Annotated in this window: 49 protein-coding genes and 2 tRNA genes; 13 read left to right on the top strand and 38 right to left on the bottom strand. The window is 72.9% G+C overall.

Going from position 1 to position 44660, the window contains the following annotated elements; genetic code table 11:
- From AC162C_RS08940 to AC162C_RS08920, 5 genes are all read left to right on the top strand, one after another.
- A partial coding sequence (locus AC162C_RS08940) for a zinc ribbon domain-containing protein (protein ID WP_484097247.1) occupies positions 1-821 on the top strand: 821 nt, incomplete at its 5' end.
- Complete coding sequence (locus tag AC162C_RS08935; protein WP_484097246.1) at positions 818-1693, top strand: HD domain-containing protein; 876 nt, start codon at positions 818-820, stop codon at positions 1691-1693. The genes AC162C_RS08940 and AC162C_RS08935, both read left to right, overlap by 4 nt.
- 54 nt (positions 1694-1747) lie before the next feature.
- A tRNA-Gln gene (locus AC162C_RS08930) sits at positions 1748-1818 on the top strand.
- A gap of 244 nt (positions 1819-2062) precedes the next feature.
- Positions 2063-2599, top strand: coding sequence for a hypothetical protein (locus tag AC162C_RS08925; protein ID WP_484097245.1), 537 nt, complete (start codon positions 2063-2065; stop codon positions 2597-2599).
- A gap of 95 nt (positions 2600-2694) precedes the next feature.
- Complete coding sequence (locus tag AC162C_RS08920; RefSeq protein WP_462973821.1) at positions 2695-2919, top strand: hypothetical protein; 225 nt, start codon at positions 2695-2697, stop codon at positions 2917-2919.
- A 93-nt stretch (positions 2920-3012) separates the two neighbouring features.
- Here the strand turns inward: AC162C_RS08920 and AC162C_RS08915 are convergent, their stop codons facing one another.
- Positions 3013-3624, bottom strand: a complete 612-nt coding sequence (locus tag AC162C_RS08915) for a nitroreductase family protein (protein WP_484097249.1) — start codon at positions 3622-3624, stop codon at positions 3013-3015.
- Positions 3625-3729: 105 nt separating this feature from the next.
- Between AC162C_RS08915 and AC162C_RS08910 the strand changes: the two genes are divergently transcribed.
- A tRNA-Glu gene (locus AC162C_RS08910) sits at positions 3730-3802 on the top strand.
- A gap of 169 nt (positions 3803-3971) precedes the next feature.
- On the opposite strand, the gene AC162C_RS08905 is transcribed toward AC162C_RS08910, so the two are convergent.
- The 7 genes from AC162C_RS08905 to AC162C_RS08875 all read right to left on the bottom strand — a co-directional run bounded on the left by AC162C_RS08905 (position 3972) and on the right by AC162C_RS08875 (position 9600).
- Positions 3972-4346, bottom strand: coding sequence for a hypothetical protein (locus tag AC162C_RS08905; RefSeq protein ID WP_484097244.1), 375 nt, complete (start codon positions 4344-4346; stop codon positions 3972-3974).
- A gap of 202 nt (positions 4347-4548) precedes the next feature.
- Positions 4549-5184 (bottom strand): nuclear transport factor 2 family protein, encoded by a 636-nt coding sequence (locus tag AC162C_RS08900; protein WP_484097243.1) that lies wholly within the window; start codon positions 5182-5184, stop codon positions 4549-4551.
- Positions 5185-5662: 478 nt separating this feature from the next.
- Positions 5663-6709, bottom strand: a complete 1047-nt coding sequence (locus AC162C_RS08895) for a L,D-transpeptidase family protein (protein WP_484097242.1) — start codon at positions 6707-6709, stop codon at positions 5663-5665.
- Positions 6710-6791: 82 nt separating this feature from the next.
- The gene (locus tag AC162C_RS08890) at positions 6792-7529 is read right to left on the bottom strand and encodes a baeRF10 domain-containing protein (protein WP_484097241.1); all 738 of its coding nucleotides are present in this window, start codon (positions 7527-7529) and stop codon (positions 6792-6794) included.
- Positions 7530-7648: 119 nt separating this feature from the next.
- Complete coding sequence (locus AC162C_RS08885) at positions 7649-7855, bottom strand: PLDc N-terminal domain-containing protein (protein WP_484097240.1); 207 nt, start codon at positions 7853-7855, stop codon at positions 7649-7651.
- Between the two features lie 39 nt (positions 7856-7894).
- Complete coding sequence (locus tag AC162C_RS08880) at positions 7895-8344, bottom strand: MaoC family dehydratase (RefSeq protein ID WP_484097239.1); 450 nt, start codon at positions 8342-8344, stop codon at positions 7895-7897.
- A complete protein-coding gene (locus AC162C_RS08875; RefSeq protein ID WP_484097238.1) occupies positions 8341-9600 on the bottom strand; it encodes a glutamate--tRNA ligase in 1260 nt (419 codons plus the stop codon). The genes AC162C_RS08880 and AC162C_RS08875 overlap by 4 nt, the downstream gene beginning before the upstream one ends.
- A 20-nt stretch (positions 9601-9620) precedes the next feature.
- Here AC162C_RS08875 and AC162C_RS08870 point away from each other — a divergent pair, with 20 nt between their 5' ends.
- Positions 9621-10517: a deoxyribonuclease IV gene (locus tag AC162C_RS08870; protein WP_484097237.1), complete on the top strand. Its 897-nt coding sequence runs from the start codon at positions 9621-9623 to the stop codon at positions 10515-10517.
- Here AC162C_RS08870 and AC162C_RS08865 read toward each other — a convergent pair.
- Together AC162C_RS08865 and AC162C_RS08860 are read right to left on the bottom strand one after the other, a co-directional pair.
- Positions 10514-10924: a hypothetical protein gene (locus tag AC162C_RS08865; protein ID WP_462973812.1), complete on the bottom strand. Its 411-nt coding sequence runs from the start codon at positions 10922-10924 to the stop codon at positions 10514-10516. The two genes, AC162C_RS08870 and AC162C_RS08865, sit on opposite strands and share 4 nt — an antisense overlap.
- Before the next feature lie 108 nt (positions 10925-11032).
- Positions 11033-11752 carry an HAD family hydrolase gene (locus AC162C_RS08860; RefSeq protein WP_484097236.1) on the bottom strand — a complete coding sequence of 240 codons (720 nt, stop codon included), beginning with the start codon at positions 11750-11752 and terminating at the stop codon, positions 11033-11035.
- A gap of 24 nt (positions 11753-11776) precedes the next feature.
- On the opposite strand from AC162C_RS08860, the gene cax reads away from it, so the two are divergent.
- Entirely contained in the window at positions 11777-12817 is a 1041-nt protein-coding gene (gene cax, locus AC162C_RS08855; RefSeq protein WP_484097235.1) for a calcium/proton exchanger, read from the top strand.
- 3 nt (positions 12818-12820) lie between these two features.
- Here the strand turns inward: cax and AC162C_RS08850 are convergent, their stop codons facing one another.
- Together AC162C_RS08850 and AC162C_RS08845 are read right to left on the bottom strand one after the other, a co-directional pair.
- A complete protein-coding gene (locus AC162C_RS08850) occupies positions 12821-14146 on the bottom strand; it encodes a serine hydrolase domain-containing protein (protein ID WP_484097234.1) in 1326 nt (441 codons plus the stop codon).
- A complete protein-coding gene (locus AC162C_RS08845) occupies positions 14133-15176 on the bottom strand; it encodes a threonine aldolase family protein (RefSeq protein WP_484097233.1) in 1044 nt (347 codons plus the stop codon). The genes AC162C_RS08850 and AC162C_RS08845 overlap by 14 nt, the downstream gene beginning before the upstream one ends.
- Positions 15177-15199: 23 nt before the next feature.
- On the opposite strand from AC162C_RS08845, the gene rlmN reads away from it, so the two are divergent.
- Positions 15200-16231 (top strand): dual-specificity RNA methyltransferase RlmN, encoded by a 1032-nt coding sequence (gene rlmN, locus AC162C_RS08840; RefSeq protein WP_484097232.1) that lies wholly within the window; start codon positions 15200-15202, stop codon positions 16229-16231.
- A gap of 55 nt (positions 16232-16286) precedes the next feature.
- On the opposite strand, the gene AC162C_RS08835 is transcribed toward rlmN, so the two are convergent.
- The 22 genes from AC162C_RS08835 to AC162C_RS08730 all read right to left on the bottom strand — a co-directional run bounded on the left by AC162C_RS08835 (position 16287) and on the right by AC162C_RS08730 (position 38692).
- The gene (locus tag AC162C_RS08835) at positions 16287-16841 is read right to left on the bottom strand and encodes an MOSC domain-containing protein (protein ID WP_484097231.1); all 555 of its coding nucleotides are present in this window, start codon (positions 16839-16841) and stop codon (positions 16287-16289) included.
- The gene (gene gcvPB, locus AC162C_RS08830; protein WP_484097230.1) at positions 16838-18316 is read right to left on the bottom strand and encodes an aminomethyl-transferring glycine dehydrogenase subunit GcvPB; all 1479 of its coding nucleotides are present in this window, start codon (positions 18314-18316) and stop codon (positions 16838-16840) included. The genes AC162C_RS08835 and gcvPB overlap by 4 nt, the downstream gene beginning before the upstream one ends.
- On the bottom strand, positions 18316-19656 hold the full coding sequence (gene gcvPA, locus AC162C_RS08825) for an aminomethyl-transferring glycine dehydrogenase subunit GcvPA (RefSeq protein WP_484097229.1): 1341 nt from the start codon (positions 19654-19656) through the stop codon (positions 18316-18318). Before gcvPA ends, gcvPB begins: the two co-directional genes overlap by 1 nt.
- Complete coding sequence (gene gcvH, locus AC162C_RS08820) at positions 19653-20048, bottom strand: glycine cleavage system protein GcvH (RefSeq protein ID WP_484097228.1); 396 nt, start codon at positions 20046-20048, stop codon at positions 19653-19655. The genes gcvPA and gcvH overlap by 4 nt, the downstream gene beginning before the upstream one ends.
- Positions 20048-21115, bottom strand: a complete 1068-nt coding sequence (gcvT, locus tag AC162C_RS08815; RefSeq protein WP_484097227.1) for a glycine cleavage system aminomethyltransferase GcvT — start codon at positions 21113-21115, stop codon at positions 20048-20050. The genes gcvH and gcvT overlap by 1 nt, the downstream gene beginning before the upstream one ends.
- Before the next feature lie 30 nt (positions 21116-21145).
- On the bottom strand, positions 21146-22222 hold the full coding sequence (gene ftsZ, locus AC162C_RS08810; protein WP_484097226.1) for a cell division protein FtsZ: 1077 nt from the start codon (positions 22220-22222) through the stop codon (positions 21146-21148).
- Positions 22223-22359: 137 nt separating this feature from the next.
- Positions 22360-23178: a cell division protein FtsQ/DivIB gene (locus AC162C_RS08805; protein WP_484097225.1), complete on the bottom strand. Its 819-nt coding sequence runs from the start codon at positions 23176-23178 to the stop codon at positions 22360-22362.
- 84 nt (positions 23179-23262) lie between these two features.
- Entirely contained in the window at positions 23263-24144 is an 882-nt protein-coding gene (murB, locus tag AC162C_RS08800) for a UDP-N-acetylmuramate dehydrogenase (protein WP_484097224.1), read from the bottom strand.
- Positions 24141-25349 carry a UDP-N-acetylmuramate--L-alanine ligase gene (locus AC162C_RS08795; protein WP_484097223.1) on the bottom strand — a complete coding sequence of 403 codons (1209 nt, stop codon included), beginning with the start codon at positions 25347-25349 and terminating at the stop codon, positions 24141-24143. The genes murB and AC162C_RS08795 overlap by 4 nt, the downstream gene beginning before the upstream one ends.
- The gene (locus AC162C_RS08790) at positions 25346-26365 is read right to left on the bottom strand and encodes a UDP-N-acetylglucosamine--N-acetylmuramyl-(pentapeptide) pyrophosphoryl-undecaprenol N-acetylglucosamine transferase (RefSeq protein WP_484097222.1); all 1020 of its coding nucleotides are present in this window, start codon (positions 26363-26365) and stop codon (positions 25346-25348) included. Before AC162C_RS08790 ends, AC162C_RS08795 begins: the two co-directional genes overlap by 4 nt.
- Entirely contained in the window at positions 26265-27497 is a 1233-nt protein-coding gene (gene ftsW / locus AC162C_RS08785; RefSeq protein ID WP_484097221.1) for a putative lipid II flippase FtsW, read from the bottom strand. The genes AC162C_RS08790 and ftsW overlap by 101 nt, the downstream gene beginning before the upstream one ends.
- Positions 27494-28744 (bottom strand): Mur ligase family protein, encoded by a 1251-nt coding sequence (locus AC162C_RS08780; RefSeq protein ID WP_484097220.1) that lies wholly within the window; start codon positions 28742-28744, stop codon positions 27494-27496. Before AC162C_RS08780 ends, ftsW begins: the two co-directional genes overlap by 4 nt.
- Positions 28745-28781: 37 nt before the next feature.
- The gene (locus AC162C_RS08775) at positions 28782-29630 is read right to left on the bottom strand and encodes a DMT family transporter (RefSeq protein ID WP_484097248.1); all 849 of its coding nucleotides are present in this window, start codon (positions 29628-29630) and stop codon (positions 28782-28784) included.
- Positions 29631-29698: 68 nt separating this feature from the next.
- Positions 29699-30712, bottom strand: a complete 1014-nt coding sequence (gene mraY / locus AC162C_RS08770; protein ID WP_484097219.1) for a phospho-N-acetylmuramoyl-pentapeptide-transferase — start codon at positions 30710-30712, stop codon at positions 29699-29701.
- Positions 30697-31932 (bottom strand): UDP-N-acetylmuramoyl-tripeptide--D-alanyl-D-alanine ligase, encoded by a 1236-nt coding sequence (locus AC162C_RS08765; RefSeq protein ID WP_484097218.1) that lies wholly within the window; start codon positions 31930-31932, stop codon positions 30697-30699. The genes mraY and AC162C_RS08765 overlap by 16 nt, the downstream gene beginning before the upstream one ends.
- Before the next feature lie 56 nt (positions 31933-31988).
- Positions 31989-33431, bottom strand: a complete 1443-nt coding sequence (locus AC162C_RS08760; protein WP_484097217.1) for a UDP-N-acetylmuramoyl-L-alanyl-D-glutamate--2,6-diaminopimelate ligase — start codon at positions 33429-33431, stop codon at positions 31989-31991.
- A gap of 156 nt (positions 33432-33587) precedes the next feature.
- Complete coding sequence (locus tag AC162C_RS08755) at positions 33588-35291, bottom strand: peptidoglycan D,D-transpeptidase FtsI family protein (protein WP_484097216.1); 1704 nt, start codon at positions 35289-35291, stop codon at positions 33588-33590.
- Positions 35291-35635 (bottom strand): hypothetical protein, encoded by a 345-nt coding sequence (locus AC162C_RS08750; protein WP_484097215.1) that lies wholly within the window; start codon positions 35633-35635, stop codon positions 35291-35293. Before AC162C_RS08750 ends, AC162C_RS08755 begins: the two co-directional genes overlap by 1 nt.
- Positions 35635-36591, bottom strand: coding sequence for a 16S rRNA (cytosine(1402)-N(4))-methyltransferase RsmH (gene rsmH / locus AC162C_RS08745; RefSeq protein WP_484097214.1), 957 nt, complete (start codon positions 36589-36591; stop codon positions 35635-35637). The genes AC162C_RS08750 and rsmH overlap by 1 nt, the downstream gene beginning before the upstream one ends.
- Entirely contained in the window at positions 36557-36991 is a 435-nt protein-coding gene (gene mraZ / locus AC162C_RS08740) for a division/cell wall cluster transcriptional repressor MraZ (RefSeq protein WP_484097213.1), read from the bottom strand. The genes rsmH and mraZ overlap by 35 nt, the downstream gene beginning before the upstream one ends.
- Positions 36992-37122: 131 nt before the next feature.
- Positions 37123-37938, bottom strand: a complete 816-nt coding sequence (locus tag AC162C_RS08735) for a PfkB family carbohydrate kinase (RefSeq protein ID WP_462973133.1) — start codon at positions 37936-37938, stop codon at positions 37123-37125.
- A 10-nt stretch (positions 37939-37948) separates the two neighbouring features.
- A complete protein-coding gene (locus AC162C_RS08730; protein WP_484097212.1) occupies positions 37949-38692 on the bottom strand; it encodes an AfsR/SARP family transcriptional regulator in 744 nt (247 codons plus the stop codon).
- Positions 38693-38797: 105 nt separating this feature from the next.
- On the opposite strand from AC162C_RS08730, the gene AC162C_RS08725 reads away from it, so the two are divergent.
- The 3 genes from AC162C_RS08725 to AC162C_RS08715 all read left to right on the top strand — a co-directional run bounded on the left by AC162C_RS08725 (position 38798) and on the right by AC162C_RS08715 (position 40051).
- Positions 38798-38959, top strand: a complete 162-nt coding sequence (locus AC162C_RS08725; protein ID WP_462973135.1) for a DUF1059 domain-containing protein — start codon at positions 38798-38800, stop codon at positions 38957-38959.
- Between the two features lie 76 nt (positions 38960-39035).
- A complete protein-coding gene (locus AC162C_RS08720) occupies positions 39036-39494 on the top strand; it encodes an RNA polymerase sigma factor (protein WP_462973136.1) in 459 nt (152 codons plus the stop codon).
- Positions 39491-40051, top strand: coding sequence for a methylated-DNA--[protein]-cysteine S-methyltransferase (locus AC162C_RS08715; RefSeq protein ID WP_484097211.1), 561 nt, complete (start codon positions 39491-39493; stop codon positions 40049-40051). Before AC162C_RS08720 ends, AC162C_RS08715 begins: the two co-directional genes overlap by 4 nt.
- Here the strand turns inward: AC162C_RS08715 and AC162C_RS08710 are convergent.
- Both AC162C_RS08710 and AC162C_RS08705 read right to left on the bottom strand, forming a co-directional pair.
- Positions 39991-41544 (bottom strand): MFS transporter, encoded by a 1554-nt coding sequence (locus tag AC162C_RS08710; RefSeq protein ID WP_484097210.1) that lies wholly within the window; start codon positions 41542-41544, stop codon positions 39991-39993. The two genes, AC162C_RS08715 and AC162C_RS08710, sit on opposite strands and share 61 nt — an antisense overlap.
- A 36-nt stretch (positions 41545-41580) precedes the next feature.
- Positions 41581-42279 (bottom strand): winged helix-turn-helix domain-containing protein, encoded by a 699-nt coding sequence (locus tag AC162C_RS08705; RefSeq protein WP_484097209.1) that lies wholly within the window; start codon positions 42277-42279, stop codon positions 41581-41583.
- 130 nt (positions 42280-42409) lie between these two features.
- Here AC162C_RS08705 and AC162C_RS08700 point away from each other — a divergent pair, with 130 nt between their 5' ends.
- Positions 42410-43309: a Kelch repeat-containing protein gene (locus AC162C_RS08700; RefSeq protein ID WP_484097208.1), complete on the top strand. Its 900-nt coding sequence runs from the start codon at positions 42410-42412 to the stop codon at positions 43307-43309.
- Here the strand turns inward: AC162C_RS08700 and AC162C_RS08695 are convergent, their stop codons facing one another.
- Positions 43310-44188, bottom strand: a complete 879-nt coding sequence (locus AC162C_RS08695; RefSeq protein ID WP_484097207.1) for an acyl-CoA dehydrogenase family protein — start codon at positions 44186-44188, stop codon at positions 43310-43312.
- The coding region (locus AC162C_RS08690; RefSeq protein WP_484097206.1) for a CoA transferase at positions 44185-44660 on the bottom strand (476 nt) is incomplete at its 5' end. The genes AC162C_RS08695 and AC162C_RS08690, both read right to left, overlap by 4 nt.

The raw sequence follows: 44660 nt of genomic DNA, 5'->3' as shown, positions 1-44660 counted from the left end.
TCTTCGCGATCGTGAACTTCGTGTTCGCGCTGTTCTGGCTCGCGCTCGACGAGCGCGCCAGCGGGGGCGTCTTCCTCGGCGTCCTCGCGCTCGCGACCGCGATCATCGGCCAGTTCTGGCTGCAGGGGGCGGTCGTGTTCGCCGTCGAGGACGCGCGCGACGGCGTGTTCGACGCGAGCACGAGGGAGATCTTCGGGAGGGTGATGCCGCTCCTCGGCACGCTCGTCGTCGCCGGGCTCCTCGCGGGCCTCGGGGTCGGGGTCGGGCTGTTCCTGCTCATCGTCCCCGGGCTCTTCCTGCTCACGATCTGGTCGATGGTCGCCCCGGTGATCGTCCTCGAGCGCAGCGACGTGCTCGGCGCGTTCGGACGGTCACGCGCGCTCGTCCGCGGCAGCGGCCTCCGGGTGTTCGGCCTGATCCTCGTGACGATCGTCCTCACCACGATCGCCGGCAACATCCTGCGCGCCGTGTTCTCGTTCCTCCCGCTCTTCCTCGAGATCTCGGTCGGCTCGACGGTGGCCTCCGCCGTCGTGGCGCCGTTCAGCGCGATCGCCTTGACGGTCGCGTACTTCATGCTCCGCGAGCGCGAGGAGCCGGTACCCGAGGACGTGACCGCCGCGGCGACGGAGGCCGAGCCGGCGGTCGTCGTCGGCGCCGAGGTCGCCGAGCCGCCCGTCGAGGCCGGCGAGGCGGAGCCGGCACCCGACACCGAGTACGTCTGTCCGCGCTGCGGGGCGACCGTGGCCCGCGAGGCGACGGCGTGCCCGCACTGCGGCCAGGACTTCGACCTCGGCGGTGACGAGGAGCCGAAGGGCTCGTGAGCCCGGACGACGAGGGCGAGCCGGGGACCGCCGAGACCGTCGCGGCCGCCGTCCGCGAGACGCGGATGACGCCGTCGGAGGCCGTGGCGGAGATGCGGATCCGCCTGCCGGACAGGGGGAACCGTGAGCTGCGCCGGGTGCTCGAGCGCGCGAACGCCGACGCGGAGCTCAAGGCGTGGTGGCACGTCGCGAACGTCAACGCCAGCGCACGCCTCGGGATCAACGACCACTCGTGGGTGCACGTCCAGATCGTGGCGAACCTCGCCCTCAAGCTCCTTCGCGAGCTCGTCAAGCACGGCGTCGAGCCGTCGCTCGTGCGCGACTACCGCCTCCGCGCCGGCGACGCCGAGGTGGTCGTGGTGCTCGCCGCCCTCACGCACTGCGTCGGGATGTCGATCCATCGCAAGGGGCACGAGGACTGGAGCCTGTTCCTCGCCGAGCCGAAGCTGCGGGAGCTCCTCGACGGCGTCTACGAGGAGCCCGACCGGACGGTGGTCGTGTCCGAGGTGCTGCAGGCGATCACGAGTCACCGCTCCGACGGCGAGCCGCTGTCGATCGAGGCGGGCATCCTCCGCGTCGCGGACGCGCTCGACATGGCGAAGGGCCGCTCGCGCATCCCGTTCGAGCGCGGGCGCGTCTCGATGCACTCGCTGTCGGCGGCCGCGATCGAGGAGGTGCGGATCGTCGACGGCGTCGACAAGCCCGTGCGCGTCGAGGTGCTGATGAACAACTCGTCGGGGATCTTCCAGGTGGACAGCCTGCTCCGGGCAAAGCTCCTCGGCTCGGGCCTCGAACGGCACGTCGAGGTCGTCGCGCGGATCGACACCGAGAGCGAGAAGAAGCTCGTGCCCGAGTACCGCCTCGAGTTCTGAGCGGCGCTGCGCGCCGGCGCACGACGCGCGGTCGTCTAAGATGGCTCGGCCCGTTGCGGGGTCGTCTAACGGTAGGACGCCGGATTCTGGCTCCGGAAGTTGGGGTTCGAATCCCTGCCCCGCAGCCTCGCGAGCGCCCCCGAGAGGGGCGCTCGTCGTTGTTCTGGGCGACAACGATCGTGACAGCGCTGGCAAAGGATTTGTAAGGAAGTGCCCCGTCCCATGTGCGGCGTCCGCTCGATCGGCTACGGTCCGTCGAGCGAGTGACACGACCGGCTCCGTTCAGGAGAGCCGCGCCTCTGTCCCCGACCAGGAGGTCACGTTCTGAGAGCCCTTGGGTTCGTCGTCTGCACGTGTGCGCTGGTCGCCGTGTCCGCGGCCGCCGCCCAACCGACCGTGCAGACGCTCGGCGGGAAGCGGGAGCACCGGGTCGAGGCCCTGCGCCAGGAACGGCAGGTGACGCGCTCGGCCGCGCGGCACGACTGGCACGTCCACGCCCGACGGCTCGCGTCGGCTGCGCCACGGCATCTCGTGCTCCACCGGTCGAGCACGCGTGCGACCGCACGGCTCGCGATCGTGGTCTCGATGAAGCTGCGGCGCCTGCACGCCCGCGAGTCGCACCGAGCGACGCGCCGAGCGGTCGCGCTGCGGAGCGCGCCGCCGAGGAAGGCGATCTGCGCGGTCTTCGGTGCCCGGCACTGCCGGGACGCGATCGCGGTCGCGCACTGCGAGTCGCGGCTCACGACGACGGCGCGCAACGGGCAGTACCTCGGTCTCTTCCAGATGGGATCGACCGCCCGCCGGACGTACGGGCACGGCACGAGCCCGTACGCGCAGGCGAAGGCTGCCCGTGCGTACTTCGTGGCCTCCGGTCGGGACTGGAGCCCGTGGTCGTGCAAGCCGTGACGGACGCCGGGCCGGGCCGAAATCCTCCGCAAACAGCGACGCGCGGCCACCTCCCGGGGTTTCCACGGGTCGCGTGACGTGCTAGGAGTCTCGGGGTGCCCTGGCTCCGACGGACGCGTGACCGGCTTCGGCCTCTCGACGAGGCGGCGGCCTACGCCCGCTGCCACGGCGACCGGGACGAGTCCGTCCGCATCGTGAAGCTCCCGCCGCGGCGGGCGCGATACGACCTCCTCGCGACGGGGGAGGAGATCCGGCGGCACTTCGAGGAGCGCATCGACTCCCGCGAGGGCGACCAGCTCCCGGCGCCGCTCTCTCCGTGAGCCGGCCGGCCGGCCTTCCTCACGGGCATCGGACGGCGAGGCCCGGAGAGGCGCTGCGGGACGCCCGGGCACCGCACCGCCGGCTCGCGGCCGTCAGCGCCTGACGAGGTACTCGCGGAGAGGCTTCTTCGCGATCTCCGGGACCGTCGCGCCCGGGGCCGGGTAGCCGGTCGGGATCACGACGACTGCGCGCTCGTTGTCGGGACGCTCGAGGACGTCGCGCAGGAACCCCATCGGGCTCGGAGTGTGGGTCAGCGTCGCGAGCCCCGCCTCGTGGAGCGCCTGGAGCAGGAACCCGACGGCGATCCCGACCGACTCCCGGACGTAGTAGTGCTTGATCCTCGTGCCGTCCGCGCGGAGCCCGTAGGCCTGCTCGAACACGACGATCACGACGGGGGCGTCCTCGAGGTGCGGCTTCTCCGCGTCGGTGCCGAGCGGCTCGAGCGCGAGGAGCCATTCGTCCGACATCCGGCCGTCGTAGTTCCGTCGCTCTTCCTCCTCGGCGGCCGCGCGGATCCGGCGCTTGAGCACCGGGTCGGTGACCGCCACGAACGTCCAGGGCTGCATGTTCGCCCCCGACGGCGCCGTGCCGGCGGCCGCCACGGCCGCCTCGACGACCGCCCAGGGCACCGGCTCGGGCGAGAACGCGCGCACCGAGCGTCGACGCCGCATCCGCTCGAGATTCGCGGCGGCGCGCCGTCGCATCTCGTCCTCCGGCAGGCGCTCGAACTCGAGGGGGACGCGGGGCGCAGCCACGCGCCCACCCTACAACCGGCGCCAAGTGCCTCCGCTACAATCCGGCCGCGCAACGGCCCATTCGTCTAGCGGCCTAGGACACCGCCCTCTCACGGCGGCGGCACGGGTTCGAATCCCGTATGGGCCTTCGGGCTGCACATCCCGGACGTACCGCAAACCCCGTTCCCGCGCGGGGTTTGCGCGTCTGTGCAGGGAAATCGTCGCCGTCGCATCTCGGGCCATGCGTGACGGGAGTGTCCGGCTCCGCGCGCAGCGACCTCTCTCCCGATCGACGGCGATGAGATGCCGCGGGGCCCTCAGGCGGGGACAGCTTGGTGCTCGTACTCGGCAGCGACCTCCTCGAACAACTCGAACTCGCTATCGACCTCATCACCGGTGACTGCCCAGATCACGCTGAACTTCGGATGATCGAGGCGCGCCCGCATCTGCAGCCGATTCAAGGCATCGCGCATCTGCAAGGTCGCGAGCTTGTCGGGCTCGCCGTAGATGAGCGTGAAACCGTCGAGCTCTCCACCGTGCGGGGCGAGGAGCACGGTTTGAAAGTCCTCGATCTCCCCTTCCGCCTTCAGCTGGTTGAGAACCTCGATGCTCTCCGCGTAGGTCGTGCGCGCAAAGCGTTCGCGGCCCGGGTACGTTCCCCCCCAGCCCAAGAACAACGCGGTGTTGGCCATCGTCCTACCTCCTCCTCCCTCTCGTGGCTCGAACAGGGCCGACATCCTGCGAGGCGAAACGTGTGTTCGACCGGGAGTCTCCCTCCGCGACCACACTGCGACATCGGGGGAAACCCTGATGCTCTCTCGCGTGGTGTCGCGGCGGAGCACCGCCTCACCGGCTACCCGGTCTCACACTCCTTCGGTCGGGCCGGGAGTCGCGCTAACCGCCGTACCCTGAGACACCGGCGGCGCCGGGCCAGTAGGCCGGACCCCATGCTCTTTCGCTCGGATGGATAGCCATTGGACTTGACGGGAAGGAGGGATACGGCGGTCTGAATGTTCCCGTGTAGTTCTCCCCGCGGACCGTGACCGTCTGACCGGGCTCGAAGTCCCAGTGGCGCAGGATCTGTCCGTCCTGGAACTGGAACACGCTCACGAGAGTGCCTTTCTCGCCGCCGCCGGTCCTGTAGCGCACGAACGTCGTCGCGTAGTCACCCTCTGTCGTGACCGGGGCGATTCGCTCGACCGTGAAGCTGAGGCTCTTCGCAGTGAGGACGTTGGCGACGAGCTCGTCCATGCCGCTGACGGTCGCGCCCCAGGCAGTGACGAGGACGGCATCGCCGGCGTAGAGCGATCGGATCGCGTCGAGGTCCCCGGCCGACCATGCGGTCGTGACGTCGTCGATCGTCGCTGCCGCGTCGTACTCGGGCCCCGTGTAGCGGTCGACGATCACCCAGGCGCCGAGCGCGACGAGGGCCGCCGCGAGCACGCCCACCACGACCCAGAGAGCCGTCGTGAGATGGCGATGCACAGGCGGGACGGTCCCGACCTCCGGGGTGTGCAGCGTGGTCGACATCGATACCACCTCCCTTCGGGGCAAACGTTCCACGCCTGTGGGCCGCCGGCATCGGGGAAGTCACCTAATTAATATTTCACGAAAATTAACAACACATATTTACGACCGACCACACGGTTGGAGGTCGCAGGCGCGACGAGGACGAGGCTGCAGACGATGCAACCTGGCGGACGCTCGCGCGCATCGCGGAGAGCGGAGCTCGCCGGCGACGAGAACGGGTGAGCCTCCCGACGCCACATCCGACCACGCCGCCGGGGGTGAGCCTCTGCAGGAGTGATCGCCGCAGGAGTCAGCCGCTCGACCAGGCCCACCGTCCACGAACGTCGTTCGGGAGGCGCTGCGCCCTCTCCGGCCCGGGGCGACCTCGACCACCGACCTCGGCGACCCCTGACCGATCCCAGAGGACGGCGATGGGGCCGCGCACGGGCAGAGGAGCCCAGTCCGCGTGCGACCGCCTGCATGCCGCGGCTGGACGCCGTCAGACGACGACCACGGGCGTCCCGACGTCGACGAGCCGGTAGACGCGCTCGGCCTCCCCGCGAGGGAGGCGCACGCAGCCGTGCGAGGCCGGGTACGCCGGCACGATCGGGTACTCGTGCATCGCGATGCCGCCGTCGAAGTACGCCGCATACGGCATCCACACCTGGAACGGCACCGACCACGACAGGCGCTCCTTGCGGTACACGCGGAAGGTGCCCGCCGGTGTCCGGCCGAAGGCCCCCGTTGACGTGTGCACGGCACGGATCACCTCCCGCCCGCGGGCGACGAGGAGGACGCCGCGGTCGCGATGGATCTCGATGCGGAGCCTGTCCGCACGGGTCGACGGTACGGGCCGGCGTGCGTCGAGCAGAGCCACCTGCGTCTGTCCGGTGAAGGTTCCCGTCCGCACCAGCCCCTCCCACCCCTGGAAGGCGAGGAGTGCGTGGGCGGTCTCGTCGTCGAGCCGTCCCGTGACGGCGGCGCGGTCGAGGTAGCCGAGCGTCCACAGCCGGAGCTGGAGGCCGCGCACCGTGTACCGGTACGCCTGCTCGCCGGATCGCGGGCGCCACGGCGCGGGCGGCGCACCGACCCGGACCGTCGTCGCCAGACGGCCCTCCGCGGCGACGGCGACGTACCGGTGCTCGGCGAGCGGTGCAAGCGTCGCCGTCAGCTGCCGCAGCCGTGTCTCGATCGTCGCCGACGTCGCCTGCTCGAAGAACGACCGCGAGAGGCTGACCGCCCAGGTCCCGTCCCGTGCGCGGAGGGCCCGTAGCCGAGATCCCTCGCCGATCGCCGTGCGCAGGCCCAGGGCACGCTCGGTGGGCGACGGCCCCCGCAGCAGCTCGCGGAGCGCGAACCGCGCCGGGGGGACACCGACCGGGACCGTCCGCTCCACGCGCACCAGCCTCGTGTCACGGACGAAGACGACCTCGACCGTCCTCGGGAGCGGCGCCGCCGACTCCGACGCGATGCCGAAGGCGACGCTCACGAGGATCAGGATCGCGAGGCGGGGCACCATCCCTGGACGCACGACTTCGCCCTCCACCGGCCAACGCCTGCGTCACTGGCCCGGCCGACCAGCGCGTCGTTCCCTCGTCGGCGCGGCCGCGACGCCGCGCACCTCTCGCCTACCAGCGCAGCAGCGCGCACACTCCGCCGAGCTCGTCGAGCAGCGGCCGCACCTCGTCGCGGGCGTGCTCGACACGACCACCCTGGTGCACGACCCAGTCGGCGACGTCCTGGATCAGCGGCTGCGTCGTATCGCCGACGAGGACGTCGACACGCCCTTCGGCCGCCGTCGTCCTGCAGTCGTCGGCCCCGAGCGCACCCCTCCCTCCCGCGAGCGCCTCGTCACGGATGTGCTCCACGAGCGCACGCTGCCGCTCCGCGAGGACCCGCTCGATCTCGGGCCGCACGGCCTCGGCCAGGTCGGTCGGTGACAGCCACTGGGCACCGTGACCGGTTTCGACGACGGGCACCAGGTCACCGACCACCTCTCCGATGTCCGCCGCCAGTCGATGATCGCCCAGCACGACGATCGCCTGCCACTGCCGACGGTCGGCGACCCCGCGGATCTCGTCGGCCGCAGCCCGCACGAACGCATGCCGATGGCGCTCGACCTTGCGGTCGTGGAGGTCGCGCTGACGGCCGCTCCTGGCGCCCGATCCGCTGCTCCCGACCGAGCCCCGGGGATGGCTGGCCGTCGGCCCACGTAGCTCCTTCGCGTCCGGGAGCGGCGGGAAGTCGAGCACGAGCACGTCCTCTGTCCGCCCGGACACCCACTCCGCGACGCGCATCCCCTCTCCCGAGAGCACGACGACCCCGGCGAGCGGGGTCTCCTTCGTCGTTGCCACGATCCCGTCCATGCGACGCTCCTTTCTCCCCCGTAGGGTCGACCACCTGGGCAGGTCCCGCATCAGCAGCGCGCGCGCACCGGGTTCGGAGAACTACGGCTTGTGCGTCCGGGTCGGCGCTGTCGGCGGGCCTAGCCCACCGGTCGCCCGGCGCCCTGTCGCCCGAACACCCCGTACATGATCGCGCCGACGACGGGGACGACCAGGATCAGGATCACGTACGCGGAGACCTGCGCACGGGTCAGCTCCCCGCGCCGGCGGAGCACGTCCACCAGTGCGATCAAGGCCGCGGCGACCACGATCGCCCCGACGACGCCTCCGCCGATCCACCACCACATACCCGCTCTATCCTCCCCGCGCCGAGCCGCCGCCGCAAGTCAGGGTCGGTCGAGGAGCCGCAGGACGAGCTCGGCGACGCAGATCGGCCGGTCGCCTCCCTCCCGCTCCACGGTGGCGACGAGCACCGCCTGCTCCCCTCCCGCCACCGGCTCGACGGACTCGACGACGAATCGCGCCCTGATCCGGCTCCCGGCGGGGACCGGCGACGGGAAGCGGACGCGGTTCACGCCGTAGTTGATCGCCGTGCGGTCGCCGAGCGGCACGACGCCGTACAGGAGCGGGACGCAGAGCGACAACGTGAGGAACCCGTGGGCGACCGTCGTGTGGAACGGGCTCTCGCGCGCAGCGCGCTCGGGATCGACGTGGATCCACTGCCGGTCGTCCGTCGCCTGGGCGAACGCGTCGATGCGCCCCTGGCTCACCTCGAGCCACGGTGACGGCCCGAGCTCGACGCCGACGAGGTCGCGCAACGGGGTCGCGTCGCTCATTCCGCGAGCTCGACTCCGCGGCCCAGCCGGGCGAGCGCCGTCTCCTTGCCGACGAGCTCGAGGCTCTCGTACAGGCCCGGCGAGACGCGCGATCCCGTGACCGCGACCCGGATCGGGAGGTACACCCGGCGCGGCTTCTCGCCGAGCGCGTCGCACAGCCCCTTGAGCGCGACCTCGATCCCGGCCGCCTCCCACGGCTCGACCGGCCCGAGGGCGTCGGCGGCCGCCTCGAGCGTGCGCGCGTCGAGCAGCGACGGGTCGGGATGCACGTCGCCGAACAGGAAGCCGACGAAGGGCGGGAGCTCGTCCAGCCGGCCGATCTTCTCCTGCACCGCGGGCGCGGCCGCACGGAGTCGCTCCTCGTCCCAGTCGAGCCCCTGCTCCCGCACGTACGTGACGAGAGCGTCCCCGTAGGCGTCCGGCGCCATGGCGCGGAGGTAGACGCCGTTCATCCAGTCGAGCTTCGCGTAGTCGAACGTGGCCGGGCTGCGACCGACCCGGTCGAGGCCGAAGCGCTCGATCAGCTCCTCCTGCGACATGATCGTGGTCTCGCCGTCGGGGGCCCAGCCGAGCAGGGCGAGGAAGTTCATCAGCGCCGGCGCCACGTACCCGGCCGCGCGGAACTCGTCGATGGAGACCGCGCCGTGCCGCTTCGAGAGCTTGCGCCCGTCCTCGCCGAAGACGTTCGGGACGTGCGCGTAGACGGGAGGCTCGGCGCCGAGCGCCCCGAGCACGACGAGTTGCTTCGGCGTGTTCGAGACGTGGTCGTCGCCGCGGATCACGTGGGTGATGCCGTCGAGCCAGTCGTCGACGGGCGACGCGAAGTTGTAGACCGGTCGCCCGTCGGAGCGCAGGATCACCATGTCCTCGAGCTCCGCCGCGTCGAACTCGATGCGCCCCTTCACCGCATCGTCCCAGGCGATCACGCCCTCGGTCGGCATGCGCAGCCGGATCGCGCCCTCGTCCTCGTATGCGGTGCCTTCGCGGACGAGCCTGGCCGCCTCCTCTCCGCACCGCTGCATGCGGTCGAGCTGGAAGCGCGTCTCGCCGTCCCACGCGATACCGAGCCACGACAGGGAGCGCTCGATCTGCGCCACCGACTCCTCCACCTCCCTGCTCGTGTCCGTGTTCTCGATCCGGAGCAGGCAGTCGCCTCCGCGCCCGCGTGCGAACAGCCAGTTGAACAAGAACGTCCTCACGCCCCCGATGTGGAGGAGACCGGTCGGGCTCGGAGCCATGCGGACACGAACGCTCATCGCGCGAGTAGCCTAGCCGCGTGCTCTACGGCGCCCACGTCTCGTCCTCCGGCGGCATCTCGAAGGCGATCGACCGAGCGGAGGAGCTCGGCTGCGACGCCGTGCAGGTGTTCACGCAGAGCCCGCGGATGTGGCGGCCCACCGCGCACGCCCCCGAGGAGACGTCGCGGTTCCGCGCGCGGCGCGAGGAGGCCGGCATCGGGTCGGTGGTCTGCCATGCGCTGTACCTCGTGAACCTCGCCAGTCCCGATCCCGACATCCACCGGAAGTCGGTGGCCGCCCTCGGGGCGACGATGCAGTCCGCCTCCGCGATCGAGGCCGACGCCGTGGTCTTCCACCTCGGATCGCATCTCGGCGCGGGGCTCGACGAGGCGCTCACACGGATCGTTCCCCCCCTCCGCGGGCTCCTCGACCTGACCGACGAGCGCCTGTGGCTCTGCCTGGAGAACTGCGCCGGCGCCGGCGGGACGATCGGGCGCTCGACCGACGAGCTGGCCGCCGTGGTGGAGGCGCTGGAACGGCACGAGCGACTCGGCATCTGCCTCGACTCGTGCCACTGGTGGGCGAGCGGCGTCGACGTCACCGACCAGGCGACCCTCGACGAGGCCGTCGCCGAGCTCGACCGTCTCGTCGGGCTCGAGCGCCTCCGCTGCCTCCACGTGAACGATGCGGCGTCGGCACTCGGGTCGAACCTCGACCGGCACGCCTCGGTGGGCGAGGGCGTGATGGGCCGCGGGCTGGGCACGTTCCTTGCGCATCCGGCCTTCCAGGGCCTGCCCGCGATCCTCGAGACGCCCGGCCCCGAGGGACGGGGGCCGGACGCGGCCGAGGTGCGCCGGCTGCGCGACCTGCATCGGAACGGGGTGCGGAACGCGCGCCGCCGCGCCGCCCGCCGGACCGGTCGATCGACGGCCTAGCGGTCGACGAGCGTCGCGACGACCCGGAAGCTCGGCCGCGCGGCGGGCAGCTCGAAGAACTCCGGGTTGCGGCAGCCGATCTCGTCCTCACGGTGCTCGTAGCACGACGAGACGTCCGCGGGGCACATCGGCAGCGGCGCCCTCCTCGCCTTGACGGCGCCGAACCCTCCCCGCCGGCGCTCCGCCGCCCGGAGCAGGTCGAGATCGATCTCGACGTCGAAGACCTTCTGCATGCATCCCATGAAGGTGTGGCCCCACGCCTCGTACGCGTAGACGAACGGACAGGAGCGCTCGACGCACGCGCCCGGGTACACGACCTTGTCGCAGTGCACCTCGCAGCGGCGGCACTCGATCTCGTCCTGCGGGCGGAGGGGGAGTTCGGCAGGGGCGCTGAGGCGTTCGCTCACGCTGAGGATCGTGGCAGCCGCGGAACGCGCCGCGCAAGACTTGACAGCGACGCCGCGACGGGCTAGCGCTCTTGTGACGGCAGCGCACAAGACACGCCGCCAGGCGCTTCACCCATCCTGCATCCAGGCGTCGACGATGCGCACGACGTCCCCAGTCGCGGTCGCGCGGGCCGTCGGCTCGGGGCCCTCTCCGTCGTCGACCGCGTACCAGCAGGCCTGGATCGTGCGCATCCCGACGGCCGTCGCGCCGCCGACGTCCTCGCGCAGGCGGTCGCCGACGTGCACCGCCTGGCGAGCCGGAACGTCGAGCGCGGAGAGCGCATGTTCGAAGAGCGCCGGGTGCGGCTTTCGCAGGCCGACCTCCGCGGAGAGCGCGACGGCATCGAGCCGCTGCAGCACCCCGAGCTCGCCGAACGTCTCCCGGAGCAGGTCGGGGGGGTCGAACAGGTTCGACACGAGCCCGACGCGAAGGCCGCGCGCACGGACCTCGTCGAGCATGGCCAGCACCTCCTCCTCGAGCGGATGCGCGACCCGCCAGACCGCGTGCTCGGCCGCCACGAACCGGCGTGCCGCGTCGGCGTCCCCCCCGAGGCCGAGATCGGCGAGCACGGCTCCGACGAGCGCCGCGTAGTCGACCTCGTCGTCGCGCTGCGCGAGCAGCGGCGCGAGCACGGCGTCCGCGTACCGTTCGGTGAAGTCGTCGCAGCGGGCCGGTGCCTCGCCGCCCACGGCCTCCAGGCCGCGGCGATGCCCCTCGGCCAGGAGCTCCGGGTCGAGACCGGAGCGCACGAGCGTGTTGCCCCAGTCGAAGAGGATCGCCCGCAGCATGCTGGGTAGGGTACGTCGCCCGTGGTGAGACGCCTTCTCTTCCTGTCGCTCGCGCTCGCGCCGTTCAGCATCGCCCTCCACTACCTCGTCCATCCCGATGCGACGGTCGAGTTCGTCCTCGCCGCGATCGCCCTCGTTCCCCTCGCGTGGCTGATCGGCGAGGCCACGGAGCACGCCGCCGAGCACACGGGGCCCGGCATCGGCGGGTTCCTGAACGCCACGTTCGGCAACGCGCCCGAGCTGATCATCGCGTTGATCGCCGTCAACGAGGGGCTGACCGAGGTCGTCCGCGGGTCGCTCACCGGGTCGGTCGTCGGGAACCTGCTGCTCGTGCTCGGCGCGTCGCTGCTCGCGGGGCCCCGCGGCGCGCTCGACCGGTGGTCGAGCTTCGTGTCGTTCGCCACGATCGGCTTCGCGCTCCTGCTCTTCCTCGTCCCCTCGATCCCCGCCTGGAGCGGTGACCCCGATCGCGACCTCGTCGTCTGGCTCTCCCTCCCCGTCGCGATCGTGCTCCTGCTCGTGTACCTCGTGGTCACCGTCTACTCGCTGCGCCGCCACCGCTCGCTCCACATCGCGACGGACGCCGAGATCACCGCCTGGTCGCTGCGCGCGGCGCTCGCCGCACTGGCCGTCGCGACGATCGTGACCGCACTCGTGGCCGAGATCCTCGTCGGCTCGCTCGAGGAGTTCGCCGACACGGCGGGCCTCACGGACTTCTTCGTCGCCGCCGTGATCGTCGCGATCGTCGGCAACGCCGCCGAGCACGGCGGCGCCGTCGTCGTCGCGTACCGGGGCAAGATCAAGCTCGCGGCCGAGATCGCACTCGCGTCGGCCGCCCAGGTCGCGGTGTTCCTGATCCCGGCCGTCGTGCTGCTCTCGCTGCTCATCGACCCCCTCGCACTCGGCTTCCGCGTCGTCGAGATCGTCGCGCTCGCGGGTGCGCTCGGCGTGACGGCCGTCACGCTGCGGGGCGGGCACGCGTCGAAGCTGCGCGGCGGGGTCCTCGTGTCCGCGTACGTCCTCGTCGTCGTGCTCTTCTACCTCGCCGGCGACCGACCGCTGTAGCCGTCAGCCGAACGTCTGCGGCAGCCGCGTCAGCGGGTACGTGGCGAGCAGGAGCCTCGTGACGGTGCCGTCCGCGTCGCGGACGACCTCCAGGCGCTCACCGCGCTCGTACCCCTCGACGACCCGCCAGCGGTCGGGCCCCTCCTGCTCGAGGTACGCGACGTCGCGCCCGATCGGCACGCCGACGACCCGGACCTGGAGCCGACCTCCGAGGTAGGAGACGACCGCCTCGTGCCCCTCGGCCCACCAGCTGCCGAGGAGCTGGCCGACGTCTGCGGGCACGACGTCGGGGCGCCACGGAGCCGGAGCCCGCGCGTGCGCGTCGAGCACCGTCTCGGCGAGGCGAAGGCACAGCTCGTCGAGCTTCGGCCCCGCCCCGGAGTTCGTGAGGACGACCGCCCCGGTGCGTTCGCCCCGGTGGACGCCGAGGAACGCGAGAAAGCCCGGCATCGCACCGCCGTGCCCGGCGAACACGCGGTCGCCGCGCCGCACGAGCGCGAAGCCGAGCCCCCAGCCCACCGTCCAGCGGTCCTGGTCGATCACCGTGTGCACCGTCGTCATCTCGTCGAGCACGGGCTTCCCGAGGACGTCGTCGTGCCCCTCGGCGACGAACGTCCCGTACCGGGCGAGGTCGCCGACCGTGCTCCACAGCTGCCCCATGGCGGCGGGCGGATCGGGGATCTCGACGTCGCGCTCGCGCTCGACCGCATCCGCCCACGGGGAGACGAGGTACCCGGCCGCCCTCGGCCCGGTGGGGACGAGCCGGGTCGAGGAGAGCCCGAGCGGCTCGAGCACGCGGGCGGCCAGGACGTCCGCGAACGACAGCCCCGTGCGCCGCACGACGAGCTCGCCGAGCAGCGAGTACACGAGGTTCGAGTAGTGGAAGCGCTCGTGCGCCCGCAGCACCTGCTCCGCGTCCTCGAGCCGTGCCAGCACCTCCTCCCTGCCCGGCATCACGAGCGTCTCCCAGATGTTCCCGGGGATCTCGCGCTGGATCCCCGTCAGGTGGGCGAGCGCCTGGCGAACCGTCGGGCCGGGCGGCGCCTCGGGAACGTACGACCGCAACGCAGCGTCGAGGTCGACGAGCCCTTCCTCCCGCAGCTGGAGGACGCAGACGGCGGTGAAGGTCTTCGTGATCGAGCCGATCCGGAACGCATGGTCGACCGTCGCCGGTGCGCCGGCCTCGACGTCCGCGACCCCGAGCGCGCGCTGCCAGAGGACCTCGCCGTCCCGGAAGGCGGCGGCAGCGACCGCCGGCATCCGCTGCGCTGCCTGGGCGGTCGCGAGCAGGTCGTCGAGCGCTCTCGTGAGCGCCTCAGGCGCGGCCATGGCCCTCGAGCGCCTGGGGCACGAGCGTCGCGGCGCGGTCGACGTCGTCGTCGCCGACGTCGAGGTGGGTGACGGCACGCACGACGGTCGGGTGGATCGTGGTCGAGAGCCCGACCCCGGCCTCGCGGAGCAGTGCCAGCGCCTCGTTCACGCCGAGCCCGAGCCCGCCGACGTCGAGCTGCACGAAGTTCGTCTCCACCTGGGCGGGATCGACCGGGAGCCCCGCGTCGACCCAGGCGTCCGCGAGCCGGCGCGCCCGCGCGTGATCGTCGGCGAGCCGCTCGACGTGGTTGTCGAGGGCGTAGGTGCCGGCGGCTGCGACGATGCCGGCCTGGCGCATCGCGCCGCCGAACAGGTGCTTCTCCCGCCACGCGCGCTCGATCGCGTCGCCGCGCCCGGCGAGGATCGCCCCCAGCGGGCACCCGAGCCCCTTCGAGAGGCAGAGCGTGACCGTGTCGAAGCGCCCCGCGATCGCGGCCGGCGCGACGCCCTGCGCGACCGCTGCGTTGAGGAGCCGCGCGCCGTCGAGATGCGTCGCGAGCCCGAGCGCGCGCGCCGCCCCGATCACCGCCTCGAGCTCGTCGAGCGGCCAGCAGCGCCCGCCGGAGGAGTTGTGCGTGTCCTCGAGTGCGAGCACCGCCGCACGCTGATCGGCGACCTTCGTGCTCGGCGCCGCCGCCGCCTCGAGCTGCTCGACGGTGATCCGGCCCGCGACCCCCGGGATCGCGTGCACCAGCAGCCCGGCGTGCGCGGCGGCGCCGCCGTACTCGTAGATCACGACGTGGGCGTCGCGCTCCGCGAGCAGCATGTCCCCGGGACGCCCGTGGAGCTTGAGGGCGATCTGGTTCGCCATCGTCGCGGTCGGCAGGAACACGGCCGCCTCCTGCCCCAGCAGCGCGGCGGCGCGCTCCTGGAGCTCGTTCACCGACGGGTCCTCCCGCTTCTGCTCGTCGCCGACCGCGGCCTCGGCGATCGCGGCCCGCATGCCGGGCGTCGGGCGGGTCGCGGTATCGGAACGCAGGTCGATCACGTGCGGGACGCTACCGTGCGCTCATGGATCTCGCGCTGCTCGACGACGTTCTCGCCACACGGGGCGAGCCCTCGTTCCGCGCGGGGCAGGTCTGGGCGTGGGCTGCGGGCGGCGCCACCGGGTACGAGGCGATGACGAACGTCCCGCGCTCGCTGCGCGCGGCGCTCGCGGAGGACGTGCCCTTCTCGACGCTCGACGTCGTGACGGAGGCCCGCTCGAGCGACGGCACGGTGAAGACGCTGTTCCGCACGGCGGACGGCCACCCGGTCGAGGCCGTGCTCATGCGCTACCGGGACGGTCGCCGCTCCGTCTGCGTCTCCTCGCAGTCGGGATGCCCGCTCACGTGCACGTTCTGCGCGACGGGACGCATGCGCTTCGGCCGCAACCTCACCGCCTCCGAGATCCTCGACCAGGTGCTCCACTTCCGCCGCGTGGAGGCCGTCGACCATGCCGTCTTCATGGGGATGGGCGAGCCGCTCATGAACGTCGACGCCGTCGTCGAGGCGGCGCTCCGGCTCCCCGACGTCGGTGTCACGCACCGAAGGACGACGGTGTCGACGGTCGGCTGGCTCCCCGGCCTCACCCGGTTCGCCGCGGAGGTGACGGCACCGATCCGGCTCGCGCTCTCGCTGCACGCTGCCGACCCGGCACTCCGGCGCGAGCTGATGCCCGTCGAGGACCGCTACCCCCTGGAGGAGGTGCTCGGCGTCTGCCGCGCGCACTGGGAGCGGACACGTCGACGCGTCTTCGTCGAGTACGTGATGCTCGCCGGCGTGAACGACGACCCCGGGCAGGCACGCCTGCTCGCCCGGACCCTCGGTCGCGAGGCGTTCAAGGTGAACCTCATCCCGTACAACCCGACGGGCGCCGACCAGCAGGGCCGTCCGCTGCACGGGTCGTCGCGCGACGCGATCGCCGCCTTCAAGACGGAGCTGGAGAGGGCGCGCGTCCCGGTCACCGTCCGGCTCACGCGCGGCCGCGACATCGCGGCGGCCTGTGGGCAGCTGGCGTCGGCTCCGCGGCTCGGAGCACGGGCGACGACGGACGCGGCCTGACGATCCCGGTGAGTGGCGCCCGGCCGCCGCGTCGGCACCCTGCGCCGAAGGACGGTCAGAGACGCCGGATCGCGTCGGCGACGCGGACCGTCCCCGCCTGCACCACGCGTGCGTTGATGCCGCGGGCATTGAGCGCGCTCCCGGCGGGGGAGTTCACGAACTTGAGCGCGTCCAGCCCGAAGCGCTCGCTGAACTTCGCGCACCCGGTGTGCGGCTCGGCCGTCACCTCGATCACCGCCGACCCGACGGCGAGCCGCGTCCCGGGCGGGAGGTGCTCGTCGCTCAGGTCGAGCTCGACGTAGAGCTGGTCGCCGGCGAGCGGCCAGCGCGCCCGGTCGCCTGCGATCAGCGCCGCCGCCCGGACGTTCATCACCGTCAGCTGGGCATCCGGGTTCGCGGGACGCCCACCGGAGCGGCCACGATCGAGCCAGTTGTCCCCGACGAGGCCGTCGACGAGGTCGAGCTGGGCCTCCTCGACGACCTCCCGGCCGTCCTCGGACGGCCGGCGGACGATCAGCTCGACGACGCCCTCGTCGCGGGGTGCGGCGCGCAGGTGGTCGAGCCCCGCCTCGAGCTCGTCCGGGGTCGCGTGCCTGGCCTCGTCGCTCACGACCCCGCCACCGCCGACGCGGGCTCCCCCGTCCCGCGCGCTCCCGGCTCGAAGCGCACGACGAGATCCTTCGCCGCCCTCACCTCGTCGAGCCGGCGCACGGGACGGCTCCGCGGGGCGTCCTTGAGCACGTCCGGGGCCTCCTCGGCCTCACGCGCGATCTGCAGCATCGCGGCGACGAACGCGTCCAGCCGCTCCTTCGTCTCGGTCTCCGTCGGCTCGATCATCAGCGCCTCGGGGACGACGAGCGGGAAGTAGATCGTCGGGGGATGGATGCCGAAGTCCATCAGCCGCTTCGCGACGTCGAGCGCCGTCACGCCGTGCTCGCGCTTGAGGCCGCGTGCGGAGAGGACGAACTCGTGCATGCAGAGCCGATCGTACGGCAGCTCGTAGGCGTCGCGCAGTCGCGCGAGGACGTAGTTCGCGTTGAGCACGGCCATCTCCGACATCTCCCGCAGCGCGGGGCCGTACGCGCGCATGAACGCGTACGAGCGGACGAACACCCCGAACGGCCCGGCGTACCCGCGCACGCGCCCGATCGACTTCGGACGGTCGAAGTCGAGCCGGAACACGTCGCCGTCGCGCACGACGGCGGGGGTCGGCAGGAACGGCTCCAGGAAGTCGCGCACGGCGACGGGCCCGGCACCGGGCCCACCGCCCCCGTGCGGCTGCGAGAACGTCTTGTGGAGGTTGTAGTGGACGATGTCGAAGCCCATGTCGCCGGGCCGGGAGATGCCCACGACCGCGTTCAGGTTCGCGCCGTCGTAGTAGAGGAGCGCCCCCCGGGAGTGGAAGATCTCCGCGACCTCCTCGATCCCCTCGTCGAAGAGGCCGAGCGTGGAGGGGTTCGTCAGCATCAGGCCGGCCGTCCGCTCGTCGACCTTCGCCCGCAGGTCGTCGAGGTCGAGGTTCCCACGCGGAGTCGTCGCGACCTTCTCGAGGCGGTAGCCGGCCATCGTCACCGACGCCGGGTTCGTGCCGTGGGCCGTGTCCGCCGTGATGATCGTGTCGCGGACGTCTCCTTCGCCGCGATCCTCGAACCAGGCCCGCATCAGCATCAGCCCCACGAGCTCGCCCTGCGAGCCCGCGGCGGGCTGGGTCGTGACGGCCGGCAGCCCGGCGACCTCGGCGAGGATCCGCTCGAGCGCCCAGGTCAGCTCGAGCGCGCCCTGGGCCCCCTCGTCCTCCTGCAGCGGGTGGAGGTCACGGAAGCCCGGGATCATGGCGGCCCGCTCGTTGACGCGCGGGTTGTGCTTCATCGTGCAGCTGCCGAGTGGGTAGAAGCCGGTGTCGATGCCGAACGTGCGGTCGGCGAGCGCCGTGAAATGGCGCACGATCTCGTTCTCCGGGACCTCGGGGAGGCGCGGCGGGGACTCGCGGCGCAGGCCCTCCGGCAGCTCCGGGACCGGGAGGTCGACCCGCGGCGGGCGCCCGGCGCGCCGCCCCGGCCGGCTCTTCTCGAAGATCAGCTCCATCAGCGGCAGACCTCCGCGAGCACGTCCGCGAGCCGGTCGACGTCCTCGCGTGTCCGCTTCTCGGTGAACGCGACGAGCAGGACGTCGTCCATGCCCTCGTAGTCGCGCCCGAGCGCGCACCCGGGGTGGACGCCGTGCCGGCGCGCCCGCTCCACGACCTCGCGGGCGGGCAGCGGCGTGCGCACCGCGAGCTCCTTGAACGAGGGACGGTCGAACGCGACGGGCAGGCCGAGCCGATCCCGCGCGTACTCCGTGAGCGCGAGGCACGTCTGCCCCACCTCGCGGAGGCCCTCCGGCCCCAACCAGCAGAGCGTGATCAGCCCGCCCAGTGCGAGCAGCGTCTGGTTCGTCGTGATGTTCGACGTCGCCTTCTCGCGGCGGATGTGCTGCTCGCGCGTCTGCAGCGTGAGGACGAAGCCGCGGTCACCGTCGAGGTCGACGGTCTCGCCGACGATGCGGCCCGGCATGCGGCGGATGAACTCCTGCTTCGCGGCCAGGAACCCGTAGTGGGGGCCGCCGTAGCTCTGGTAGCAGCCGAGCGACTGGCCCTCGCCGATCGCCATCCCGCACCCGTACGCGCCGGGCGCCTCGAGCACGCCGAGCGAGACGGGGTCGACGTGGGCGACGGGGACTGCGCCGGACGCCGCGGCGGCCTCGGCGAGGTCGGGGGCGGGCTCGAGGACACCGAACGCGTTCGGCTGCTGGAAGATCACGAGCGCCGCGCCTTCGGCGGCGGCGGCGACGGCCGCCGGGTCGGTCGCCCCGTCGGCGTGCGGTACCTCGACGACGTCCATCCCGAACCCGGGCGCGTACGTCTTCACGACCTGGCGCACCTGCGGGTGCAGCGTCTCGGCGAGCACGATCCGCGTGCGGCCGGTGTGGTGCCGCGCGACGAAGCAGGCGTCGGCGGCGACGGTGCAGCCGTCGTAGCCCGAGGCGTTCGAGACGTCCATCCCCGTGAGCTCGCAGACCGCCGTCTGGTACTCGAAGATCGCCTGCAAGACGCCCTGGCTCATCTCCGGCTGGTACGGCGTGTAGGCGGTGAGGAACTCGCCGCGCGCGAGGAGCGCGTCGACGACCGCCGGCACGTAGTGGTCGTAGATCCCCATGCCGAGGAACGAGAGCTCGCGCGATGCGTCGACGTTCCGGGCGGCGAGCCGCTCGAGGTGACGGACGAGCTCCGCCTCCCCGAGCGCATCAGGGACGTCGAGCTCGCTGTCCATCCGGACGCCCGCGGGCACCTGCGCGAACAGCTCCTCGACGGTGTCGACGCCGATCGCCGCGAGCATCTCCGCGCGGTCGGCCTCGGTCTGCGACAGGTACCCGGGGGGGCCGCTCATTGCTCCGCGACGTGGGCGCGATAGGCCTCGGCGTCGAGGAGCGCGTCGATCTCCGCCGGATCGGAGACACGGATGCGCACGAGCCAGCCCTCGCCGTAGGGGTCGTCGTTGACGACCTCCGGCTCCTCGACGACGCGCTCGTTGACCTCGACGATCTCGCCCGAGAGCGGCGCGATCACGTCGGAGACCGCCTTCACGGACTCCACCTCGGCGTACGCCTCGTCCTTCGTCGTGACCGCACCCACGGACGGCGCCTCGACGTGCACGAGGTCGCCGAGCGCGTCCTGTGCGAACCACGTGATCCCGAGCACCGCCTCGTCGCCCTCCACCCGCGCCCAGTCGTGCTCGGGGTGGTACCTGAGGTGATCCGGGTAGCTCTCGGCCGCTGCCACTACGTCTCCTTCCTCCTCGTGTAGATCGGCTTCGTGACGACGCGCCCCCGGCGTGGGCGGCCGCGCACGTCGACGACGAGCTCCGTCCCCGGCGCTGCCCGCTCGGCCGGGACGTACGCGAGGCCGATCCCGACGTCGAGCGAGGGCGAGTGCGTGCCGGACGTGACCTCACCGCCGCCGACCACGGGCATGCCCTGGCGGGGGACCGCCTTCTCCTCCATCACGAACGCGACGAGCCGGCGCGCCGGGCCCTCCTGCCGGATGCGGGCGAGGGCGTCGGAGCCGATGAAGTCCTTGTCGGGGGCACACGCCCAGCCGAGCCCGGCCGAGATCGCGTCCGTGTCCTCCGTGATGTCGTTGCCGTGCAGCGGGTAGCACACCTCGAGGCGGAGCGTGTCGCGCGCGCCCAACCCGCACGGCACGGCGCCACGGGCGAGCACGGCGTCCCACAGGTCGTCGGCGTCGCCGGCGTGGCACATCAGCTCCACGCCGCGCTCGCCCGTGTAGCCGGTGCGGCAGACGAGCACCTCGACGCCGTCGACCTCGCCCATCTCGTGGGTGAAGGCTGCGGCCTCGCCGAGGCCGAGGAGGTCGACCGAGCGGGGGCCCTGCACCGCCAGGAGCGCGTACTCGTCGGACGCGTCGCGTACCTCGACGCCCCGCGGCTCGCGCGCCTTGAGCCAGGTGAAGGCCATCGGCGTGTTGCCTGCGTTCACGACGAGCAGGAAGTGGTGCGCGCTCATCCGGTAGGCGATGAGGTCGTCGACGATCCCTCCGTGCTCGTTCGTGAGCAGCGTGTACTGCGCCTGCCCGTCCCCGATGCGGCCGAGGTCGTTCGAGAGCACGCCCTGCAGGAAGCGCTCGGCGGACGGCCCCTCGACGTGGAGCTCACCCATGTGCGACACGTCGAAGACGCCCGCCGCGGAGCGCACCGCCTTGTGCTCCGGGATCACGCCCTCGTACTGCACCGGCATCTCCCAGCCGGCGAACGGGACCATGCGCGCACCGGCGGCGAGATGACGCCCGTGCAGCGGTGTCCTCCGAAGCTCGACCTGCGTCGCCTCCACGGGAGACGACTCTAGACGATCGCCCCGGCCCTACTCGTCGCGCAGGAACGCGGGCACGTCGATGTCGCTGTCCTCCGACGTCCCGCCGATGCGCGTGCGGAGGTCGGTCGACCGTGGCGCGGCGCTCGACGCAGACGGCTCGCCCCGCCGCCGGCGCCGCCCACCGCCGAACCCCGTCGCGATGACCGTGACCCGGAGCTCGTCCTTCAGCGCCTCGTCGACGACCGCGCCGAAGATGACGTTCGCGTTCGGGTCCGCGTGGCCCGTGACCACCTCGGCCGCCTCCGTCACCTCGAAGAGGCCGATGTCCGGCGGTCCGGACACGTTGAGCAGGACGCCGGTCGCCCCGTCGAGCGTCGTCTCGAGCAGCGGGGAGGAGACGGCGGCGTTCGCGGCGTCCACGGCGCGGGTGTCACCGGAGCCGATCCCGATCCCCATCAGCGCCGAGCCGGCGTCCGCCATCACGGTGCGCACGTCGTTGAAGTCGAGGTTGACGAGCCCCGGGACGGTGATGGTGTCGGTGATGCCCTGGATCCCCTGCCGGAGCACGTCGTCGGCGATCCGGAACGCCTCGGTCACGGGCGTCCGCTTGTCGACAACCTCGAGGAGCCGGTCGTTCTCGATCACGATCAGCGTGTCGACCTGGTCACGGAGGCCCTGGATCCCGACCTCCGCCTGGTCGGCGCGCCGCTTGCCCTCGAACGCGAACGGCTTCGTGACGACACCGACGGTGAGCGCACCGAGCTCGCGACCGAGCTCGGCCACGATCGGCGCCCCGCCGGTCCCGGTCCCTCCGCCCTCGCCGGCCGTGACGAAGATCATGTCCGCGCCCTTGAGCGCCTCCTTCAGCTCGTCGCGGCTCTCCTGCGCCGCCTCGAGGCCGACCGCCGGGTCGGCGCCCGCGCCCAGCCCGCGCGTCGCCTTCGACCCGATGTGGATCTTCACGTCGGCATCCGTCATCAGGAGTGCCTGGGCGTCGGTGTTGACGGCGATGAACTCGACGCCGGTGATGCCGGCCTCGACCATCCGGTTGACGGCGTTGGTGCCACCGCCGCCGATGCCCACCACCTTGATCACTGCGAGATAGTTGCCGCCACCGGTGTTCATGTCTTCGCTCCCTCGACCAACCTGAAGGTCAAGCTCTCATCGAGCTGACGTCTTGTCGCATTGTCCGTGCACTGCACGGTTCGTACCCTGTTCGGTCCCAGGGTACGACCTCCTTCTCGGCATTGTCAACGGCGATCTCAAGGCAAGGTCGAGGTTTGAGACTCAACCTCGACCTGAGAGTTGAGGGTTGAGGTCCCGCCGACGGGCCGCTCGGGGACTGCCACGTCGAGGTACACGGTGCCGGGCTGGAGGAGCGGGAGCACGCGGCGGGCGATCGTGAGCTTGAGATCGACGTCCCGGGCGTCACCGAGGCGGACCTCGAGCCCGGAGCGGAGATGGAGCGTGAGCTCGCGGCCCGTGGCCTCGACGGAGACGACGCGCGGGAAGCGCGTGCCCGCGAGCGGCGTCGCCGCCGTGACGGCGGCGGCGAGATCGCCCTCGACGACGCTCCCGACGTTGAGGGCCGTTCCCTTCGGGACCCAGATCCGTGCGAGGCGCGGCCGCGTTCGCAGCTCGATCGCCGCCATCACCCGACCGCGGGACGAGACGAGGTAGCCGGCGCCACCCTGGCGCACGACGGCGACCGGCCGCTCGGGCACGACGGTCACCCGCAGCGTGTGCGGGAAGGCGCGGTCGAGGCTCGCCGACGCGACGGTCGGGATCGCCTCGACGGCTCGATGGGCGGCGCCGACGTCGATCGCGAGCAGGCTCTCGCCGTCGACGTCGGCGAGCGCACGCCGGACGTCGCGCGCGACACCGGCCGGGGCGCCCTCGACCCGGACCTCGTCGACGGCGAAGAGCGCCGACTCACGGGCGACGAGGAAGGCAGCGACGGCCGCCGCGAGCAGGGCGAACGCGTAGAGGAGCGAGCGGACAGAGGGGGCGAGCCGCGCGGGATCGAGGAGACCGCCCTGACCCCTGCGCGGAAACGGGACGACGACGCTCTCCGCACGCACACGGGGGCGCGATCCTCGGGCGACTCGTCCCCCGCTGGCCACGGGGCCGATTTCGCCGCGTGTGGCCCGGGTCCTACCTCGGCCTCATGTACCGAGGGCGATCTCCCCCAGGAGCACGACCTCGTGCTCGAGCTCGACGCCGAACTGCTCGCGGACGCGACGCCGGGACTCGGTCATCACCGCCAGGCAGTCGGCGGTCGTCGCGTCACCGGCGTTCTCGATGAAGTTCGCATGCATCGGCGAGACGACGGCGCCGCCGACACGATGACCCTTGAGCCCGCACAGCTCGAGCATGCGCCCCGCGCCGATCTCGCCGGGCGGGTTCTTCCAGACGGAGCCGAAGGTGCGCTTCGTCGTCGGCTGCGTCGCCTTGCGCCGCGCGATCAACTCTGCCACCTCCGTCTTCACCTGGGCCGGAGGCTTCGGGTGCAGGCCGTACTCGACGCGCGCGACGACCTGACCCGGTGCCAGCGACGAGTGCCGGTACGACAGGCCCAGCTCCACCGGCGTGAGCCATCCCGAGCCTTCCGCGCTGCACACGAGCGCGCGCTCGAGGATCACCGCCCAGTCGGACCCGTAGGCACCGGCGTTCATGCGCACGCCGCCGCCCGCCGTCCCCGGGATCGCGCACGCGAACTCGAGCCCTCCGAGCCCCGCCGCACGCGCCCGGTGGAGGCAGAGGGCGTTCGTCGCCCCTCCCCCCGCGACGAGCGTCGTCCCCTCGGCGGAGGCAGCGGCGAGCTCGCCGCGCAGCCGGACGACGACGCCGTCGACGCCCGCATCCGCAGCGAGGACGTTGGAGCCGAGGCCGACGACGACGACGTCACTCCCTTCGGCGGCGGCCCGGTGCAGCACCTCCTCGAGCTCGGCGAGCGTGGACGGCTGTGCGAACGCGGTAGCCGGCCCGCCCGTGCCGATCGTCGTGCACCGGGCGAGCAGCACGCCCTGCTCGAGCGCCGCCGTCACCCGGGGAGCCCTTCCACGATCGCGCGGGCGGCCTTCCAGGGCTCCCCCACGCCCAGCGTCACCACGACGTCGCCTGGGCGCGCCCAGGCGAGCACGAGCGCGGTCGCGTCGTCGAGCGTCGGCGCCCAGCCCGCCCGCGTCCGCGGGCTCAGCCGGTCGAGCACCCACCGCCCCGAGACGCCGTCGCGGGGGGCGTCGCGTGCGCCGATCACATCGGTGACGACGGCCATGTCGGCGGTGTCGAGCGCGTCGGCGAGCTCGAGCGCGAGCTGGCGCGTCCGCTCGTAGACGTGCGGCTGGTAGACGGCGATCAGCCGGCCGCGGGTCCGCTCCCTCGCCGTCGCCAGCGTGACGCGGAGCTCCGTCGGGTTGTGCCCGTAGTCGTCGTACACGGTCACCCCGCCACGCTCGCCGACGAGCTGGAAGCGGCGGTCGACACCGGTGAACCGACCGAGGGCCGATGTCGCCGCAGCCGGGTCGACGCCCGCCAGCTCGAGCGCGGCGAGCGCAGCGGCCGCATTGCTGCGGTTGTGGGCCCCGGAGAGGAGGAGCGGGCCGGCCCACGGCTCGAGCTGCCAGCTGCGGACGACCGCGGGAACGCCCTCGAGCCAACCCTCGAGCGACTCGCGCAGCTCGGCCTCCGACGCATACGCCGCGTGGTGGTCGAGCTCGATGTTCGTGACGACGGCGATCTCCGGCCGCAGCGCGAGCACGGAGCGGTCCGACTCGTCGCCCTCCAGGACGAGCCAGCCCGTCCCTGCCCCTGCATTGCCGCCGAGCTGGGGGACGACGCCGCCGATCACCCACGACGGGTCGTGGCCCGTCTCGCGCAGCGCGAAGGCGATCATCCCGCAGGTCGTCGTCTTGCCGTGCGCTCCGGTGACGACGATCGACGGGTGTGCGGCCACGAGCTCGGCGAGGAACGCGGCGCGGGGCATCCCCGCTGCTCGCTGCGTGTGCGCGGTGGAGACGACGACCTCCCAGCCGTCGGGCGGGCAAGGCTCTCCGCCGATGTCGAGCTCGACGTCGGCGACGGTGTCGAGGAAGATCGTCTCGCGCACATCCCAGCCGCGCACCTCGGCCCCCCACGCACGCGCGATGTTCGCGTACGCCGACAGCCCCGAGCCGCCGATGCCGACGAAGTAGAAGCGCCGCCCTCTGAGCGGGGCGTCCCGGGCGCCGTGACCGTCCGGCCGGCCGGTCACGGGCGCTCCCGGGCGAGGGCGACGAGCTCGTCGGCGATCGCCTCGGCCGCGTCGGGCCGTGCGAGCGCGAGCATCGAGCCTCGCATCGCCTCGAGTCGTTCGGAGTCCGCGAGCAGCTCCTCGACGAGCGCCGGCACGCGGCCGACCTCGCCGTCCGGGACGACGAGCGCGCCGCCTCCGCGTTCGAAGTGTCGCGCGTTCAACGTCTGATGGTCGGCGGTCGCATGCGGGTACGGGATGAGGATCGACGGTGTACCGGCGGCGGCGAGCTCCCACACCGTGCCCCCGGCGCGGGACACTGCGACGTCGGCCGCGGCGAGCGCCTCCCCGAAGTGATCGGTCTGGGCGACGAGCACGTACCCGGGCCGCGAGACCCGCGGGCGCAGCGCGTCGAAGTCGCGCTCTCCGCAGATGTGGAGGACCGCCGGGCCCTCGCGCGACCACGCCGCGACCGCCATCTCGTTGAGCGAGCGGGCGCCCGCGAGCGCTCCGAAGACGGCGACGACGGGGCCTGCGGGCGGAAGGCCGAAGTGTCGGCGCCCCTCCGCGGCCGTCGCTCCGCGATGCGCGCGGGGGATCGGACGCCCGACGACGCGGTACCGTGCACCGTCCCTGCCCGGGATCGCGTACGCGAGGTAGACGCGACGCGCGAACGGAGCGGCCATCCGATTGGCGAGCCCGAGGTGCGCATCCGCCTCCGTGAGCGCCGCGGGGATCCCCCGCAGCCGAGCCGCCAGCACCATCGGGCCGGCCACGTAGCCTCCCGCACCGAGCACGACGTCGGGTCGTCGCCGATCGAGGATCGCGGAGCACGAGAAGGGCGCCTTGACGGCCCGCCCCACGGCTCGCGCCAGCTCGACGCTCGGCCTGCGTGGAAAGCCCGTGACCTCGAAGGTGTCGAGCTCGAAGCCCGCCTCAGGCACCAGCCGCGACTCGACGCGGTCGCGTGTTCCGGCGAACGTCACGCTCACGCCGCGGTCGCGCAGCGCCTCCCCGACTGCGAGCGCTGGACGCACGTGACCCGCGGTTCCCCCGGCCGCGATCACGCACGCGAGTTTCGACGACGCGCTCATTCACCGCGATGTTAAGGAGGATTCCCACCCCGGCGAGGAGGACGAGCAGCGACGAGCCGCCGTACGAGACGAACGGCAGCGGGATCCCCGTCAGCGGGGCGATCCCGAGCACGGCCGCGAGGTTCAGGGCGGCCTGCCCGCAGACGAGCGCGGTGATGCCGGCGGCGAGCAGCTTCCCGAACCGGTCGCGCGAGCGCAGCGCGACGCGGAAGCCCGCCCAGGCGAACGCGCCGAACGCGAAGACGACGAGCGCCGAGCCCACGAGACCGAGCTCCTCGCCGACGACGGCGTAGATCATGTCCGTGTGGGCCTCCGGCAGGAAGTTGATCTTCTGGATCCCCTGCCCGAGCCCCTCACCGGTGACGCCGCCGGAGCCGATGCCGATCATCGCCTGTACGGTCTGGAAGCCCGCGCCCTCGGGGTCCTGCCAGGGGTCGAGGAAGCTCGTGAACCGCGTCCGTCGGTAGGGCTCGAGCCAGATCGCCGCGACACCCGCGCCGATCGCGAGCGCCGACACGGTCACGAGCAGGCGATACGGCGTTCCGACGACGAGGAGGATCGCGAACACCATCACCGCGAGGACGATCGTCGTCCCCAGGTCCGGCTGGAGCAGCACGAGCCCGCCGACGAGGACGACGGCCCATCCGACCGGCTTCATGAGCTCGCCGAGCGTCTGCGGGACGGGCCGGCGCGCGAGCACCGCGCACGCGAACAGGCAGACCGCGAGCTTCGCGAACTCGGACGGCTGGAGGCTGACGGGACCGACGAGGAACCAGCGGTGTGCACCGTTGATCGGCGCGGTGACGACGAGGACGGCGATGCACGCCACGAGGACGCCGAGCACGAGCAGCGGCGAGGCCGGGCGCAGGCGGTGGTAGTCGAAGCGGGAGAGCATCACGAGCAGCAGGGCACCGGCGATCGCGTACAGCCCCTGCTTCACGAGGAACCGCATCGGGTCGCCCGCGCCGAGCGCCGCGGAGGCGGACGTGGCGCTGAACACCATCACGAGCCCGAAGGCGACGAGCCCGAGCGTGACGAGGACGAGGACGCGCTGCTCGAGCTGTCCGTGCTTCACCGGGCGAGCTTCGCCACGAGGCGCCGGAACTCCTCCCCGCGATGCTCGAAGTCCCTGAACTGGTCGAAGCTCGCGCAGGCCGGGGAGAGGAGGACGACGTCGCCGGGCCGAGCGGTGTCGGCGGCAGCGCGCACGGCCCTCTCGAGGTCCCCCGCTTCCGTCACGTGGACGCGGGCCGCCCGCAGCGCCGTGGCGAGCTCGGGTGCGGCCTCGCCGATCACGTAGGCGCGGTCGGAGCCCTCGAGCGCGGCGGCGAGCGGCGCGTACGGCTCGGCCTTCCCGCGCCCGCCGAGGATCACGTGCTTCGGCGATCCGGCGAAGGCTGCGAGCGCACGGAGGGCGGCGGCCACGTTCGTCGCCTTGGAGTCGTTGACGTACCGCACTCCGCGGACCTCCGCGACCGGCTCGATCCGGTGCTCGACGCCGGGAAAGGCGACGAGCGCGTGGGCGATCGCCTCGTCCGGCACGCCGATCGCCCGCGCGGCGGCCGTGGCGGCGGCGGCGTTCTCGCGGTTGTGGGCGCCCGGAATCCGCGGCTCCGCGGGCAGCGGGTCGTCGGCGGAGAACTCGAGGCGCCGCCCGTTGCCGGGCACGGCCGGGAAGCCACGCGGTACGACGGCGGTGTCGTCCGCCGTCTGGTTCTCGAACGCCCTGAGCTTCGCCGCGGCGTACGCGTCGAACGTGCCGTGACGGTCCACGTGGTCGGGCTCGAGGTTGACGAGCACGGCGACGTGTGGCCGCAGCGTGTCGATGTCCTCGAGCTGGAACGACGAGAGCTCGCACACGACCCATGCGCTCGGGTCGGACGTGCCCACGAGCGAGGTCAAGGGTCGGCCGATGTTCCCCGCGACCTCGACCGGCCGGCCGGCCGCCTCGAGGATCGCGCCGAGGAGCGCCGTCGTCGTCGTCTTTCCGTTCGTGCCCGTGATCCCGACGATCGGGTTGGGCAGGAGCCGTGCGCCCAGCTCGATCTCGGAGATCACGGGGATCCCGGCGTTCCGCGCCGCGACGACGGGTGCCGCCTCCGCGGGCACGCCCGGGCTCTTGACGACGAGGTCGACGCCGCCGAGGAGCCGGTCGTCCCACTCACCGAGCTGCACGTCGGCGTCGACGTGCCCGATGTCGAGCCCCGTGTCGCTGTCGTGGGCGGCGACCGCGACCCCGCCCCGCCGGAGCGCGGAGACGGCGGCGCGCCCCGAGCGGGCGAGGCCGAGGACGAGCGCACGCGACGGGTGAGCGGCAGACACGCCCGGAAGCGTACGACGCATCGCCACTCGCCCGCCGCTAGCGAGCCCTCTGCGCGAGGCTCACGCCGCCGATGATCGCGATCGCGCCCACCGCGAGCGGCAGGGTGAGCGACTCGTCGAGGACGAGCGCTGCGAGCACGAGCCCGGAGAGCGGCTGCAGGAACTGCAACGTGGCGATGCGCGAGATGCCGCCACGGTCGAGCGCCCAGTACCAGCCGATGTAGCCGACGATCGACGTGACGAAGGCGAGGAACAGCACGGCCCCCCACGCCTCGGCACCGGCCGATCCGAGGCCGTCGGCGGCGAGGATCCCGATCCCCACCGGAGCCAGCACGACGGCGCCGATCGTCACGCCCCAGAAGGTCGTGGTCGTGCTCGAGAGCCCCCGCGGCAGGAGCATCGCGCCCGCCACGTACCCGGCGGAGACGACGAGCGCCGCCACGAGCACGAGGACGTCGCCGACGAGCGTCGCCTCGCCGCTGGCGGTCTCCGCCCGGACGGCGATGATGACGAGCTCACCGGCGAGGGCGGCCGCGCACCCGGCGAGCCACACCGACCCGGGTCTCCGTCGCAGGACGATCGCCGCGTAGAGGCCGGTAAAGACCGGCAGCGCAGCGAGGATGATCGCGCCGTGCATGGCCGAGGTGCGCTGCTGCCCGACCGTGTAGACGATCGGGAAGACGATGAACCCGGCCGCCGCCGAGACGAGCAGGAGCGTGCGCAGACGAGCGCCCCGCGGCGGCCGCTGCCGTCGGACGGCGAGCAGCGGCGCGGCGACGACCCCGGCGAAGACCGTCCGCAGGACGGCGACGAGCAGGGGCTCGAGATCGTCGGTCGCGAGTCGCGTCGCGACCGGCGTCGCGCCCCAGACGACCATCACGAGCATCGCCACGACGACAGGCGCCGCGGCGAGCCTCCCGGCGCGCGCCGGACCACGGGCTGGGCTCGATCCGCCTACAGCTGGAACCGGAGGTAGTAGCGGTAGTAGAGGACGAACCCGACGGCGCAGAGGATCGCGCCGACGATCCAGAAGCGCACCATGATCTTCGTCTCCGACCACGCCTTCATCTCGAAGTGGTGGTGGATCGGGGCCATCAGGAAGACTCGCTTGCCGGTGCGCTTGAAGCTCGCCACCTGGATCATCACCGACAACGCCTCGATCAGGTAGACGCCGCCGATGAACACGAGCAGCACCTCGGTCTCGGTCAGGACCGCGAGCGTCGCGATCGCGCCGCCGAGGGCCATCGACCCCGTGTCGCCCATGAACACCTCGGCGGGGAAGGCGTTGTACCAGAGGAACCCGATCAGCCCCCCGATCAGCGCGGCGGAGACGATCGCGAGGTCGAGGTAGTCGTCGCTCCGCAGCCCCACCTCGCCCGAGCGAATCCACGAGATCGACGCGATCGCGAGCAGGGTCAGGAGCGAGATCGCGCAGGTGCCGGCGGCGAGCCCGTCGAGCCCGTCGGTGAGGTTGACCCCGTTCGCCGTCCCCGCGATCACGAGGAACAGGAACGGGTAGAACGCCCACGAGAGGTCGAGGTTGACGTCGATGACGGGGAAGTAGATCTCCGTGTCCATGTACCCGATCCGGGTCGTCGCGTACCCGACACCGGCCGTGACGAGCGCGAGCAACACGAGCTTCCACCGACCGCTCAGCCCGAGCGACCGGCGATGCCGCACCTTCAGCGCGTCGTCCGCGAACCCGATGAGGGCGCAGGCGAGCGTCGCGAGGAGCACCGTGAGGCCGGGCACCGTGTACAGGGAGACGGCGAGGATCGGCACGACCGCCGCCGCGAGCAGGAGCAGGCCACCCATCGTCGGCGTGCCCTGCTTGGCGACGTGGTGCTTGGGGCCCTCCTCGCGGATGTGCTGCCCGACGCTCTGCCGACGCAGCCACTCGATGAACGTGGGCCCGATGACGACGGCGATCACCATCGCCACGAGACCGGCGATCAGGACGCGGACCATGCCTCGCAGAGGTTCTCGATACGGGCCGGGATGCCTTCGAGCCCGACCGCACGCGACGCCTTGACGAGGACGGCGTCACCGGGCCGGAGCACTTCGCGGAGCACCGCGATCGCCGCCTCGGCGTCGGGAGCCGAGCGCCACGCGTCGAGCCCGGTGACGCGGTAGCGCTCGGCACCCTCCCCCACGCCGATCACGACCGCGATCCCGAGCTCGCGGAGCAACGCGCCGATCTCCGCGTGGAAGCGGTCGCTCTCCGCCCCGAGCTCCGCCATCTCCCCGAGCACGACGACCAGACGGCTCGCCTCCGCGCGCGCCGCGAGGTCGAGCAGCGCGGCGCGCATGGACACGGGGTTCGCGTTGTAGGCGTCGTTGACCACGAGGCCGCCACCGGGCAGGCGGGACACCTGCCCGCGCCACGGCGACAACGAGATCCGCGCGGCCCCTTCGGCCGCGCGCTCGAGCGGGAGGCCGAGCGCGTCGTAGGCCGTCAGCGCGGCGAGCACGTTGCCGGCGAGATGCCGCTGGTCGAACGGGAGCTCGAGCTCGAGCGTCGCGTCGCCGACGCGGAAGCGCCATGCGCCGTCGACCTGCTCGACCTCCGAGACGTCGAAGCGTCGCACGTCGACGTCGTCCCGTCCCAGCCACCGCTCCAGCTCGGGCACCGCGGCGGGCACGACGGCGACGCCGCCCGGCGGGAGCGCCAGGATCGCCTCGGCGTTCGCCTCCGCGACCGCCTCGACGGAGCCGACGAACTCGAGGTGCTCCGGGCCGACGCTCGTCAGCAGCGCCAGCGTCGGTCGCGCGATCGTGCAGAGCGCGGCGATCTGCCCGAGCCCGCGCATTCCCATCTCGGTGACGAGGACCCGGGTCTCGGGCTCGAGCTCGAGCACGGTCAGCGGGAGCCCGATCTCGTTGTTCCGACTCGCCTCGGCGAACACCGTCGGGGTGACGGCCGCGCAGAGCGCACCGAGTGCGTCCTTCGTCGATGTCTTCCCGGTCGAGCCGACGACCGCCACGACCTGGGCGTCCGAGCGGGAGCGGACGAGCGAGGCGAGTGCAGCGAGGGCGGCGTGCTGGTCCCGGGGCACGAGCGTCGCCGCTCCGCGCTCCCCTGCCTCCGGCACGAAGCGCGTACCGGTGTTGAGCGCGACGAAGAGGTCACCCTGACGTGCGATGCGGGAGTCGTCGTGGACGCGACGGACGACCCGGTCGGGCGGCACCGCACCGCCGAGATCGCCCAGGTCGAGCGCGACGAGCTCCTCCCACGCGATCGGGATCAGGCCCGTGCCTCCCGGAGCGCGGACCGGGCCTCGACCCGGTCGTCGAACGGGTGGACGACACCGGCGATCTCCTGGCCCTGCTCGTGCCCCTTGCCCGCGACCACGACGACGTCTCCGTCGGCGGCAAAGTCGATCGCCCGCCTGATCGCCGAGCGCCGATCCGGATCGATCTCGACGTCCGTCCCGCTCCCCTCGACGATCTCGCCGATGATCGCGAGCGGGTCCTCGGACCGCGGGTTGTCGCTCGTGAGGACGACAACGTCCGCACGCGAGCTCGCGACCCGCCCCATCAGCGCGCGCTTCTCACGGTCGCGGTCGCCACCCGCCCCGAAGACGACGATCAGCCTCCCGGTGTCGAGCGCGCGCGCGGCCTCGAGCACACGGTCGAGCGCATCCGGCGTGTGCGCGTAGTCGACGAGCACGGTGAACGCCTGTCCCTCGTCGATCGGCTCGAACCGCCCGGCCACCTGCGGCGCCTGCGCGACGCCTTCGGCGACCGCGTCCTCGCCGACGTCGAGGAGCAGGGCGAGGGCGACCGCGGCGAGCACGTTCTCGACGTTGAAGATGCCGCGCAGGGGCGTCGTCACCGGAATCCCCGCCGTGACGAACCGTGAGCCGTCGGGGCGCAGCTCGAGCCCGTCGGCGCGCACCTCCGCCTCGGGCCGCAGGCCGAAGGTCACGAGGGGCGCACGGCCCGCTCGGGCGAGCTCCTCGGCGAGCCGACGGCCGTGCTGGTCGCCGACGTTGACGGCAGCAGGGGGAGGCTCGGCGCCGATGAACATGCGCCGCTTGGCCTGGAAGTACTCCTCCATCGAGCCGTGGAGGTCGAGGTGGTCCTGCGTGAGATTCGTGAATCCCAGCGCGTCGAACCGCACGAGGTCGAGCCGGCGGAAGTGGGAGCCGTGCGAGGACGCCTCGAGCACGACCGCGTCGTCCCCGGCGTCGAGCATCTCGCGGAACAGCCGGTGCAGGTCGATCGCCTCCGGCGTCGTGAAGGGTGCGTCCCGGCGGTCGCCGCCGACGACCCAGTCGACGGTGCCGACGAGCCCGACGGAATGGCCGTCGCACTCGAGGATCGAGCGCAGGACGCCCGCCGTCGTCGACTTGCCGTTCGTGCCGGTGACACCGGCGACCTCGAGCGTGCGCGTCGGGTGCCCGTAGAAGGTGTCCGCCGCGATCGCCATCGCCGCGCGGGCGTCGTCGACCACGAGCTGCGGCACGACGACGTCGACCGGCTGCTCCACGACGAGGGCCGCCGCCCCGCGCGCGACGGCCTCCGGGGCGAGCGCGTGGCCGTCCGTCCGTGACCCACGCACGCAGAAGAAGAGCCCCCCGTCGACCGTATGCCTCGTGTCGTACGCGAGGCCGGAGACGTCGACCGGTCGCCGTCCGATCACGTCGCTCGGCGCGAGCGCACGGATCAGCGCCTCGAGCTCCACCGCGCGGAATTCTAGAGACTCGCCCGGCAGGCTCCCGCGGCGTCGCGACCTGGTGTCAGCGCACGCGGCGCTGGAACGGTCGCGTGAGCACCCGGAGCGCGGCGTGTGCGACGACGGCGCCGACGCCGAGCAGGGCGAGGGTCGCGAGCACGTCTCTCACCGGAGCTCCTTCGATCCCATGGCAACGGTCCCCGCCTTCGTCTCGGGCGCGTCCGGCGGGACCTCGAGGTACTGGAGAGAGAAGCGTGCGAGGTCACGGAACACCGGTGCCGCCACGACCCCTCCCCAGATCGCCCCGTGCGGCTCGTCGACCATCACGAGGATCGCGAGCCGCGGCTTGCGAGCCGGCACGAGGCCGACGAAGGAGGCCACGTACTTCGCGACGTAGCGACCGTTCTCCGGCTTCTGGGCCGTTCCGGTCTTCCCGGCGACCGTGTAGCCGGGGATCGCCGCCTCGGCCCCGGTGCCCTCGACGACCACGTCGCGGAACATCGACATCATGCGGTTCGCCGTGCCCTTCGAGACGACGCGCCGGCCGGCCGGCTGCCCGACCTTCTTGCCGCCGACCTTCGCGAGGATGTGCGGCTTCTCCATCACGCCCTCGTTGCCGATCGCCGCATACGCGGACACCATCTGCATCGGCGTGACGGCGATCCCCTGGCCGATCGGCACGGTTCCGATCGTCGAGCCGGACCACTCGTCCACCGGCAGGACGAGGCCCGCGCTCTCGCCGAGATGGCCGAGCCCGGTCTCGCGGCCGAAGCCGAACCGCTCGATCCACGACGACAGCTCGCCCTCGCCGAGCTTCTGGGCGACGGTGATCGTGCCGACGTTGGAGGACTCGTAGAGGATCTCCCGCACCGTCATCCTCCTCGTCGGGCGCGGATGCGCCTCGTGGATCACACGGTCTGCGACCCTGATCGTCGGCGGGAGGACGAACGAGTTGGCCGGCGTGACCACGCGGTCTTCGAGCGCGCCCGCGATCGTGACGATCTTGAACGTCGACCCCGGCTCGTAGACGTCGGTGACGGCGCGGTTGCGACGCGCGTCCGGCGTCGCGGCCGCGAACTTGTTGGCGTCGAACGTGGGCGCGTTCGCCATCGCGAGGATCGCGCCGGTACGGGGATCCATCACGACCGCGGTCGCGCCGCGTGCCCCCCAGCGGGCGACGGCGTCCGAGAGCAGGCGCTCTGCGGCCGCCTGGATCTGGGTGTCGAGCGTGAGGACGACGTTGCGTCCCGGCCGCTCGGGACGCGAGGTGACGACGTCGATCGCGCGGCCGAAGGGGTCGCGGATCACGGTTTCCGACCCGGACCGTCCCGAGAGCTGCCTGTCGAGGGCGCGCTCGAGCCCCTCCAGTCCCTTGTTGTCGGTGCCCGCGTACCCGAGGAGGTGCGAGGCGACGGTGCGCTGCGGGTACGTGCGCCGCTCTTCTGCGTAGAAGCCGATCCCTGCGATCTCCTTCTTCTCGAGCGCCGCCGCCGCGATCGGGTCGGCCTTGCGCTCGAGGTAGACGAAGCCGCGCGAGCGGTCGCGCAAGAGGGAGTAGACCTCGTTCGGATCGAGGCCGAGCGTCTTTCCGACGGCGACCGCCGCACGTTTCGGGCGCACGACGTTTCGGGGGTCCGCGTAGACCGTCGTCGCCTGCTCGCCGATCGCGAGCGGCTCGCCCGTCCGATCGAAGATCGTCCCACGCCCGGCGGGCAGCTCGATGGTCTCGACGTGCTGCTGCTTGGCGAGCGTCTCGTAGGACGGGCCCTTGACGACCTGGACGTAGGCGGCGCGCCCGAGCGTCACGGCGAACAGCGCGCCGAAGATCACGAGCAGCAGGGTGATGCGACGGTTCGCCCGCCGGTCCATCACCGCTCGGGGGCGAGGTCGACGTAGGTCGTGAGCAGGGGATCCGCCGGCGCGACGCCGAGCCGTGCCCTGGCCTCCGTCTCGATCCGCATTCCGGCGGACGCGCTCGAGAGCCGTGCGCGGAGGCGGGCGTTGTCGGCCTTCAGCTGCGCGCGCTCGATGCCGAGCTGGTCGAGCTCGACGTTGAGGCGCAGGACGGCGACGTTGACGGCGACGACCCCGGCGAGGAGCGCTGCCACGACGACGATCCAGACGACACCCCCGTGGAAGCGCCGTGCACGCGGGGCCGTTCTCTGTCGGCGCCGGGGCTCCCGGCGCGTCGGCGTGTCGGCAATGGCCGACATCAGGCTTTCACCGCAACCCGGAGGCGGGCCGAGGCGGCGCGTGGGTTCTGCTCGAGCTCCTCCGTCGACGGCCGCACCGGCCGGCGCGTGACGACGCGCAGATCGGGCTGCTTGCCGCAGGCGCAGATCGGGAAGTCCGGCGGGCAGGTGCACCCGTGCGCCCGCTCGCGGTAGAAGTGCTTGACGATCCGGTCCTCGAGCGAGTGGAAGCTGATCACGGCCAGCCGGCCACCCGGCCGGAGCATGTCCGCTGCTGCGGGGAGCGCGGCCTCGAGCGCGGCGAGCTCGTCGTTGACGGCGATGCGGAGCGCCTGGAAGACGCGCTTGGCCGGGTGGCCCTCGCCGAATCGCGCCGGCGTCGGAATCGCCGTCTTGATCGTCTCCACGAGCTCGCCGGTGCGGGTGAACGGGCGATCGCGTCGCTGGCGGACGATCGCGCGGGCGATCTGCGTCGCGTAGCGCTCCTCTCCGTAGCGCCGGAAGATCGTCCGCAGCTCGCCCTCGTCCCACGTGTTCACGATCTCCGCCGCCGTGAGCTCCGACGACGGGTCCATCCGCATGTCGAGCGGCGCATCGGTCGCATACGAGAAGCCCCGCTCGGGGCGGTCGATCTGCATCGACGAGACGCCGAGATCGAGCAGGATCGCGTCCGCGCGGACGTCGTTGGCCGCGAGCTGGGCGAGGACGAGCGAGAAGTCGCCGCGGAGGAACCGCACGTCGACGCCGGCGGCCGCCTTGAACCGGTCGAAGTGCTGCCGGGCGGTCGGGTCACGGTCGATCGCGACGAGCTTCCCCCGCCCGGCGAGGTCGGCCGCGAGCAGGCGTGCGTGCCCTCCCGCACCGAACGTGCCGTCGACGATCGTCTCCCCGGGCTGCACGGCGAGGAGCTCCCGCACCTCGTCGGCGAGGACGGGGGTGTGATCAGCTGCGCTTCTCTGCAAGACGTTCGGCAACATCGTCGGCGCTCCCTTCGACCGTCTTCAGGTGCTCCGCCCATGCAGCGCGGTCCCAGATCTCGAGGTGGTCGTCCACGCCCGCGATGACGACCTCGCGATCGAGCCCCGCGTGTCGGACGAGCGCGGGTGGAACGAGGACACGGCCCTGCCTGTCGGGCTCCTCCTCTGTCGCGCCCCCGAACACGTGGCGCTTGAGCTGGCGGGCCTCCCGGGAGAACGAGTCGAGCTCGGCGACGCGAGCACGGACACCCGACTCCCAGGTCGCACGCGGGTACACGTCGACGCAGGCGTCGATCCCGCGGGCGAGGACGACACCGGCAGCGAGCTCCGCGCGAAACCGCGCCGGAAGCGTGAGCCGGCTCTTCTCGTCGATCGTGTGCTCGTACTCGCCGTAGAACATCGCATTCGCCGTGGGCTTCCCACGGCGCCCCACTGTAAACCACTATGTCCCACAATGCAACCCCTGAGGACCACACTCGTGGAAGACCGGGCGCATCCCGTACGAAAGCGGTGATGGCGACGCCGGGGCGCTCAGGAGAGCGCGACGGGCTGGGGAGCGACCCCGCGGCCGGTGAGCGCGGCGGCGCCGCAGTGCGCGGCGAACGCAACCGCCTCGACGGGCTCGCGACCCGCCGCGAGGGCGAACGTGAGCCCGGCCAGGAAGCAGTCACCGGCGCCGTAGGTGTCCTCCACCGGGCCGGGCGGTGTCGCTGCCCTGAACGGGCCGCCGGGCTGCATCCAGCCGCCGAGGGGCCCGGAGGTGGCAACGACCAGCGCCGGTGCGGGATCGAGGTCGCCGGGCCGGAAGCGCTCGGCCGCGTCCTCCCCACTCCCGACCAGCGCATCGAGGACCACACCCCCGCGGCGGAGCACGTCGAGCTCCCGCGTCGTCGCGGTGAGCAGACGTGCCCGGCGCGCGCGCAGCAGCGCCTCGACATCGCCCGCGACGAACACGACGGCGTCCTTCCCCGCGAGCTCGTGCCACGGAAGCCGGTCGTCGGTGCCCTTCGGGCGCAGCTTGGGCCCGATCGTCGTGATCGTGCGCTCTCCGGACTCGTCGACGTGCGTGAGGGCCCAGCGGGTCGGCAGGCGGTCGCGGCTCGCGTGCACACGGACGCCGCGCTCCTCCAGCTCGGACTCCGCTCGCCGACCGAGCTCGTCGTCGCCGAGCGCGGTGAACAGCGTCACCTCGTCGGCGAGGCATGCGAGCTGCAGGGCCGCGACGGCACCGCCACCGCCCGCCTGCTCCCAGTCCTCGAAGGAGTGCACGATCTCCCCCGGCCCCGGCACACGGTCGACCCTCGCGAACCTGATCCACTCGACATGGCCGACGACGGCGACGTTCACGCGCCCAGTCTCACAGATCGCCGCCGTCGCGAAGGAGCCGCCGATGGAGCGCCGCCGTCTCGGCGGATGGCCCGACGCCCAGCTCGTCGAGCAGCCGGGTGCGGAGCGCGTCGTACACGACCAGCGCCTCGGCCCGGTTGCCGCGCCGCTCGAGCACGCTCATCAGCAGTCGTGTGCCGCTCTCCCGCAGCGGTGTGAGCTCCACGAGGCGGCGTGCCGCGCGCTCTGCGGTGTCGAGCTCCGAGCCCCCGATCCGGAGGCTGGCCTCGCCACCGAGCTCGAGCCCACGGACGAGCAGCGCGTCGAGGCGCCGCCGGTGGGCTGCCGCCCACTCCGACGAGTCCCCGGGCAGGAACCGTCGCGCGCAGACGTGCTGTGCCACGCGAGCGGGGCCCCAGGCCGCCTCCCAGTCCTCGCGCGCAACGGCACTCTCCGCCCGGTGGAGCGCGGCCGTCGCCGCCTCGACGTCGACCCAGGCGTCGGGCGGGAGGACCACGCGGACGTCGGATCGACCGTCGATCACGAGCACGCGCCGCAGCTTGGAGAGAAGCGCGGAGAGCGCCGAGTGGACGGCGTCGGGCGGCTCGTCGGCCCACACCACCGACGTGAGAGCCTCGCGGGTCATCCGGTGTCGTCGCTCGAGGACGAGGCACGCGAACAGGAGGCGCCCCTGACGGCCGGGGAGCTCGCGCTCGACCCGATGCCCGTCCACTCTCGCGACGAGAGGCCCGCACAGCTGGATCCGCGTCTCCACACCTGCGAACCTACTGCGGCTCCAAGGTTTGGCCAAGCGTGGGGCAATGCGGTCGGACGCGCGTCGGCGATACTCACTCCCGACACGACGCGAGAGGAGGACCACGTGGGCAAGCGCATCGACTGCGAATGCGGTGAGGTCGTGAAGGCCGAGACCGACGACGAGCTCGTGGCGAAGGTCGAACAGCACGTCTCGGCCGCGCACCCCGAGCTCGTCGGGAAGATGACGCGCGAGGACGTGCTCGGGATGGCCGTCGAGGACGACTGAGACGCGGGCGTCCGCCCGCGTCCGGGGCGGCCTCACACGGCGGCGCCCTGCGGCGTTTCCCGTGATGATGGACGCCGTGGCATCGCCCCCGAGCCCGACCTTCGAGGACTTCTACGCGCAGCACCGCGACGAGGTGCTCGGCGTCCTGCGCCGCATGCTCGACGCCGACCGTGCAGAGGACGCGTTCCAGGAGACCTTCCTGCGGGCACTCCGCGCATACGGTCGTCTCGACCACCGAGAGCACCTGCGCGCGTGGGTGCTCACGATCGCCCGCAACGTCGCACTCGACATGCACCGCCGGGCGCGACCGACGGGCCCGATGCCGGAGATCCCCCACGTCGATGGGCTGCCGGCGTTCGTCGAGCTCGCCGAGCTCACCGGTGACCTCCCGGCGACCGAGCGTGCCGCGGTCGTCCTCCGCTACGGCTACGACCTCGAGTACGAGCGCATCGCCGACCTGCTCGGCTCGAGCCCGGCTGCGGCGCGACAGGCCGCATCGACGGGCGTCCGGCGACTGCGAAGGAGGAGTGCATGACCGTCCCCGCCGACCTCGACCACCGGTTCCGCGACGCCGCCGCGCGTTCCGGCCTCCTCGACGCCGCATTCGACGTCGTGGAGACGCCGCTCGGCGACCTGATGGTGGCGGTCACGAACCGGGGCCTGCTCCGGATCTCGTACGACAGCGACCCCGAAGGAACCCTCGAGCGCGTGTCGCAGGTGGTGGGGGCGTCGGTGATGCGCGCCCCGCGGGCGGTGGACGAGGCCCGGCGGGAGCTCGACGAGTACTTCGTGCGCCGCCGGCGCGCGTTCGACCTCGCCGTCGACCTCCGCGGGATGACGCCGTTCGCCGTCCGCGTGCTCGACGAGCTGGCACGGGTGCCGTACGGGCGGACGAGCACCTACGGGGAGCTCGCCGCGCTCGCCGGGCGCCCTCGCGCGGCGCGGGCGGTGGGGATGGTGATGAACCGCAATCCGGTGCCGATCGTGCTCCCGTGCCACCGGATCGTCGGCGCGTCGGGGGATCTCGTCGGCTACGCCGGAGGGCTCGAGCGCAAGATCGAGCTGCTCCGCCTCGAGGGCGCGCTCCTGTAGGCGGGATCCGCTCCCGGCCCCGCCGGTGGGCACGGTGACACCGCCGGCTCACCCTCGAGCCCAGCAGGGGCCACAGGCGCTTCCGGCGCCGTGCCTGCGACCTTGGTCCCCGAGATCGCGGCGCCGAGGATCGCGAGCAGGGCGATCCCGAGGATCGCGACCCGGAACGCATCCGACGCCGGCCCCGCGAACGCGTCGAACGTCGCCGGCTCGAACGGCGCCGCGGCCTCTCCCCCCTGGGCCTCGTAGACCCAGCCGGCGAGCGCGCCGATCCCGGCGAGGGACAGGACTCCACCGACGCGCGCAACCGTCTGGTTGAGGCCCGAGGCGACTCCTGCGAGGTCACCGGGTGCCGGCGACAGCGCGGCCGCGGTGATCGGGGCGACGAGGACTGCGAGCGACAGCGAGAGCACGGCGACGGAGAGGCCGCCCCACGCCCATGCCCCTGTACGGTCGTCGACCGGCAGCAGGAGGAGCGCGCTCGCGGCGATCCCGAGCGCACCGGCGGTCACCGGCCGTCGCGGGCCGTTCCGGTCCGCGTACCGGCCGAACCGCGGCGCGAGCAGGATCAAGGCGATGCTCGGCGGCACGAACACGAGCGACGCGAACATGGGCGACAGGCCGAGGAACTGCAGGTAGACCGGCACGAAGAAGAAGGTCGCCCCGAGCGCGGCGTAGATGGCGAGCGTCGCGGCGTTCGCCGCGGCGAGCCCGGGACGACGCAGGAGCCGCGGCGGGACGAGCGGGTCGCGCGACCGCAGCGTCCACACCGCGAGTCCGCCCAGAGCGGCGATCCCGACCGCGCCGACGGCGAGCACGGCGCCCGGCCCACGCTGTCGGACCTCGACGAGCGCGAACGTGAGGCAGGCGAGACCCACCGCCGCGAGGAGGGACCCGACGACGTCGAGCCGGCCGTCGGCCGGCTGCCGCTCGTCCTCCGTCCGACCGGCGGCGGCGAGCGCCATGACCACGACGGCGAGCGGGACGTTGATGATGAAGATCCAGCGCCACGACACGTACTCGACGAGCACCCCGCCCAGCGGCGGCCCGGCGACCGTCGCGACCGCCGTCAGCGACGTCCAGAGGCCGATCGCCCGACCTGCGTCCTCGGCCCAGACGACGCGGAGCAACGCGAGGCTGGTCGTCGTCAGCGCGGCGGCCCCGACGCCCTGAAACGCCCGCGCGGCCACGAGCAGGCCTGACTCGGGGGCGACCGCGCACGCGAGCGACGCGACCGCGAACACGACGACGCCGGCGCCGAACGTCCGGCGCAGGCCGAACCGATCGCCGGCCGCTCCGCCCGCGAGCAAGAGGGCGGAGAGCGCGAGCGCGTAGCCGAGGACGACCCACTGCTGTCCCGTGAGCCCGAGCCCGAGGTCGACGTCCATCCGCGGGAGGGCCACGATCACCACCGTCGCGTCGAGGAACGCGAGCGCGGAGCCGAGCCCGGTCGCGAGGAGCGTGAACCGACGGGCGCGGACGGCGGAAGTCACGCCCGAACGCTAGACGAGAGCCGGCCCGGGGATCCCCTACCCGGGGCCTCCCCCGGAGCCCCTGTCGAGCAGCCGGTAGCCGACTCCCCAGACGTTGACGACGAAACGGTCGGTGTCGCGCTGACAGAGCTTCCGCCGGAGGCGAGACGCGTGCGAGTCGACGGTGCGGGTCCGCAGTGCCGTGCGGATCCCCCAGACGTCGCGGAGCAGCTCGGCCTTCGTGAACACCCTGTGCGGATCGCGCGCGAGATGCGCCGCGAGCTCGAACTCGCGACCGGGGAGCTGCACGGGCTGCCCCCGGAGGAGCACCTGCCGCGCGGGCAGGTCGACGACGATCTCGCCCGCGTCGAGGAGGTCGGCTTGTCCGAGCCGGGCCCGCCGGAGCAGGGCGCGCATCCGGGCGAGGAGCTCCGGGTACAGATGCCGCTCGCAGACGTCGTCGGCACCCTGCTCGAGCGCGCGGACGCGCTCGACCGCGTCGGCGCCGGGATCGGTCAGCATGATCACCGGCACGTTGCGATCCCAGCGTCGACCGGGCTCACCGGCGCGCAGGCGACGGCACAGGTCGGCCTCGGCGAGGATCACGATGTCGGGGGCCTGCCGCTCGGCGAGATCGAGGGCGCGGGCGCCCCACGCCGCGTCGAGCACCTCGAAGCCGTCGCTGCGCAGGTGGCGCTCGAGGGCCGTCCGCGAGGCGGCCTCGGGATCTGCGAGGAGGACGGCGCTGGCTCGCACCCGACCGAGGCTACGGATGCGCGGGCGGGCACGCCAGATGTCCTTTGCGGCGGGAGTGCGTCACGTCGTCCCCAGGCTGCGGCATCGTCGGGCCGGCAGCCGCCGGTCGCCGTCCGGGCATCATGACCTCGTGCTCGTGCTCGCCGTGATCGCCGTGCTCCTCGCCGGATGGACGACGGGGACGCCCCTCGACGTGCCGCGCACGGAGGTCGCGGCTGCGCCGCTCGGCCCGGAGATCGTCGTCGTCGGAGGGTTCCTGGCGAACGGCGGCAACAGCAGGCGCGTCGACGCGTACGCACCGGCGACGGACAGCTGGAGGCGCCTCCCGGACCTGCCGGTCGCCGTCGATCACGCCGCCGCGGCGTCGTTCCGCGGCAGGCTCGTCGTCGTCGGCGGGTACGGGGCCGACCGGCGGCCGCTCCGCACCGCCTTCCTCTTCGACGGCGACCGGTGGCGGCGCCTTCCTCCGCCACCGTCGCCCAGGGCGGCCGCAGCCGCGGCCGCCGTCAAGAGAGGGACGATCTACGTCGTCGGCGGCCGGGACGGTGGCGGGCTCGCGCGCGAGATGCTCGTCCTCGACCTCGGCACGATGCGGTGGTCGCGTCGCCCGGGGCCGGTGCCGCGCGAGCACCTCGCGGCGACCGCCCTCGGAGGCCGCGTGTACGTCCTCGGCGGGCGGCGGGCCGGGTACGACACCAACCTCGCGATCGCACAGGCCTACGATCCGCGCACCGGCCGGTGGCAGCGCCTGCCGCCGCTCCCGTCGCCGCGAGGCGGCACCGGAGCGGCCGGCATCGCCGGGCGGGTCGTGTCCATCGGGGGCGAGGAGCGCGCCGGCACGATCGGGTCGGTGTACGCCCTCGACGTGCGCACGCGTCGGTGGGAGCGACTCGAGGATCTCCCGACGCCCCGCCACGGGCTCGGCGTGGTCGCACACAGCGGACGCGTCTGGGCGCTCGCCGGCGGGCCGAAGCCCGGGCTCACGGTCTCCGGGTCGGTCGAGGCGCTCGCGCTCCCCGCCGGCGGCTGATCAGGCGACGTCGTGGCGTTCCGGGGCGTCCGGCTCGGCGCCGCGGACGACGGCGTCGCCCCACACGGCGAGTGACGCCGCGCGACGGTACGCGCGGTGGAGGCCGGACTCGAGCGCGAAGCCGACCGCGCCGTGCACCTGGAGCACGGAGGCCGTGACCTCGCGACACGAGGCGCCCGCCCACAGGAGCGCGGCCCGCGGCACCGCCTCCTGCTCGGGGCCCGAGACGGCCGCCGCCCACGCGAGGAGGGCGATGCCCTCGGCCGCGAGCGCCGCGTCGGCGAGCCGGCCCTGCACCGCCGGGAGCGAGGCGAGCGGGGCCCCGAACTGCTCGCGCGCCGTGACGTATGCCACGGCCTGGTCGAGCGCCCCGGCGGCCATTCCCGCCAGGTATCCGAGCATCGCGGCGCTCCAGGCCCGCAGGCGCTGCTCCCCGTCGGCGACGGCCGGGCCCGGGACGAGAGCGGAGAGGGACCGCAGCGTGCCGGACCCGTCGAGCGTCGCCTCGCGCTCGGTGTCACCGACGGGGGCGAGCGCGAGCACGTCGCCCGGTGCGACGCACGCGGCGACGGCGGCCCCGGTGCCGTGCCGGATGCGCGACCCGACCGCCAGCGGCGCGCCGAGCGTCGCCGCGTCGACGAGAGAGATCGGCGCGACGGCACGCCCCAGCTCGAGCGCTCCCGCGACCACGGCCCCGCGCAGCGCGGGGTCGTCCCAGAGCCGGCTCCACCCGACTGCCGCCAGGCGCGCCGCGAGCCCGTCGTCGTGCTCGTCCCACCACGCGCCGAACGCCGGCTCGCGCACCGGTTCCCAGCCGGCGACGACGTCCCGCACCGACGATGCGAACAGCGTCAGCTCCTCGTCGACGGCGAACCTCACAGCCCGACCTCGGTCAGCACCGCGCGGGTGTCGGCGCCGAGGGCGGGCGCCGTTCCTCGCCCACCGTCGCCGACGATCCGCCGGAGCGTCGTCGTCGTGCCCACGCCCGGCTGGTCGAACGTCTGCACGAGCCCGTTGCCGACGACCTGCGGGTCGCGGGCGACGGACTCGCGGGCCTGGACGGGGCTGCAGGGGATGCCGAGCGCGCCGAGCCGGGCGACCCAGGCCTCGAGCGGCTCCTCTGCGATCCGCCGCACGATCCGGGCGGTGACGTCGCGCTTCGCGGCGAGGAGCCCCTCGTCGTCCGGGATCAGGTCGGGCGCGTCGACGGTCGGGTCGTCGAGCGCGAACAACCCGAGCAGCGCGCGCCGCTGCGCGACGTTGAGACAGGCGACGGCGAGGTAGCCGTCGGCCGTGCGGAAGCACCGGTAGTAGGGGTTCGTGTCCAGCCCGAGGCGGATCTCCGAGGCCC

The organism is Gaiella sp., from assembly GCF_057140465.1.
The sequence above is the reverse complement of the archived record's forward strand: the minus strand, read 5'-3'. Positions and strand labels throughout refer to the sequence as shown.

What these genes read in the sequence shown, in the direction of transcription:
- AC162C_RS08880 (WP_484097239.1), bottom strand. Translation starts at nt 8,344, where the DNA reads ATGAGCGACGCGACCCCGTTGCGCGACCTCGTCGGCGTCGAGCTCGGG.
- AC162C_RS08890 (WP_484097241.1), bottom strand. Translation starts at nt 7,529, where the DNA reads ATGGACGGGATCGTGGCAACGACGAAGGAGACCCCGCTCGCCGGGGTC.
- AC162C_RS08900 (WP_484097243.1), bottom strand. Translation starts at nt 5,184, where the DNA reads ATGTCGACCACGCTGCACACCCCGGAGGTCGGGACCGTCCCGCCTGTG.
- AC162C_RS08885 (WP_484097240.1), bottom strand. Translation starts at nt 7,855, where the DNA reads ATGTGGTGGTGGATCGGCGGAGGCGTCGTCGGGGCGATCGTGGTCGCC.
- mraZ (WP_484097213.1), bottom strand. Translation starts at nt 36,991, where the DNA reads ATGTTCTACGGCGAGTACGAGCACACGATCGACGAGAAGAGCCGGCTC.
- mraY (WP_484097219.1), bottom strand. Translation starts at nt 30,712, where the DNA reads ATGGTCCGCGTCCTGATCGCCGGTCTCGTGGCGATGGTGATCGCCGTC.
- AC162C_RS08875 (WP_484097238.1), bottom strand. Translation starts at nt 9,600, where the DNA reads ATGAGCGTTCGTGTCCGCATGGCTCCGAGCCCGACCGGTCTCCTCCAC.
- AC162C_RS08850 (WP_484097234.1), bottom strand. Translation starts at nt 14,146, where the DNA reads ATGGCCGCGCCTGAGGCGCTCACGAGAGCGCTCGACGACCTGCTCGCG.
- rsmH (WP_484097214.1), bottom strand. Translation starts at nt 36,591, where the DNA reads ATGTTGCCGAACGTCTTGCAGAGAAGCGCAGCTGATCACACCCCCGTC.
- AC162C_RS08750 (WP_484097215.1), bottom strand. Translation starts at nt 35,635, where the DNA reads ATGTCGGCCATTGCCGACACGCCGACGCGCCGGGAGCCCCGGCGCCGA.
- gcvPA (WP_484097229.1), bottom strand. Translation starts at nt 19,656, where the DNA reads ATGAGCGGCCCCCCCGGGTACCTGTCGCAGACCGAGGCCGACCGCGCG.
- AC162C_RS08715 (WP_484097211.1), top strand. Translation starts at nt 39,491, where the DNA reads ATGACCGTCCCCGCCGACCTCGACCACCGGTTCCGCGACGCCGCCGCG.
- AC162C_RS08905 (WP_484097244.1), bottom strand. Translation starts at nt 4,346, where the DNA reads ATGGCCAACACCGCGTTGTTCTTGGGCTGGGGGGGAACGTACCCGGGC.
- AC162C_RS08755 (WP_484097216.1), bottom strand. Translation starts at nt 35,291, where the DNA reads ATGGACCGGCGGGCGAACCGTCGCATCACCCTGCTGCTCGTGATCTTC.
- AC162C_RS08775 (WP_484097248.1), bottom strand. Translation starts at nt 29,630, where the DNA reads ATGCTCGTGATGGTCGTCTGGGGCGCGACGCCGGTCGCGACGCGACTC.
- ftsZ (WP_484097226.1), bottom strand. Translation starts at nt 22,222, where the DNA reads ATGAACACCGGTGGCGGCAACTATCTCGCAGTGATCAAGGTGGTGGGC.
- rlmN (WP_484097232.1), top strand. Translation starts at nt 15,200, where the DNA reads ATGGATCTCGCGCTGCTCGACGACGTTCTCGCCACACGGGGCGAGCCC.
- gcvPB (WP_484097230.1), bottom strand. Translation starts at nt 18,316, where the DNA reads ATGGAGCTGATCTTCGAGAAGAGCCGGCCGGGGCGGCGCGCCGGGCGC.
- AC162C_RS08915 (WP_484097249.1), bottom strand. Translation starts at nt 3,624, where the DNA reads ATGCGACGGCGCGCCGCCGCGAATCTCGAGCGGATGCGGCGTCGACGC.
- AC162C_RS08860 (WP_484097236.1), bottom strand. Translation starts at nt 11,752, where the DNA reads ATGCTGCGGGCGATCCTCTTCGACTGGGGCAACACGCTCGTGCGCTCC.